Annotated in this window: 44 protein-coding genes (1 of these 44 running past the window's edge); 24 read left to right on the plus strand and 20 right to left on the minus strand. The window is 49.0% G+C overall.

Annotated features, from left to right (window positions below; all coding sequences use genetic code 11):
• Positions 1 to 443, plus strand: a 443-nt coding sequence (locus tag Q8K39_RS07975; protein WP_305259262.1) for a DUF4214 domain-containing protein, incomplete at its 5' end; no start/stop codon positions are given.
• A gap of 8 nt (positions 444 to 451) precedes the next feature.
• Here Q8K39_RS07975 and Q8K39_RS07980 read toward each other — a convergent pair.
• The 5 genes from Q8K39_RS07980 to edd all read right to left on the minus strand — a co-directional run bounded on the left by Q8K39_RS07980 (position 452) and on the right by edd (position 11,584).
• Complete coding sequence (locus Q8K39_RS07980) at positions 452 to 4,156, minus strand: AAA family ATPase (RefSeq protein WP_305259264.1); 3,705 nt, start codon at positions 4,154 to 4,156, stop codon at positions 452 to 454.
• Positions 4,157 to 4,380: 224 nt separating this feature from the next.
• Positions 4,381 to 7,167 (minus strand): phosphoenolpyruvate carboxylase, encoded by a 2,787-nt coding sequence (ppc, locus tag Q8K39_RS07985; protein ID WP_305259265.1) that lies wholly within the window; start codon positions 7,165 to 7,167, stop codon positions 4,381 to 4,383.
• Between the two features lie 202 nt (positions 7,168 to 7,369).
• A complete protein-coding gene (pgi, locus tag Q8K39_RS07990) occupies positions 7,370 to 9,004 on the minus strand; it encodes a glucose-6-phosphate isomerase (protein ID WP_305259266.1) in 1,635 nt (544 codons plus the stop codon).
• Positions 9,005 to 9,066: 62 nt separating this feature from the next.
• On the minus strand, positions 9,067 to 9,702 hold the full coding sequence (gene eda, locus Q8K39_RS07995; RefSeq protein ID WP_305259267.1) for a bifunctional 4-hydroxy-2-oxoglutarate aldolase/2-dehydro-3-deoxy-phosphogluconate aldolase: 636 nt from the start codon (positions 9,700 to 9,702) through the stop codon (positions 9,067 to 9,069).
• A gap of 40 nt (positions 9,703 to 9,742) precedes the next feature.
• Positions 9,743 to 11,584, minus strand: a complete 1,842-nt coding sequence (gene edd / locus Q8K39_RS08000; protein ID WP_305259269.1) for a phosphogluconate dehydratase — start codon at positions 11,582 to 11,584, stop codon at positions 9,743 to 9,745.
• Positions 11,585 to 11,891: 307 nt separating this feature from the next.
• On the opposite strand from edd, the gene zwf reads away from it, so the two are divergent.
• The 3 genes from zwf to Q8K39_RS08015 are packed head-to-tail and all read left to right on the plus strand — an operon-like array spanning position 11,892 to position 14,943.
• On the plus strand, positions 11,892 to 13,352 hold the full coding sequence (gene zwf / locus Q8K39_RS08005) for a glucose-6-phosphate dehydrogenase (protein ID WP_186955402.1): 1,461 nt from the start codon (positions 11,892 to 11,894) through the stop codon (positions 13,350 to 13,352).
• A gap of 14 nt (positions 13,353 to 13,366) precedes the next feature.
• A complete protein-coding gene (gene pgl / locus Q8K39_RS08010; protein WP_305259272.1) occupies positions 13,367 to 14,035 on the plus strand; it encodes a 6-phosphogluconolactonase in 669 nt (222 codons plus the stop codon).
• Positions 14,026 to 14,943 (plus strand): MurR/RpiR family transcriptional regulator, encoded by a 918-nt coding sequence (locus Q8K39_RS08015; RefSeq protein ID WP_305259273.1) that lies wholly within the window; start codon positions 14,026 to 14,028, stop codon positions 14,941 to 14,943. The genes pgl and Q8K39_RS08015 overlap by 10 nt, the downstream gene beginning before the upstream one ends.
• A 2-nt stretch (positions 14,944 to 14,945) precedes the next feature.
• Here the strand turns inward: Q8K39_RS08015 and Q8K39_RS08020 are convergent, their stop codons facing one another.
• The 3 genes from Q8K39_RS08020 to Q8K39_RS08030 all read right to left on the minus strand — a co-directional run bounded on the left by Q8K39_RS08020 (position 14,946) and on the right by Q8K39_RS08030 (position 19,396).
• Complete coding sequence (locus tag Q8K39_RS08020) at positions 14,946 to 16,157, minus strand: PepSY domain-containing protein (RefSeq protein ID WP_305259350.1); 1,212 nt, start codon at positions 16,155 to 16,157, stop codon at positions 14,946 to 14,948.
• Between the two features lie 21 nt (positions 16,158 to 16,178).
• Complete coding sequence (locus Q8K39_RS08025; protein ID WP_305259274.1) at positions 16,179 to 18,263, minus strand: TonB-dependent siderophore receptor; 2,085 nt, start codon at positions 18,261 to 18,263, stop codon at positions 16,179 to 16,181.
• Between the two features lie 350 nt (positions 18,264 to 18,613).
• On the minus strand, positions 18,614 to 19,396 hold the full coding sequence (locus Q8K39_RS08030) for a hypothetical protein (RefSeq protein WP_305259276.1): 783 nt from the start codon (positions 19,394 to 19,396) through the stop codon (positions 18,614 to 18,616).
• 255 nt (positions 19,397 to 19,651) lie between these two features.
• Here Q8K39_RS08030 and Q8K39_RS08035 point away from each other — a divergent pair, with 255 nt between their 5' ends.
• The gene (locus Q8K39_RS08035; RefSeq protein ID WP_305259277.1) at positions 19,652 to 20,494 is read left to right on the plus strand and encodes an HDOD domain-containing protein; all 843 of its coding nucleotides are present in this window, start codon (positions 19,652 to 19,654) and stop codon (positions 20,492 to 20,494) included.
• Positions 20,495 to 20,517: 23 nt separating this feature from the next.
• On the opposite strand, the gene ribA is transcribed toward Q8K39_RS08035, so the two are convergent.
• From ribA to pepN, 4 genes are all read right to left on the minus strand, one after another.
• A complete protein-coding gene (gene ribA, locus Q8K39_RS08040; RefSeq protein ID WP_186955396.1) occupies positions 20,518 to 21,150 on the minus strand; it encodes a GTP cyclohydrolase II in 633 nt (210 codons plus the stop codon).
• 274 nt (positions 21,151 to 21,424) lie between these two features.
• Positions 21,425 to 23,302, minus strand: coding sequence for a dihydroxy-acid dehydratase (gene ilvD / locus Q8K39_RS08045; protein ID WP_305259280.1), 1,878 nt, complete (start codon positions 23,300 to 23,302; stop codon positions 21,425 to 21,427).
• A 313-nt stretch (positions 23,303 to 23,615) separates the two neighbouring features.
• Entirely contained in the window at positions 23,616 to 24,617 is a 1,002-nt protein-coding gene (locus Q8K39_RS08050; RefSeq protein ID WP_186955394.1) for a class 1 fructose-bisphosphatase, read from the minus strand.
• Positions 24,618 to 24,660: 43 nt separating this feature from the next.
• Positions 24,661 to 27,339 carry an aminopeptidase N gene (gene pepN, locus Q8K39_RS08055; RefSeq protein ID WP_305259281.1) on the minus strand — a complete coding sequence of 893 codons (2,679 nt, stop codon included), beginning with the start codon at positions 27,337 to 27,339 and terminating at the stop codon, positions 24,661 to 24,663.
• 358 nt (positions 27,340 to 27,697) lie between these two features.
• Between pepN and Q8K39_RS08060 the strand changes: the two genes are divergently transcribed.
• Positions 27,698 to 28,333, plus strand: coding sequence for a DUF4136 domain-containing protein (locus Q8K39_RS08060; RefSeq protein WP_305259283.1), 636 nt, complete (start codon positions 27,698 to 27,700; stop codon positions 28,331 to 28,333).
• Positions 28,334 to 28,383: 50 nt separating this feature from the next.
• Here Q8K39_RS08060 and Q8K39_RS08065 read toward each other — a convergent pair whose 3' ends face one another.
• From Q8K39_RS08065 to Q8K39_RS08085, 5 genes are all read right to left on the minus strand, one after another.
• Complete coding sequence (locus Q8K39_RS08065; protein WP_305259285.1) at positions 28,384 to 30,624, minus strand: DUF1631 family protein; 2,241 nt, start codon at positions 30,622 to 30,624, stop codon at positions 28,384 to 28,386.
• Positions 30,625 to 30,795: 171 nt separating this feature from the next.
• Positions 30,796 to 30,942: a hypothetical protein gene (locus tag Q8K39_RS08070; RefSeq protein ID WP_305259287.1), complete on the minus strand. Its 147-nt coding sequence runs from the start codon at positions 30,940 to 30,942 to the stop codon at positions 30,796 to 30,798.
• 11 nt (positions 30,943 to 30,953) lie between these two features.
• Entirely contained in the window at positions 30,954 to 31,928 is a 975-nt protein-coding gene (locus Q8K39_RS08075) for a quinone oxidoreductase (RefSeq protein WP_305259289.1), read from the minus strand.
• 29 nt (positions 31,929 to 31,957) lie between these two features.
• On the minus strand, positions 31,958 to 32,869 hold the full coding sequence (locus Q8K39_RS08080) for a DMT family transporter (RefSeq protein ID WP_305259291.1): 912 nt from the start codon (positions 32,867 to 32,869) through the stop codon (positions 31,958 to 31,960).
• Positions 32,870 to 33,334: 465 nt separating this feature from the next.
• Positions 33,335 to 34,900, minus strand: coding sequence for a helicase HerA-like C-terminal domain-containing protein (locus Q8K39_RS08085; RefSeq protein WP_305259292.1), 1,566 nt, complete (start codon positions 34,898 to 34,900; stop codon positions 33,335 to 33,337).
• Between the two features lie 130 nt (positions 34,901 to 35,030).
• On the opposite strand from Q8K39_RS08085, the gene Q8K39_RS08090 reads away from it, so the two are divergent.
• The 12 genes from Q8K39_RS08090 to Q8K39_RS08145 all read left to right on the plus strand — a co-directional run bounded on the left by Q8K39_RS08090 (position 35,031) and on the right by Q8K39_RS08145 (position 46,134).
• Positions 35,031 to 35,756, plus strand: coding sequence for a YebC/PmpR family DNA-binding transcriptional regulator (locus Q8K39_RS08090; RefSeq protein ID WP_186955386.1), 726 nt, complete (start codon positions 35,031 to 35,033; stop codon positions 35,754 to 35,756).
• A gap of 1 nt (position 35,757) precedes the next feature.
• Positions 35,758 to 37,032 carry a phosphoribosylamine--glycine ligase gene (gene purD, locus Q8K39_RS08095; protein WP_305259296.1) on the plus strand — a complete coding sequence of 425 codons (1,275 nt, stop codon included), beginning with the start codon at positions 35,758 to 35,760 and terminating at the stop codon, positions 37,030 to 37,032.
• Between the two features lie 96 nt (positions 37,033 to 37,128).
• Positions 37,129 to 38,028, plus strand: a complete 900-nt coding sequence (gene hemF / locus Q8K39_RS08100; RefSeq protein ID WP_305259298.1) for an oxygen-dependent coproporphyrinogen oxidase — start codon at positions 37,129 to 37,131, stop codon at positions 38,026 to 38,028.
• The gene (gene nadD / locus Q8K39_RS08105) at positions 38,019 to 38,693 is read left to right on the plus strand and encodes a nicotinate (nicotinamide) nucleotide adenylyltransferase (protein WP_305259301.1); all 675 of its coding nucleotides are present in this window, start codon (positions 38,019 to 38,021) and stop codon (positions 38,691 to 38,693) included. Before hemF ends, nadD begins: the two co-directional genes overlap by 10 nt.
• 5 nt (positions 38,694 to 38,698) lie before the next feature.
• Entirely contained in the window at positions 38,699 to 39,445 is a 747-nt protein-coding gene (gene rsfS / locus Q8K39_RS08110; RefSeq protein ID WP_305259303.1) for a ribosome silencing factor, read from the plus strand.
• A 98-nt stretch (positions 39,446 to 39,543) separates the two neighbouring features.
• The gene (gene rlmH / locus Q8K39_RS08115; protein WP_305259304.1) at positions 39,544 to 40,014 is read left to right on the plus strand and encodes a 23S rRNA (pseudouridine(1915)-N(3))-methyltransferase RlmH; all 471 of its coding nucleotides are present in this window, start codon (positions 39,544 to 39,546) and stop codon (positions 40,012 to 40,014) included.
• 20 nt (positions 40,015 to 40,034) lie between these two features.
• Positions 40,035 to 40,652, plus strand: coding sequence for a nucleoside triphosphate pyrophosphatase (locus Q8K39_RS08120; RefSeq protein ID WP_305259306.1), 618 nt, complete (start codon positions 40,035 to 40,037; stop codon positions 40,650 to 40,652).
• Between the two features lie 21 nt (positions 40,653 to 40,673).
• On the plus strand, positions 40,674 to 42,146 hold the full coding sequence (gene rng / locus Q8K39_RS08125) for a ribonuclease G (protein ID WP_186955379.1): 1,473 nt from the start codon (positions 40,674 to 40,676) through the stop codon (positions 42,144 to 42,146).
• A 163-nt stretch (positions 42,147 to 42,309) separates the two neighbouring features.
• On the plus strand, positions 42,310 to 43,248 hold the full coding sequence (locus Q8K39_RS08130) for a hypothetical protein (protein WP_305259309.1): 939 nt from the start codon (positions 42,310 to 42,312) through the stop codon (positions 43,246 to 43,248).
• Between the two features lie 129 nt (positions 43,249 to 43,377).
• Entirely contained in the window at positions 43,378 to 43,755 is a 378-nt protein-coding gene (locus Q8K39_RS08135) for an AlpA family transcriptional regulator (protein ID WP_305259310.1), read from the plus strand.
• Between the two features lie 76 nt (positions 43,756 to 43,831).
• Positions 43,832 to 44,800 carry an AAA family ATPase gene (locus Q8K39_RS08140; protein ID WP_305259312.1) on the plus strand — a complete coding sequence of 323 codons (969 nt, stop codon included), beginning with the start codon at positions 43,832 to 43,834 and terminating at the stop codon, positions 44,798 to 44,800.
• A 269-nt stretch (positions 44,801 to 45,069) separates the two neighbouring features.
• Complete coding sequence (locus Q8K39_RS08145) at positions 45,070 to 46,134, plus strand: phage/plasmid replication protein (RefSeq protein ID WP_305259314.1); 1,065 nt, start codon at positions 45,070 to 45,072, stop codon at positions 46,132 to 46,134.
• Between the two features lie 442 nt (positions 46,135 to 46,576).
• On the opposite strand, the gene Q8K39_RS08150 is transcribed toward Q8K39_RS08145, so the two are convergent.
• A complete protein-coding gene (locus tag Q8K39_RS08150) occupies positions 46,577 to 47,518 on the minus strand; it encodes a DUF4157 domain-containing protein (RefSeq protein ID WP_305259316.1) in 942 nt (313 codons plus the stop codon).
• Positions 47,519 to 48,415: 897 nt separating this feature from the next.
• Between Q8K39_RS08150 and Q8K39_RS08155 the strand changes: the two genes are divergently transcribed.
• From Q8K39_RS08155 to Q8K39_RS08175, 6 genes are all read left to right on the plus strand, one after another.
• Entirely contained in the window at positions 48,416 to 48,643 is a 228-nt protein-coding gene (locus Q8K39_RS08155) for a hypothetical protein (protein ID WP_305259318.1), read from the plus strand.
• A gap of 10 nt (positions 48,644 to 48,653) precedes the next feature.
• The gene (locus Q8K39_RS08160; RefSeq protein ID WP_305259320.1) at positions 48,654 to 49,016 is read left to right on the plus strand and encodes a hypothetical protein; all 363 of its coding nucleotides are present in this window, start codon (positions 48,654 to 48,656) and stop codon (positions 49,014 to 49,016) included.
• On the plus strand, positions 49,009 to 49,266 hold the full coding sequence (locus tag Q8K39_RS24955; RefSeq protein ID WP_370868580.1) for an HNH endonuclease: 258 nt from the start codon (positions 49,009 to 49,011) through the stop codon (positions 49,264 to 49,266). Before Q8K39_RS08160 ends, Q8K39_RS24955 begins: the two co-directional genes overlap by 8 nt.
• A gap of 516 nt (positions 49,267 to 49,782) precedes the next feature.
• Positions 49,783 to 52,449 (plus strand): antiviral RADAR system adenosine triphosphatase RdrA, encoded by a 2,667-nt coding sequence (gene rdrA, locus Q8K39_RS08165; RefSeq protein WP_305259322.1) that lies wholly within the window; start codon positions 49,783 to 49,785, stop codon positions 52,447 to 52,449.
• On the plus strand, positions 52,449 to 55,259 hold the full coding sequence (gene rdrB / locus Q8K39_RS08170; RefSeq protein ID WP_305259323.1) for an antiviral RADAR system adenosine deaminase RdrB: 2,811 nt from the start codon (positions 52,449 to 52,451) through the stop codon (positions 55,257 to 55,259). The genes rdrA and rdrB overlap by 1 nt, the downstream gene beginning before the upstream one ends.
• 17 nt (positions 55,260 to 55,276) lie before the next feature.
• Positions 55,277 to 55,819: an SLATT domain-containing protein gene (locus Q8K39_RS08175; RefSeq protein WP_305259324.1), complete on the plus strand. Its 543-nt coding sequence runs from the start codon at positions 55,277 to 55,279 to the stop codon at positions 55,817 to 55,819.
• A 39-nt stretch (positions 55,820 to 55,858) separates the two neighbouring features.
• On the opposite strand, the gene Q8K39_RS08180 is transcribed toward Q8K39_RS08175, so the two are convergent.
• Complete coding sequence (locus Q8K39_RS08180; protein WP_305259326.1) at positions 55,859 to 56,770, minus strand: toll/interleukin-1 receptor domain-containing protein; 912 nt, start codon at positions 56,768 to 56,770, stop codon at positions 55,859 to 55,861.
• 35 nt (positions 56,771 to 56,805) lie between these two features.
• Positions 56,806 to 57,671: the 3' portion of a BsuBI/PstI family type II restriction endonuclease gene (locus tag Q8K39_RS08185; RefSeq protein WP_305259328.1), read on the minus strand. It continues 196 nt past the right edge of the window; only the last 866 of its 1,062 coding nucleotides appear in the window; its start codon lies beyond the right edge, outside the window; it ends in the stop codon at positions 56,806 to 56,808.

A 57,671-nucleotide genomic window follows, 5' to 3' on the forward strand; every position in this document is an offset into this window, starting at 1 on the left:
GTTTGCCTGACCGTGAGGGCTTGGCGTACTGGATGCAGGCGCAAAAGGATGGCATGAACCTGTCCAAGATCAGTAGCTCATTCGTGGCCAGTGCTGAGTTCCAGAAGACTTACGGGGCACTGGACAATACCGCATTTGTGGACAGGGTCTACCAGAATGTGCTGCACCGTGGTTCAGACGCAGCAGGCAAGGCTTATTGGCTGGGGCAATTGGGGAGTGGCCTCTCCAGGGGCGATATGCTGGCGGGTTTTACGGAGTCGACGGAGTTCAAGGCGAATTCTCAATCCAAAGTATCGCTGACGCTGGATTACATCGGCCTCTTGGGTCATGCGCCAGATCAGGTGGTGTTTGATCAACTGTTGGCACAATCAGCGACTGATACGGTGACGCTGATCGGGCAGTTTATTAATTCGCCTGAGTATCTGGCGAGGTTTATGGCTTGATCATTAAGCTACTGCAGCAAAGCGTGCTTTTGCTGCAGTAGCCGACAATCTACAATTGCCTGCCTGATTGCATCAAGCAATCCCAAAGCCCCTTGAGCTGTTGCCATCTTCAAGGCCTTTTCAAGCGTTTCAATCGCAAGATCGATATCTCCCTCTTGCATGTGACACAAACTGCTCAACCGCAGCAAGTCTGCATGACAGTAATAATCCTCGTACTTGTCAATTTCGCTTAGTGTCTTTTCCAACAAAGACTTTGCCTCCTCCCAGCATTGCAATTTGATCAGCGTACTTGCCAATACCCAACTGGCCGTGGTGGTACCTGCGCGGTAGGCACCGTGCAAATTTTCTGCTGCTTGCAGGGCGGGTTTGATGTCTTCGAGCTTGTTGCCATTTGCCTGCGCAGAAAGATAAAACAAACTATTCATGCTCTGCCATAATGGAAATCCAAATTGTGTACCTAGTTGTACTCCCTCTCCTGCAAGCATGGTGACTTCATCCATTTGACCAGCAGTCCAGCACATGGCCGTATTGAAAGTCAGCATAAAGCATAAGGCATGGCTTTTTTTGCGCTCTCTGGCCAGCAAGGTACTTTCCCTTGCCAGTTCATGGGCATAGGCATCGCCCAAAAACCACAGATTCCAGCACAGGAAGGCGCGTATCAGTATCTCAAGATCTTCGGCCCAGTAACGCTGCCGCTCTTCCAGGCTGAGCGTCTTAGCGATGGACAATCCTTCCTTTTGATAGTGCAATGCCTCTACAAACAGCCCGCGCCAGAACAATGAATTACCCAGCGAAAAGCAGGCCATCAGCCGCTTGGCTGGCGTATCTGCCAACTCCTCCAGGCGCCGCGCTATACCCAGGCCATCGCTCTTGCCTTGAGAACTCCCACCCATGTACAAACCACTTAATGCACGGAACAAAGACTCTGTTTCTTCATGATCGGGTGCAGGTAAGTCATTCAAACTATCACAGACTGCCCGGAACTGCTGATGCCCCAATTGGGATCCATATCCCTGGCATAACAGCGCAGCATTGCCCAAAGACAAACGCAGAGAAATTTGTAAATGCGTCAACCCGGATTGTGGCTGCAAAGCGATATCCAGCGCCTTGCCAAAATCATGCAAGGCATCCATGGCAAATTCATTTGCCAATGCTTTTTGCCCGCTGATAGTCCACATGGAGGCAGCCTGGTGCCAGTCACGCGCCTCTTCAAAATGTCGGGCAATTTCTGCACTCGATGTCCCAGACTCCTTTATTAAGTATTCTGCCACGCATTGATGAGTAAGCCGTCTTTGTTTTTCAGGGAAACTTTGGTAAGCAGCATCTGCAATCAACGCATGTTGAAAGCGATATTGCCCGTGCTGTGCCCCCGCTTGCACCAAGCGATAGCCAATGGCCAGTTGCAGTGGGCCACCCACGTCTTCATCAGGGAGCAGGCTGCTGAGTACACGTCCATTGAAATTATTACCAATAACGGCAGCCACTTGCAGAATATTCTTGTATGGCCCGAGCTTATCCAACTCACTCTGCAATAATTCCTTGACCGATATCAGGTGATGTTGTCCGTCTTCTGTGTGGCTCAGGGTAAGCCTCTCAATAAACAGCGGAATGCCACCGCAATCACGCGCTATGCGGGCCTGGTCTTGCATCGACAAAAGATGCCGACGGTCGCAGGCCGCAACCATTTCCTCTGCAGCAGAAAAAGCCAGGGGATTCAGCTCAATAACAACGGGTGAGGCGCCAGCATGTTCCAACGGAGCGTCTGTCCTGGTTGTTACCAACAGCAATAACTGTTGCTTCTCGAGGCTGCCGGCGTAACGGGCCAGAAATTCGCGGGTAGCGAAATCTGACCAGTGAAAATCATCGATCAATACAAGGCAAGTCTTTTGCCTGGACAATTGGTCAAACAACATGCCCAGAGCAGCAAATATCTGATTCTTGCTATCTGCCTCCACCCACATGCTCTGATCAAATAAAGAAACGAGGGCATGCAGCATTGCTTGATCTAGCTCAGAATCCGGTACCAGCTCCTGCAGTCTTGCCCTTATTCTGACCGGATAGTCCTCCGCTTGTACAGCTGGCAAAGCAAATAGCTCGGCCAGCGCTTGTCGCAAGGCTGCCAGTGACTGATGTTGGTATTCAAGCGTGCAATAAATTCGGATGACACGGTTTTCTGCGGTATCGAGCTGGCGGCTCACTTCAGTTGCCAGCCTGGTCTTCCCCATGCCAGCATTGCCACGCAATATCAACCATTGTGGTTGTGCCTGCTTTGCCAGCTGCCAATGGCGCCATATGATCTGTAACTCTTCACTACGCCCCACGAGAGGAAATTCTTGCTGATCGCCGATGCTCACGAGTTGCCTTGCCAGCCTGTACTTGGCTATGCCATGCGCGTAGTGATTATAAGCCAGCGCTTGTATGACATCATTTTTCAGCTTGCTGTTGATTTGATCTGCCAATATACGATCAAACACAATTTCACCCGCTGAAGCAGACCAGCACAGCTCTTGCGCTATTCTTGGCAAGGTACCAAGAAAGCGCATCTCATCAACTGTACACTGGACATTGCCAGCACAAATTCCAATGCGCAGGTACTGACGCGCATCATCTGCAAGCATGATTTCTTGTGCGGCATAAATACTCCTCAAGGCCGCTTGCTCAGGTTCGGTATGCATACCAAAACTCGCATGAAAACCTTGACCAAATATCTGCTTGCAAGCCCCGCCCCACAGGCTGATTTTCTCTCGCGCTGTGCAAAGTAACTGGTCCATATGCAAAATTGCGTCTGCCTCGTCTGTCCCTGCATAGCGAGAAAGGTCAAAATCCACATAGGCAAAGGTAAGCCAGCGGATTTCGGTCACAGCCTTGCTGACAATTGAAGTCTGCTTTTTTCCTGTAAGGTCGTGATCAACTACCGCTAGCATGGGGTCTTGCTGCAACAGCCTCCTGGTAGAAGCCGATGCACGTGTACCAAAAGCAGCGAGCAAATTCTGCTCCAGCGTATTCAACACAAAATTGGCACGTTTGAAATCACCACAAGAAAGCAACAGCCGTATCAGCTTTGAAGCAGTATTTTCGTTCAAACTATCCTGTTCCCATAGCAGGTTGGCGATCGCCACAGCTGAAGCAATGCGTCCAGCCTGTTCCTGCTCACGGCAGAGCCTTGCAGCCAGATCACGCCAACGTTCCCGCAACTGCTTGCGCATCTGGTTTATCCATGATTGCAAATCAGTGCCTACATTGAGTTCCAAGCGTTCAAGAAAATCATGATTGAGTTGGCTTAGCTTTGGCTCAAAGCTATTTGTCAGCCATGTGCAAAACAGGTCAGCCGGGTCATCGGCCTGCCATTCATTGAGCAGGCTAGCAATATCCACATGTACCCGCGCATCTGGAAAATAAGCAATACTGTCTCGCTTGCTTTGTATAACCTCGACACCAATGGACGTATTGATGACTTTGCCAAGATTATTGAGTACCTGGCGCAGGTTCGTCAGTGCTGCTGCACCAGGCAAGTCAGGCCACAGCAGTTCTGCCAATTGTTCCCTGGCTATCCAGCGACTGCTGGCTACCGCCAGATAGGCCAAAAGATAAATGGCTTTGCGGTATTTGAGCTTGTCAGCGATGTCATGACCATCCAGTTTCAACTGGAAGTTGCCTAGCAAGGAAATGTCAAGCTGAGAGGTAGATGGATCTGGCGATGCTGAGGTGTGCATATTCTTTGAAGGTAGATACTTTCCGCTGGCAAACATGATTGCAAACTGCAACGGCATGAACAATAAAAACACACATACATGTAGCCGAATAGCAATATTATAACCGGGTCACCTATTCCCCTCTTTGAATCAGCGCAAGTAAAAGGGGATCTTGCGTCATTACAAATAAAAAACCTTCCCTGACAATCAAGGGAAGGTTTCATAAGAGATAAGAAATAAAAGAATCAACCGCTATTACGTAAACCAGCAGCAATACCATTAATGGACAAATGTATGCCACGACGCACTCGCTCGTCTTCATCACCCTTACGGTAGCGTTCCAACAATTCTACCTGAACGTGATTCAATGGTGACAGATAAGGGAAACGGTTGCGTATCGAACGTGCCAGCAAAGGATTTGCCGCCAGCAATTCATCCTGGCCAGAAATAGACTTCAGTATTTCTATGGTCGCTTCATGTTCAGTCTGTATGCGCGGAAAGATGCGGTTACGCAAGGATTCATCCTTGACTAATTGCGCATAACGGCTGGCAATCCCGATATCGCTCTTGGCCAGCACCATCTCCATATTCGATAGCACAGTACTGAAAAAAGACCATTCTCTAAACATTGCTTGCAAAGTCTGCAAACCGTTATCGGGATGGGCCTTCAAGTAAGCTTGTACGGCTGAGCCAAACCCAAACCAGCCCGGCAACATAAGCCGACATTGTGACCAGCTGAATACCCAGGGGATGGCACGCAAATCCTCTATCGCTGTCGATTTTTTACGCGATGCCGGGCGACTGCCTATGTTAAGGCCAGCAATCTCGGAAATGACTGTCGATTCCCAGAAATACTGCTCGAAACCTTCAGTTTCATAGACCAGATTACGATAGGCCTTGAAAGCATGGTCAGACAATTCTTCCATCACCGATAAAAATTCAGGACGTGGTGCCGGTTCGGTGTGTGCCAGCAAACTGGCTTCCATAGTAGCTGCCGCCAGCACTTCAAGATTGCGCCGCCCTACTTCAGGATTGCCATATTTGGCGGTAATTACTTCACCTTGTTCAGTCAAACGGATTTGCCCCTGCACTGCACCAGCGGGTTGCGCCAGGATCGCCTGATAGCTAGGACCACCGCCTCGCCCCACCGAACCACCACGACCATGGAACAGACGTAAGCGCACCTGGTGTTTGCTGAATATCGCTATCAGATCAAGCTCGGCCTTATACAGTTCCCAACCTGAAGTCAGGAAACCGCCGTCCTTGTTACTATCAGAGTAACCGAGCATGACTTCTTGCGCATTGCTGCGGCTGGTAAGCAGGCGAGCATAAGCAGGAATGCCAAACAGCCTGTCCATGACAGGTGCACTATTCTGCAAATCGCCTATGGTTTCAAACAGCGGGATGATATTGACATCAACACGGCCTTCTGCCGGATGCAATAAACCTGACTCTTTCAACAACAAGGCCAGTTCAAGCATATCAGACACGCCATCGGTTTTGGAGATGATGCAATTCGGTACTGAGCCTTTGCCATAACGCTTTTGCGCGGTGCAGGCGGCGCGGTAGATTGCCAGTTCCGATTGTGTTTCTTCCGAATATGTCAGGTAAGGTGAAGCCAGCGGACGGGCTGAGCTGATTTCTTTAATCAGAACTTCTATACGCTGGTCTTCATTCAAATCCAGGTACTTCAATTCTGGATTAGCTGCTTGCAGTAACTCATGCACAACGCGTTCATGCACGTCTGAGTTCTGGCGCAAATCGATAGGTGCCAGATAAAAACCAAATACCTTGACCGCACGGCGCAAGTGACGCAAACGGCCACGCGTAATCGCAGCAGAACCGTTGGCATGCAAAGAGTGGTGAACGATATCAAGATCCGCAGCCAGTTCTTCTGCGGTTGCATAAGGTTCGGCGATGCCGCTGGGATGTATGACAGGTTCCAGGCCCAGCAATTGTTTGTAGGTCGCTGACAGACGCGCATATACACCGCTAATAGCCAGGCGATAAGGCTCGTCAGAACGGTGCGGCGAATGATCTGGCGAGCGTTCAGCCAAGGCCAGCAAGTCGTCAGAGACTTTCACCAACAGGTTCGCCATCGATAATTGCGAACCCAGAGTGTGCAATTCTTCAAGGTAGAATTTAAAGGCGCGTGTAGCCTGCATGGCCAGGGTCTTTTCAAGCACAGTAGCAGTAACGAAAGGATTGCCGTCACGGTCACCACCTATCCAACTGCCCATTTTCATGAAGCTGGGCAGCTCTGTTTGCGTCAAAGCGGGATCCTTACTCGCCAGCAGGTCTTCGAGACCAGCATATAGATGTGGCAATTCGCGCAGGAAAGTGTAGTCATAAAAACTCAAGCCATTTTCCACTTCGTCGAGCACAGACAATTTGGAAGTACGCAGCATACGAGTCTGCCACAGGGTCAATACTGCGCGCCCAAGCGCTTCATCATTGGCTGCAGATTCTTCCGGCGTCAATTGCATACGGTCGCGCTCATCGAGCAGACGGGTAATCACCATCTGACAATTCAAAATGCTCTTGCGCTGCACTTCTGTTGGGTGGGCCGTCAATACCGGAAAGACTTGCGCAGTCTCAAAAAAGTCCAGCAACTGCTGGCTGCTGTGCCCTGTGTTGTACAGGGCCTCTATGGTATGTGCCAGGCTGCCCTGGCGCGGTGCAGAACCTGCAATCAAATGCGCACGGGTACGGCGTATATGATGCTGGTCCTCTGCCAGATTCACCAGATGTGAAAAATAACTGAAAGCACGTATGACTTGTGTAGTCTGGTCATTGGTCAATGTATCGAGCGTAGTTTCCAGCTCAGCACGAGCGGCTTCATCGGCATCACGACGAAAACGAATGGAATTCTGGCGCACTTGCTCGATGAGATCAAACACTTCATCGCCATGCTGGTTTCTTACCGTGTCGCCTAATATGCGGCCCAGCCTGCGTATGTCTTCACGCAGGCTCTGGTCTTTGTCGTCGCTGATATCATTCATTTTTAATTGCGGGTGTAGGTGGGCGTTCATGCTGACAAATTCTACGGTAAGGATAAAAACAGATCGATGAAAATTCTTGTGCGTCTGGGTACGACAATATATTTACAGCGTCGACGAAAGCGCTCTACAAAGTAAGCCATTGCCTTGACAGCATGCTTACAGCAACTCTTGCAAACTAATATATCAAACACGCTGAGGCTTGCTTACAACATCAGCGCGTCCAAACATGATACTAGGCAGCCTTTTTCAGTTTATGACTACGGCCAACTGCCATCAGTAAGCCCTTGGTTGAACTATCGTAATCTTCTTTGACTGCATTTGGATCAAGGCTGATCAATTGCTGCGCCAGCGATTTTCCCAGCTCAACACCCCATTGATCAAAGGCGTTGATGTCCCAGATCACGGATTGAACAAACACCTTATGTTCATACAAGGCAATCAGTGCCCCCAAAGAACGTGGCGTCAGAGAATCCAGCAAGACTGTCGATGTCGGGCGATTGCCTTCAAACACACGTGGCGCCAGTACTTTTTCAGGCAAATCACCGAGTTCAGCCCTTACCTCTGCCATGCTCTTGCCCCAGGCCATAGCCTTGGATTGCGCAAAGCAATTTGCCAGCAGCGCCTGATTGTGCCCCGGCAAACCGGCATCATCATCAGCCACCACGATAAAGTCCGTAGGGATAATCGTTGCTCCCTGATGCAATAACTGGAAGTAAGCATGCTGACCATTGGTGCCTGCTTCACCAAACAAAATAGGTGAAGTCGTGTAATCGACGCGCTGGCCTTCACGCGTGACAGACTTGCCATTGCTTTCCATTTCCAGTTGCTGCAAGTAGGCTGGCAAGCGTGTCATACGCTGGTGGTAAGGTGCAATCGACAAGGCTTGCAAGCCAAGGAAATTGATATTCCACACACCTATCAAAGCCATCAATACTGGCAGGTTTTGTTCCAGCGGTGCCTGGGCGAAATGCAGGTCCATTTCATGCGCGCCAGCCAGCATTTCTTCAAAACGGTCTGCACCTACATACAGTGCAATCGAAAGACCAATCGCACTCCACATCGAATAACGGCCACCAGCCCAGTTCCAGAATGGGAAGACATTTTCAGGGGCGATACCAAAATCAGCAGCGGCTTTTACGTTAGTGCTCAGTGCCACGAAATGCTGGCGTATCTGATCGACCGGGCAACCATGTGACAGCATCCATTCACGCGCAGTGCGGGCATTGGTCAGGGTTTCCATGGTCGAGAAGGTCTTGGATGCGACCACGAACAAGGTAGTTTCAGGATCAGCATTTGCCAGCGCATCGGCTACATGACGGCCATCGACATTGGAGACGAAATGCAGGGACAGGTTTTTTTGCGACCACGGTGCCAAAGCGATACAAGCCATTTGCGGGCCAAGATCGGAACCACCAATACCAATATTAACGATAGTGCGTATGGCCTTGCCAGTATATCCCTGCCAGCGCCCTTCCCTGACCGCGTCGCTGAACGTCCGCATTTGCGCCAGCACCTGGTGCACATCGGCAGCAATATTTTCACCATTCAAATCAAAGGATTCACCTTTGGGCAAACGCAGTACCGTATGTAGCACTGCACGGTTTTCCGTCTGGTTGATCGCTTCACCGCGTAACATTGCATCGCGGCGTGACTCTACATCCTGCTGTCTGGCCAATGCCAGCAAATTCAACTTTGCTGTCGTGTCTATGCGTTGCTTGGAGTAATCAAGCATGATGCCACAAGCAGACGCTGAAAAATGCGCAAAGCGCTGAGGATCAGCACGAAACAAGTCTTTCAGGTTGGGCATGTTGGTGGCACGTTGCTGCAACAAACCCCAGATAGGAGTACGCGATACGGAAGTGACCATAATCTTGCTTATTTGCGAAAAGTGTTTAGTGAAAGTGCTAAAAATTTTACTTAAATCAGTATTTACTTCTTGCCTGCTGCGGCTGCAGCGGCAGCCAGCACACCAATCGCCGCCCAATCGCCTGCATTGATCAGTGAGGCCGGGCACATCCAGGAACCACCTACGCACAGGATATTTGATTGCTGCAAAAGTGCTGGTGTCGCTTCCACTGTGACGCCACCGGTCAGGCAGAACTTCACGTCAGGGAAAGGGCCGCCAAGGGCCTTGGCCATCTTGGTGGCACCGACGATATCGGAAGGGAATAGTTTGACGACATTGAAGCCATGTTCCAGTGCCAGCATCAGGTCACTCGCACCACCAACGCCAGGAAAATAGGGCAGGCCAGAATCAGCCGCGGCTTTTGCCAATAAAGGTGTGATGCCCGGGCTGATACCAAAGGCTGCGCCTGTCTCTCTGACTGCATCCAGTTGCGCTTGCGTCAGGATGGTACCTGCACCCACCGTCACTGTCGGGCAGGCCTTGACGACTTCGCGCAAGACTGTCATGGCATTTGGCGTACGCAAGGTGATTTCAACTGCTGGCAAACCATTTTCTGCCAGCGTAGTCACACAACGTATCGCCTGATCGACATCATCAGTAACGAGGATAGGCAATACGCGGATTTGTTCCAGTTGGGCGATGATGTTTCGTTTGCTCATGCTGATATTCAGGCTCATGATGGGTTTCGCTTTTAGAAAATTAATCTATAAAAAGAGTGGATGCGCCATGCTCAGGCGCTGTCACGACACGACGCTGTGCAGCGAACAAGTCGCGGCCATAACCGAAAGTGACTTCCTTGCTGAGTTCACGCACGGCGCGTTGTGACCAGACATCAGCATCCACCAGGGCACGCAATTCACCAGTGTGCACATTGAGTTCAACCACATCACCATCACGCACTTTACCCAGCGGGCCGCCTTGTGCCACTTCCGGACTAACATGCAGGGCCGCAGGTACTTTGCCTGATGCACCCGACATACGGCCATCCGTCACCAGCGCAACCTTATAACCTGCCGACATCAGGCTACCCAACACAGGCGTAAACTGATGCAACTCAGGCATGCCATTTGCCTGCGGTCCCTGGAAGATGACGACGGCAACAAAGTCCATATTCAGCTCACCTGCTTTATAGGCTTTGACCAGGGCATCCTGTGATTCAAATACTTTTGCTGGTGCTTTGATGATCCATGCGTCTTCAGGCACGGCAGAAGCCTTGACGATGGCACGACCCAGGTTGCCGTGCAATAAGCGCAGGCCACCGGTAGGTGCAAAAGGATCAGTCACATTGCGAACGACTGTAGTGTCGGTCGATTCTGCGGGCAGCGCTTCCCATTTGACTTTGCCATCTTCAGTCAATACTGGGTGACTGGTATGTGAATTCAAACCATCATCGCCATAGACAGTCATGACATCGGCATGCATGAGCCCAGCAGACAAGAGTTCACGGATAACGAATACCGGGCCACCTGCATCTTCAAAGGCATTCACGTCTGCAGTGCCGTTAGGATAAACACGCGTCAGCAGAGGAATGACGGATGACAGTTCATCAAAATCCTGCCAGTCAATAATGATGCCAGCAGCGCGGGCCACGGCAATCCAGTGAATAGTATGGTTAGTGGAACCACCTGTCGCCAGCAAGGCGATGACAGCATTGACGATGGTTTTTTCATTGACCAGTTGGCCTATGGGTTTGTAGTTGCCGCTTTGCTCGGTCAATTGCAGGACGCGCTCTACCGCGGCGTCTGTCAGCACGCTGCGCAATGGATCACCAGGATGGACAAAGGCAGCACCTGGCAAATGCAGGCCCATCGCTTCCAGCAACATCTGGTTGCTGTTGGCTGTGCCATAGAAAGTGCAGGTGCCTGCGCTATGGTAGGCAGCACTTTCTGCGGCGAGTAATTCTTCCTTGGTCGCTTTGCCTTGGGCATAGCGCTCACGCACTGCAGCTTTTTCTTTGTTCGACAAGCCAGAACCCATGGGACCAGCTGGTATGAAGATGGTAGGCAGGTGACCAAAGGCCAGCGCACCTATCAGCAGACCGGGCACGATCTTGTCGCAGATACCAAGGCAGAGTGTCGCATCAAAAGCATCATGGGTCAAAGCCACTGCAGTCGCCTGGGCAATCACATCGCGTGAGAACAGCGACAGCTCCATGCCGGGGCGACCTTGCGTCACACCATCACACATGGCAGGCACGGCACCAGCTACCTGGGCAGTAGCGCCAAAGCGCAGGGCTGTCTGGCGTATCTGCACAGGATAATGTTCATAGGGCTGATGTGCCGACAACATATCGTTGTAAGCGGTAACGATGCCTATATTCGGTTTTTGTGCCTGGTTGAGCCAGATCTTGGTGCCGCTATCCATGGCCGCATTGGCATGCGCCTGATTAGCACAAGACAGACTGGCGCGACGCGGCCCACGGCCACGCATTTGCTCCAACTGGGAAAGATAAGTACTGCGCAGGTTTTTGCTGCGCTCGGTAATGCGCTGTGTGACCTTGTCGATAACAGGGTGCAACGCAGTGGATGGGGATGTCGTCATATAAACACCTGTGACCCGTTTGGGCAAAATAAGAAAGCTGTAGCTATACTGAATCAATGCCAACAAAGATAGCACAAATCCCTTCATTTCTGTAACAAACTTTCAGTACTTTGATATTTAGCTGTTTTTTTTGGCACAACTATCAAATTTATCGTAATGAAACTACATTTTTGAATATTTTCTGGCATAATCAAGATAAATTACTATCATCAATCTAGTACATTTGTCGCAATACATAGCAACATACGGCAACACATAGCAAGCGTCTGTATTGCACCCAACATAACAACCACAACCTGGAGTCAGCATGACCACATTTGTCTTATTTGGCGGCACTGGCGATCTTGCCAAGCGCAAGATCATCCCTGCTTTGTATAGCGCATTTGTGAATGGCCGGCTGGACCAGAACTTCAAGTTCATTGGTGCAGCACGGGAAAAGCTGACTGATGAAGAATTCCGTGTGCGTGTCGCTGCCGCCATAGAATCTTATGCGTCTAATGTAGATGGTGCGACAGAAGAAAAGCGTGCAGCCTTTTTGGCAACCACGCATTATTCAAAAATCGATGCGCGCATTCCAGAAGATTTCGCCGCATTGAAAGACAGCCTGCAAACCAGCGAAACCAACGCCACCCTGTTTTACCTGGCGACTGGCCCTGACATCTTTATCCCCGTGGTCGAGCAATTATCCAAGCATGGCCTGGTCGAGGGCAATGCCCGCGTGGTGGTAGAAAAACCATTGGGGCGCGATGCCCAGTCCGCCAAAGAGATCAATCACTCCCTGCGTTCTTACCTGAACGAACACCAGATTTACCGTATTGATCATTACCTTGGTAAAGAGATGGTGCAAAATCTGCTGGCATTGCGCTTTGCCAATTCCTTCCTTGAGCCTTTGTGGAACCGCAAATGGATACAGGATGTGCAAATCTCCATCTCTGAACAAGTGGGTGTGGAATCACGAGGTGATTTCTACGACCATACCGGTGCCCTGCGTGACATGGTACAAAATCATTTGCTGCAACTCGTGTCCATCGTCGCCATGGAACCACCGGTGAATGCCAACCCTGACGCCATCCGCGACGAAAAAGTCAAAGTCTTGCGCGCCCTGCACAAGTTCACTCCAGATGAAGTCAGCAAGAAAACCGTACGCGGCCAATACCGTGCCGGTGCCGTTGATGGCAAACCTGTTATCGCTTACCAGAATGAGCCTGGCGTGCCACCGTCTTCACGCACAGAAACCTTTGTTGCCATCCGCGCAGAGATCGATAACTGGCGCTGGGCTGGTGTACCTTTTTACCTGCGTACTGGCAAGCGCATGGCCAGCCGCAGTGCTGAAATCACGATTAATTTCAAACCTATTCCGTATTCGATTTTCGGCAAATCACAAGGGCCTTTGCGCTCAAATCGTCTGGTGATTTCTTTGCAGCCAGAAGAAAGTGTACAACTGTATATGAAGGCCAAGGAACCTGGCGAAGGTATCCGTCTGTCTGACGTTGCCCTGAACCTGGACTTTGCTGAAGTGTCGAATTCACGCCGAGTTGAATCTTATGAGCGCCTCTTGCTTGATGCCATGCACGGCGACCTGACCCTGTTCGTGCGTGATGATGAACTGAGTGCGGCATGGGCCTGGATAGACCCCATCATGAGCGCCTGGCAAAACGATAGCGAAGGTCTCAAGTCGTATATCTCAGGCAGTTGGGGCCCGTCTGCCGCCAGTTATTTGCTGGCACAGCATGGAGCAGCCTGGGGTGAAGAATTCGTTGAAAGCTAAGCGATAAAATGACCATGAAATACCATACCTTTGACAATTTTTCGGCACTGACCGAAGCTCTGAGCCAGCAATGGCTGGACGTCATACAGACCACACCAGATGGCAGCAGCTTTGCCCTGGCTGGTGGCTCCACGCCTGCGCCTGTATATCAACGTCTGGATCAGTTGCTGTCGAATATAGATGCGCACAATCCCATCAAGCTGGTGGCTACCGATGAACGCTGGGTGCCAGACCAGGACACGCAAAGCAATGAGGGCCTGTTCCGTCGTTGCCTGTCTGGCTCTGCTGCTGGCAAGCGCTGGCAACTGGTGTCTTTGAAAAATGCATCCCGTACACCGGAAGTGGCGACAGAAGCCATCAGCTTGCGTTTGAATGAGCAATTGCCACAAGCCTTCAGCGCAGTCTTGCTGGGCATGGGTGCAGACGGACATATAGCTTCCCTCTTCCCTGGCGCGCCTACCCAGCATGATGACCTGGCCTGCCTGGCGGCTGTACATCCGCAAACCCGCCAAAGCCGCATGTCGCTTTCTTTACCACGCCTGCTCAATACCAAACGCATCTGGCTGGTGATTACCGGTGCGGAAAAACGCCAGGTACTGGAACAGGCGATAGAAAATAATCTGCCAGTTGCGTCCTTGTTGCGTGAAGCAGGCTGTACCATAGATGTTTTCTGGTGTCCGTAAAACACATGTATATGGCCAATCCGTTTTCTGACAATAAACCCAACACACCTCCTGAAAAAGGCTTGTTGGCACGCATACGCACTGCCAGCACGGCCTTGAGCCGTGCTGAGCGCCAGGTGGCAGATTTCCTGCTGCAAAAGCCGCATGATGCTTTGGAAATGTCGATACGGGTATTGGCCCAGGCTTGTGATGTCAGTGAACCAACGGTGGCCCGCTTTGCCCAGAGCCTGGGATTTGACGGCTTCAAAACCTTCAAGCTGGCATTTGCCAAAAGTCTTGCCACTGGCATCCCGTTTTTGCATCTGGATGTGAATCAGGCTGATCATGTACGCGATGTCTTGCCCAAGGTCTTTGACCGCACCATCGCCGCATTGATGGAAGCCCGCAATAATGCCAATACCGCGACCTTTGAAGCAGCAGTCAACCTGCTAGCGCGGGCCCGCCGCATAGAATGTTATGGCCTGGGTTATTCCGGTGCACTGGCTATTGATGCACAGCTGAAATTCTTCCGCTTTGGCATACCGACTACGGTATTTTGCGATGCCCACTTGCAGGCTCAGTCAGCCACTTTATTGAATAGCGATTGCGTGGTCGTGGCATTTTCCCGCACAGGCCGCACGCGCGATCTTATCGACAGCGTGCAACTGGCGAAACAGGCTGGTGCCAAGATTTTGGTATTGTGTGCCAGCGGTGGCCCGCTGGCAGAACTGGCTGACGTGCATATCGGAGTCGATGTGGAAGAAGACCCTGACATCTACACCCCCATGACTTCACGCCTCGCACATTTGACTTATATCGACGCGCTGGCTGTTGCCGTCACCCTGCTGCGCGGCCCCGCTGCCATCGACATGCTGGAAAGAGCCAAGGCCAGTATCAGTGAAAAACGCCTGGTGCCCAAGATAGGCTAAGGTCAAGCAGTTTGCATAGCGGCGTTGGCTACTACCCTGGCACGCCGCTTTCTCGTCCAGATAATCACCCCAGTGACGCTCAACATGGCAACCACAAGTCCGAGCAATGAAATCAGGATACGCCCGGTCAAACCCAGGATGCGGCCAGAATGCAAAGGGAATTGCGCCTGCAGGAAAATATCGCCAGCAGATCCGGTACCGGGAATCTTCCCACCCAAAGCCTGCCCATCCTTGCCGTCAAAATACAGCCAGGCGTTACCCAAACCGACATCGCCGTGATCATTGCCAGGCTCAAAAAATCCCACTCCGTACACGCCAAAAGCAGGTGAATAGAATATACCGCCTGCTGGCAAAGTCCAGCCCCGTTTTTGCGCATCCTGTTTCGCCACCTCAATGACGTGCTCGCGGCTGATGGCGGGAATGAGAGGCTTGTCAGGTGCTTGTGGAACGCGGCTGGAAAACACATCTGCACTCAAAGGTGAAAACAATGACACCACAGGACGCACCACCTGTGAATTCAGGTTCATCGATACCGAGGTAATCGCCAGCAGCAGCATGAACAGCCACAGCCAGACACCACTGGAACGGTGCAAGTCAAAATTGAGTTTGTGTCCGCCCTGACGCCAGCGAAAAGCAAAGGACTTGTGCCAACTGCGCCAGTTAGGAAAAGACAACCATAGCGCGATAAAACAATCCAGCACCCACACTATACCTATGATACCCATGAACAAAATACCCAGCTCTATACCAGATACCTCAGGTATATGCATGGTGTAATGCAGCTTGTATAAAAACGGCAGCAGATTTTCACGACTCAGGGATATTTCACCCCATTGCCGCTTGCCCTGTACATCGCCAGTGACAGGGTCAACCGCAATCTGGTTAAAACCCAGGGGGTAAACCTTACCCGTGGCCGGGTCGATCCGCCCCTCTACCGACATCTGGCTGGTATGCCCTGGCTCGGCCTCGTTCAGTACATAGGTCACCCAGATACGGGGGTCGCGTGCTTCCACCCTGTTGGCCAGTTCCAGTCCTGACATGGCGTTGCCAGTCTTGACTTGCGACTGGCTGCGCGCCTCGAACAAATGTGGATTGAGCAAGGCATCCAGCTCATGATCCCAGGAGATGAAAGCCCCGGTCAGACCGGAGATGAACAAAAATACAGCCACCGCCAGCCCGAACCAGCGGTGCAGCAAGACAAAGACAGGACGCATCGACATAAATTTCCTGGCCTATCAATATTTCCAGTTGACCGCAACGCTGCCGTTTCTTGGCGCAGCATAATAGCCCTGGCTCCAGTACAGACTGGTCAGGTATTTTTGATCACTGACATTGTTCAGGTTTGCCGATATGCTAAGGTTTTGATTCACGTCATAACGCGCCATCAAATTCAGCGTTGCATAACTGCCCTGGCGTATGATGTTTCCGGAACCTTCGTCACGGAAAGTATCCGATTGCCAGTTCAGGCCGCCACCGACTTTTGCCTGTGGCATGAAAGGCAGTTGATAAGTAGTCGACAGGCGGAACAATTTTCTCGGCACATAGGTTTTGACATCCCGATCATTACTGCCCTTGAGGCGCAATTGCGTATAGCCTGCGCTGAGGTTCCAGCCTTTTGCCAACTCACCGCTGGCGTCAAATTCAAAACCTTGTGACTGCGCATCTATGCCGCGGTAAAAACTCTTGGTGCCGATATAGCCAGCCTGCTCCGCTGCATTGTTTTGCTGTATCTTGAAAACAGCTGCAGACAAATTAAGCTTGCGGGCAAACAATTCAAGCTTGACACCCAGTTCATCGCCCTTGCCTTTGACTGGGTCCAGGGTTTTACCACTGGCATCCACTTCGCTTTGCGGATTGAAGATTTCAGTGTGGCTGGCATACACAGAAGCATAAGGTGTCAGATCATAGACAAAACCCAGATAAGGCGAGGTATTGTTGGCATTCTTGCGGCTGCTGACACCATAGGCATAACCGCTGCTTTCAGCCTTGGTATGGTTTGCTCCGGCGATGAATTTGAATTGATCTGCCAGGTTGAAACGGGATGCAACAAATATTGTCTTGCGCGTGTCTTCATACGCACTGCCATCGGAATAGGCATTGAATGCTGGCTGCGGATAATTGCCCGTCCAATTACTGATATCTGGCAAAGCAGTGCCTATTCCTACGCCATAGTGAGAGATATCATCCATCTTTGACTTCGACCAGTTGATACCAAAACTCAGGTCGTGCCTACGCCCTGCCAAAGTGAATTTACCTGTGGCAGACAAATCAAATAGAGTCTGGGTGTTGACATTGTTATACAGCGAAGGATAGCTATACAAGCCCAGGCCGGTCTTGCGATCTGGTGTGCCATAGGCATAAAACAGTTTGGAGTCGCCTGTTGACCTGTTGCGGCTAAGTGTCGTCTTGATTTGCCAGTCATTGTCGAGTTGATGGTTCAGTTCGACAAAGCTGCGGTCATCCTGGGTTAACCAGCGTGACCAGTCTGCAGCGGTGCTGGTTGAAGTCCGGTAATTGGTTGGGCTGCCATCCGTGTAATACAAGGGCAAGGCACCCCACATGCCACCCTTGGCATCGCTTTTCTGATGGGAATGCCCCACACTCAATACGGTGGCCTCGCCCAGGTTGGCTTCAATCACACCATATACCACTGTTTTTTCAGGCGAATAACGGTCGAGATAAGAATCACCCGCCTGTTTTGCGACCACGATACGGCCCGCGACGGTGCCAGCAGCATTCAGGGCACCGGATACATCCGCGTCCAGCCTGCGCGTGTTCCACGAACCCAATGTCAGTCCGGCGGAAGCCTGGAATTGGTAGACAGGGCGCTTGCGGATAAAGTTGACCGTCGCAGACGGGTTGCCAGTTGCCGACATCAGGCCATTCGCGCCACGCACAATATCCACCCTGTCGTAGATCGCTGTATCAATATCACCAGCCAAATTGCCAGAAGTGAAGGGCAAGCCTACGCCGTCGTACTGGAAATTGGTAATATCAAAACCACGTGCCATGTAATAAGTACGGTCAGTCTCTACTTTTTCGACCGACACACCTGTGGTATTAGCCAGCACATCATTCACATTGACTTGCTTGAAGTCATCCATCTTGGCACGGGTAACAACTGATACTGATTGCGGTGTTTCACGCAAAGACAAATCGAGTCTGGTTGCCGAACTACTTTTTCTCTTTGTATAAGCGCCTGTCTTTTCTGAACTAGGTTCATTACCTGAAACGCCAGTTACCAGGACCTCAGGCAATTCTGCCTGACTAGCCTTGGCTGGGGCTGCGTCTTCTGCAAAAGCAGGTGCTGCCAGCAGCATGGAAAGCGCTAATGTAATAGGACTTAAGGGGTTAAGCGAACCGACAGGATGTAAATTCCTTTGCAGCGATGCGGGATTGTTGCGGGATAGAACGGAGAAACTGGGAGAACAACATGAGCGAGAAATCATAAATAAGCCTGGAAATTGACTGCCTATGCAGAGAATTGCCTCTGATAGCGTTAGAAGTAAAAACTTCAGCTTATTCTACTTACATAAAAATGTAATTGCAAATCATTCTCATTTATATTTAACAATTTAAATAAATTCAGGACACACTCCACGCATCCAGGAAAACTGGCGCGCCTCGTGCTGTACTTGTTCACGCTTGAATATTCCCTGTGACTGATGCGTCAATCACAGGCCCCCACTGCACTACAAGCTGGATAAGTTTTTTGTTTTTTCTGCGATGTGCACTTGCCAAGCCTGGTATCACAGCTAATGGTATAGGTCGTTTCCAGCACATCAACCCAGCTACCTATTTCACATTGCTGTATATCCTTTTCTTTGCCTTTGAAATCTGTTTCGCTATGCGTCAGTAATTGAATCGTGCCAGGCTTTTCGTGCCTTACTTCAAAGCTTTGCACCTGATCCTGGAATGTTTCATTGAGATAGGTTTTACCATTTTGTTTCAAGTCAAAAATTGCATAGCCTTCACCGGGGCTATCACCCATACAGCTTTGTTGGCTACCTATGGCAATGCGCATGCCGGTGCCAGGTATAGCCTGACTTTTTGTTGCGATATCAGTCAACAATTTCATGTCGCCCTTATTGAAAAAGACAGACCGAAATTGATCCAGGCCACCATCAATTTCATCGCTATGCGCAGTCCGCACTTCGCGCAATTGCAGCAATACATGCTCACCCAGGTCTTCGAATTCAATTTGCACTACGCCTGCGGGCAATGGCGGCACATCCTCCCCTGCTGCGGTCACTCCATGCGACTTCAATTGCTGTGCATTGAATTCATCTATCCATTTGCGCAGGACCGCCTCGTCGTAGGATTTCATTTTCGCCTGCAGACTGGTGATGAAATTGTCTGCGGCATTCGCAACAGGCTGACTACTTACTGTTGTACTGGCGACGCTGGAAGCAGCAACTGTTACTGATGAAGGTGATTCTGGTTTACTTTCCATCTGCTGTTTGCCGCATGCGCAAAGTGCAGCGCAAATCAGGCTTATATAACTGAGCCTGGCAATCCTGGATGTGTAGAGATCAAGCATTTATTGAGCCAAATGAAAAACAAAGGAAGCGATTCTAAAGCTAGCTTAACTATAAGCACATAGAAATATTGGTACTTCGTTGCTGCAAGTGTACGCTGATAATGAAAATTCAAGTCAGCCTGAGGTATTTCTGGCAAGCTGTGTACATCTCATCGTTGGAGCTTTTGAATGAATCCCATCTCTCTTGCCCAGATTATTGACAGCGTCCAGGATTTGCCTACCTTGCCTGCCATCGTGATGGAATTGTTGAATAATATTGATGATGAAGAATTGAATATGCAGGAGCTGGCGCAAAAGGTCAGCCATGATATGGCACTGACGGCGAAGACCTTGCGCTATGCGAATTCACCCTATTATTCCACCATGATCAAGGTGACGACAGTGCAGCAGGCCATTTCATTGCTGGGTTTGAGCACAGTACGGCAAATCGTCATGACTGCTGCATTGACAGGCTGTTTCCCTGAAAATAATTGTCGGGGATTTAGCCATAAGGAATTCTGGCGGCATTCAAATGCAGTCGCCATCGCAGCCCGCATATTGGCGCGCCGACTCAATTTCAACGTCGATGTGGCATTCACGGCTGGCTTATTGCATGACATAGGCGCACTCGTTTTGGCAACCTGCTATACCGAGGCTTACGAGCATGTACTGGCGCAGCGCGTGGAACTGCAAACGACGCAATATGAAACCGAAAAACAGATATTGGGAATTGATCATACCCTCGTTGGCGAAACCCTGGCCGTACAGTGGAATTTCTCAGAAGTCATGGTTAAGGCCATTTCTGGCCATCATCATCCTGAAAAACCAGGGCTGGGCTTTCTGGCAACGATAATTCATGTCGCAGATGGCATAGCCCACGCACTGGGTGTGACAACCACGCCTGACCTGGCACCGCCAGAAATCACCGGGCAATCATGGGAAAGCCTTGGTCTGGACCAGGCCTTGCTCAACGAAGTCCTGGCCGAAGCAGCAATAGAATTTGAAAAGTTGCAAGAAGCGGTTGAGGTATAAGCTCACCTGTCGCTTGCAAACTTCTACAAATCTGGCTGTATCAAATGCCCGAGCTTGGTCGCCTTGGTACTCAGGTAGCGCTCATTATAGGGATTGCGTTTGACGATCAAGGGTACGTGCTCCTGCACTCTGACATTCATGCCTTCCATCGCTGAAATCTTGCGTGGGTTATTGGTCATCAGGCGCACAGATTCTATCCCAAGATGCTTGAGCATAGGATCACACAGACTATAGTCGCGCAGGTCGGCAGCGAAGCCAAGCTTTTGGTTTGCTTCTACTGTGTCTGCACCTTCGTCTTGCAGATGATAGGCACGCACCTTGTTGAGCAAACCTATGCCACGTCCCTCCTGGCGCAAATAAAGTAAAGCACCGCGCCCTTCCTGGGAGATTTTTTGCAAGGCCAGTTCAAGTTGCGGGCCGCAGTCACAGCGCTTGCTAAACAAGGCGTCACCGGTCAGGCATTCTGAGTGTATGCGCGCAAGCACGGGTTGGCCATCAGCCACATCACCAAGAGTCAGGGCGATATGCTCTTTGCCTGTTGCCGTTTCTACAAAGGCATGCATACGGAAGGTTGCCCAACTTGTGGGCAGGTTACAGGAATCAACATATTCCAAAGCCTGTTCGCTTGAGTTGACAGGCTGGTCATTGCTAGACATACAGTTCTCGCGGATTCTTATTCTGGATAAAACTTATGATCATGGCCAAATGACAATAACAATTGTCGGCCCAGACTAGAGTATAAACGAGGCGCGCATTTCCCACCTGTTACAGTGAACGATCGTTTTATTCTTTATCAAAGCTATATAAGGTCGGCATACCGAAAAGCAAGTAGCGAACAGAGTAGAGGGTTACTCCAATAAAAAAGGGCACCGGTACAAACCAGGATGCCCTTTGAGCTTGACAAGCAGGCAAACTGCTCACCTTAAAGCATTATTTACGCTGCAACTGTGTAATATCCCGCACCGCGCCGCGATCAGCCGAAGTTGCCAAAGCAGCATAAGCCTGCAAGGCTTGTGAGACATAGCGTTCACGATCTACCGGCTGCCAGGCTTGTGGACCGCGCGCTTCCATTGCCGCACGACGCTGCATCAGATCGCTATCGCTGACTTTGAGATTGATCGTACGAGCAGGAATATCGATTTCTATGATGTCCCCCTCTTCCACCAAGCCAATAGCTCCTCCCTCTGCTGCTTCTGGCGAGGCATGGCCTATCACCAGCCCGGAAGAACCGCCAGAGAAACGACCATCAGTGAATAGCGCGCAAGCTTTCCCCAGGCCCTTGGATTTGATATACGAAGTTGGATACAGCATTTCCTGCATGCCGGGACCACCTTTGGGACCTTCATACCGGATGATGACGACATCGCCTTCATGCACGGTGTCACCAAGTATGGCTTCTACAGCAGAGTCCTGGCTTTCAAACACACGCGCTTTGCCAGTGAATTTCAAAATGCTTTCATCAACGCCCGCAGTTTTGACGATACAGCCTTTTTCTGCCAGGTTGCCATACAAGACCGCCAGGCCGCCATCCTGCGAATAGGCATGCGCCTTGTCGCGTATGCAGCCAGCTTCGCGGTCAATATCAAGACTGTCAAAGCGCTTGTCTTGTGAGAATGCAGTCTGCGTAGGCACACCGCCAGGGGCAGCACTGAACAGTTTGTGTACCACTGCATTATCAGTCACAGCGATATCGTTTTGCGCAATGGCGTCTGCCATGGTCGGGCTATGCACGGTGGGGCGTGTGGTATCCAGCAAACCGGCACGTGCCAGTTCACCCAGGATGGAGATGATGCCGCCAGCACGATGTACGTCTTCGATATGATATTTATCGGTCATCGGTGCGACCTTGCACAGGCAGGGAACTTTGCGAGAGATGCGGTCAATATCTGCCATCTTGAAATCTACGCCCGCTTCATGCGCTGCTGCCAGCAAATGCAATACGGTATTGGTAGAACCACCCATGGACACATCCAGCGCCATGGCATTTTCAAAGGTCGCCTTGTTGGCGATTGAGCGCGGCAGGATGGAATAATCATCTTGCTCATAATGGCGCTTTGCCAACTCAACAACCAAACGACCAGCGCGCAGGAATAATTCCTTGCGGTCTGCATGCGTCGCCAAAATCGTGCCATTGCCCGGCAAAGACAGGCCCAGTGCTTCGGTCAGGCAGTTCATTGAGTTTGCTGTGAACATGCCAGAACATGAACCACAAGTAGGACAGGCAGAACGTTCTATACGGCCAATCTCTTCATCCGACACATTGCTATCACCGGCCTTGATCATGGCATCGACCAGATCAATCTTCATGATCCTTTGTTCGCCAGTCTGCTTGGGATGCAAAGTCTCCAGCACCTTGCCCGCTTCCATCGGGCCGCCAGAGACAAACACGACAGGGATATTCAAACGCATGGCCGCCATCAACATACCAGGGGTGATCTTGTCGCAGTTGGAGATACAGACCATGGCATCAGCGCAGTGGGCATTCACCATGTACTCGACCGAATCAGCAATCAGTTCGCGTGAAGGCAGGGAATACAACATGCCGCCATGACCCATGGCGATACCATCATCCACGGCTATCGTATTGAATTCTTTTGCTACGCCGCCAGCCGCTTCTATCTCACGCGCCACCATCTGGCCCAGGTCTTTCAGATGCACGTGACCTGGCACAAACTGAGTAAAGGAATTGACGACGGCGACGATAGGCTTATCGAAATCACCATCTTTCATGCCAGTCGCACGCCACAGCGCGCGGGCACCGGCCATATTTCGGCCGTGGGTTGTGGTACGGGAACGGTATACGGGCATGTCTGACTCCAGGCTGGCGATAAATGAAAATGTTATATCAGCATGCGCTTGAGGCTACCATATGTCAAATATTGAATTTATTAACAATTAGGTCGAAACAAGTATTAATTAAATTCAAGACCGAAAAGCTCACCACAGAGGCACGGAGACACAGAGGCGCACAGAGAAAACCAAAACCCCTTTAAGTATTTAGGTTTTCTCTTGTCTTTCTCTGTGTCTCAGTGTCTCTGTGGTGAAAGGTCTTTACTCAAAACACGAACACGCATAAAAAACGCGAAGCTCACGCTTCGCGTTTTTAAGGATCATGACTCCATCATTCCTGATGGTATTGCGTCACTCTTTCCACTTCATTTTTAGAACCCAGGAACACCGCTACACGCTGGTGCAGTTTTTCTGGCTGGATATCCAGCATACGTTGCTTGCCATCAGTCGACGCGCCGCCAGCCTGTTCTACGATGAAGGACATGGGATTGGCTTCGTACATCAGGCGTAGCTTGCCTGCCTTATCTGGTTCGCGCTTGTCAGCCGGGTACATGAAGATGCCGCCACGGTTCAGGATGCGGTGGACGTCAGCGACCATGGAGGCGATCCAGCGCATGTTGAATTCCTTGCCACGTGGGCCAGTACTGCCTGCCAGCATTTCATCGACATAGCGCGTGACTGGTGGATGCCAGTGACGGGTATTCGATGCGTTGATGGCGAACTCTTTGGTGTCTGTCGGGATTTGCATATTGCGTTGTGTCAGTACCCAGGAACCCATTTCGCGGTCAAGAGTAAAGCAATTGACGCCGTTGCCTGTCGTCAGCACCAATACTGTTTGCGGGCCATACACCGCATAACCAGCGGCGACCTGCTTGCTGCCGGGCTGCAGGAAGTCTTGCTCGGTTGGTTTGCCCATGCCATCTGGTGCTTTCAATACCGAGAAGATGGTACCGATGGAAACATTCACGTCGATATTGCTGGAACCATCGAGTGGATCAAACAAGAGCATGTATTCACCCTGCGGGTAGCGATTAGGTATCGGATGGATGCTTTCCATTTCTTCCGATGCCATGGCTGCCAGATGGCCGCCCCATTCATTGGCTTCAAGCAGGATTTCATTCGACAGGATGTCGAGTTTCTTTTGCACTTCGCCCTGGATGTTTTCGCTACCGGCTGTGCCCAGCACTTCACCTAATGCACCCTTGCCTACTGCATGGCTGATGGTCTTGCACGCACGTGCGACGACTTCGATCAGCAGGCGTAGTTCTGCCGGTATCGAATTATTCAGGCGCTGCTCTTCGACCAGATACTGGGTCAGGCTTACACGTTTCATGTTGATCTCTCGATTTCTTTATTAATTCTTGCCAATTGTTAGTTCAGGAGGCCAAAGCTTTGCTGACCACTTCCAGCACATCTTTCGACAGCTTCTTGGTATCAGCCACTTTTTGCAAAGCTGCCTTCATGTGTACTTGCAGGCTTTCAGGATATTTTTTCCAGCGGTCCATGCTGCGCGCCAGACGTGCTGCAACTTGTGGGTTAAGCTTGTTCAGAGCAATCACCAGTTCTGCCCACAATGCATAACCACTGCCATCAACGGCATGGAAGCGAGACGGATTGGCATTACAGAAAGCAAATGTCAAACTGCGCGCACGGTTGGGATTATTCAAAGTGAAGGCTGGGTGCTCCATCAGATCACGTATCTTAGCGACATCAGTGGTACGTGCAGTTGCCTGCAACATAAACCATTTGTCGATGACCAGCGCTTCTTTCTTGAAATCTTTATAGAAAGCTTTCAAGGACTTGGCTGCCGATTTGGCTTGCTTGTCGGTCCCACTGAAATTGGTCAGGGCTGTCAGCGCTGCCAGGCGATCAGTCATATTTTCTGCATCGTCAAACTGGGTTTTCGCCAGCTCGAAAGTGGATTCATCCGACCATTCGAGCAGATAAGACAGTGCCAGGTTTTTCAAACCACGTTTTGCCATCGATTGTGCATCCGGGCTGTATTTTCCTGGTGTCAGGTGGCCTTCGTAAGCACTCAACAAATCGGCGCGCAGATGCTCTGTGATGGTGGCGCGGGCAAACTGACGTGCTGTATGGATAGCTTGCGGATCAACGACCTTGAATTCTTCAGCGATCATGGCTTCAGAAGGCAGAGTCAGCACCAGTTCACGGAAAGCCGGGTCAAGGCTGGCGTCATTCAGGGTAGCGCGCAGAGCGTCGATGAACATTCCGTCCAGGCTCAGTTCTTCACCTTGCTGCACAGCCGTCGTGAGTTTGACCAGGCGGCGGGTGGCCAGGCGCTGGCCAGCTTCCCAACGGTTAAACGGGTCGCTGTCATTCGCCAGCAAGAGGCCCAGTTCTTCATCGCTGTAATCTATCTCCAGCACGACTGGTGCAGAGAAATTACGCAACAGGGACGGTACTGGTTTACTGGAAACACCAGTAAAGACAAAAGTCTGACTGGCTTCTGTCAGTTCCAGCACCAGGCTGGTCGCACCAGCCTGTGCTTCATACGCGGCGCTATGCAAAGGAATATCTTTGCCATCTGCACCCAGCAAGCCCATGGCAACCGGGATGTGGAAAGGCAGTTTTTCTGTCTGACCTGGTGTAGCCGGGCAAGACTGGCTCAGTGTGATGGAATAAGTCTGTGCTTCGGCATCATAAGTCGCTTCCACCTTCACACGTGGTGTACCAGCCTGGCTATACCAGCGCTCAAACTGTGTCAGGTCACGTCCACTGGAATCTGCCATGGCAGCGCGGAAGTCATCGCATTCAACAGCCTGGCCATCATGACGTTCGAAATACAAATCCATACCTTTGCGGAAGCCGTCATGGCCCAGCAAGGTGTAATACATGCGTACGACTTCTGAACCTTTTTCGTAAATCGTGACGGTGTAGAAGTTATTGATTTCTACAAAAGAATCAGGGCGTACAGGATGAGCCATAGGGCCTGCATCTTCAGAGAACTGTACCTGGCGCAGCAGACGTACATCTTCTATGCGCTTGACAGCGCGGCCTGTGGCTGTACCAACCAGGTCGGCAGAAAATTCCTGGTCACGGAAAACAGTCAGACCCTCTTTCAAGGACAACTGGAACCAGTCGCGGCAAGTGACGCGGTTACCTGTCCAGTTATGGAAGTATTCATGGCCTACGACAGATTCTATGCCTGCATAATCAACGTCAGTAGCGATGCTTGGATTAGCCAGCACGTACTTGGTATTGAAAATATTCAAACCCTTGTTTTCCATCGCGCCCATATTGAAGTCGCCAGTGGCAACGATCATGAAGCGGTCGAGATCGAGCTCCAAGCCGAAGCGTTCTTCATCCCAGCGTATACTGTTCTTCAAGGAATCCATGGCATGCTGGGTTTTATCCAGATTGCCATCTTCCACCCAAACTTGCAGCAAGACTTCGCGACCAGATTTGAGTTTGTAATTTTCTTCCTGGCATACCAGTTTGCCAGCAACCAGGGCGAACAGGTAGGACGGCTTTTTGAACGGGTCTTCCCATTTGGCAAAGTGGCGACCATCACCGAGATCACCCTCTTCTATCAGGTTGCCATTGCTGAGCAGAACAGGAAATTTTTTCTTGTCGGCACGCAGCATGACGGTATATTTCGCCATGACATCAGGGCGATCCGGGAACCAGGTGATCTTGCGAAAGCCCTCTGCCTCGCATTGGGTAATGAAATTGCCGTTGGACGCATACAGACCTGACAAGGACGTATTTTTGAGTGGATTGATCCGTGTTTCAATTTCCAGTGTTACTTCGTCCGGAGCATTGGCAATGCGCAGGGTCTCTCCTTCTATCTTGTAGGCAGACTTCTTCAAGTTCACGCCATTCATGCGCAGTTGTAGCAATTTCAGGGATTCACCAAACAAGACCAAGTCTTTTTCGCTGCTATCATGATTGCGGCGCATAGTCATGCGGGTTGCTACATGGGTGGCACTTAGATCAAGGTCGAAACCCATTTCTACAGTGTCCACCCAAAACCCTGGGGCTATATAGTCTTTACGGAAAATTGTTTCTGGCTTGCTGGCAGTATCGTTACGCATGGATGGAATATCTCGCGAAAGTAAGTTGAATGACAAAGTCTTATGAACCCTGCAAAGACCGCCATTTTACCAAGCTGAGCCATTACAGGTATAAAAGTAGCCTGAATAGACTCCAATTAGCGCAGAAAGTTTGGTGAAATTGTGGAATTTATGCTCACAAATCCTGACTAAGCTAAGCAAACCAAAGAATTTCTTTAGCCTGTAGCAGGCCACTTCTGAATTCGGCAATTCATCTGCTGCAGATACAGACACACAGACAAACACAAGATCGTTACAACACGTTACAGTAGAAGCAACAATACTACGCAATCAGGCATATGATATACGTATCACCAAGTTAGGCATCAAGGGGTTGAACATGAAAAAACTAATGATCTTTTTTACTTTGGCGTGCAGCCTGCTATTGAGCGGTTGCGCAACGACATTCAGCAGTCAGGTCAGCGCATTCCATGAATGGCCGGGCGCCACTCAGGATAAATCCTTTATTTTTGAGCGTGCTCCGGGTCAGGAGAATAATCCCGAGCACAAATTATATGAAGACATGCTGCGCAGCCGTTTGCAAAACCTGGGATTCAAGGAAGTAATGCCAGGCGCAACACCAGTATTGAAAGTTGAAGTGCAGTATGCAACGACCTTGAGGGAAATCCAGTATTCACCATTCTGGCAACCTGGCATCTATGACCCTTATTGGGGCCTGCATTTCAATCGCGGTATTTATCGACGTCATCCTATGTACTATTCACCGTTTTGGGGGCTGCCAGCTTACCCCAGAGGCTGGTCAGACATCAGCATGCGCAGCACTTATTTGCACCAGTTGCAAATCCGCATTACTGAATTGAACGGGAATAAAAAACTGGCTGATATCAAGGCAAGTTCTGAACAATTCAATCCAGAGATTTCGCTGTACATCCCTTACCTGATGGACAGTGCCCTGAAAGACTTTCCGGGCAAGAATGGCAGTACCAGCAAGGTCGAATTTACCGTGAACAATTAGGCCATCCCCAAGCCGTCAGGTCATGAACCTGCCAACTTGGGTGAGGTGACTTATGCCGCCGGAGGATCGCGCAACGCCTCTACCAGTGCGCGGTCAACCACGGATTCTGCAACTATCTGTATCGCCCTGCCCTCGCGGAACTGGGCAATCAATTCGTCGCTGGATACAGAAAAGGCATCATGCCCCTGGCGATTGGTGAAGATATAGCGGGTACGCTTGGGGCTGACCCAGGCCAGTTTGAAACGGGTAGTGACGCCACTGGACCTCTTGGTGAAATCGACCCAGATGCCACGTTCCATGGTTTCTATGATGCGAGCCCATTCATCTACCGGTTGCTCAATCTGGTCTTGCACATGACGGTTCAGGCGTTTTTCGCTTGCACGCTGGGCAATATTGACGGCAATCTCCAACTGACGGCGTGGTGAAAACTCCAGTGGTGCGCGGGCAATGGCGGCATGGCGCTCAGCCAGTTTGGAAAAGAAAATGACGCGTTCAGGCTCATCCCATTTGATCGCATTCAGCCAGGCATTCAGCAAAGACAGCATGGCGGGCAGTTTACTGACCAGCTCCTTGCGCTCTTCTGCACTATTCTTGGGTTTGAGGCTCCAGATCAGGTCATCCATCGTCCGCAGCGCATTTTCCAGGGCGTTGGGCTTTTCTTCCTTGACGTTATGAGAAATCGTCAAGATCCTGATCCATTGCTCCTTGAGGAAAGTTTCCAGGAAACCGGCCACTTCACCGGTTTCTACCCGGATGGCGACATCATTTTCTGCAAATTCGCGCGCCAGGCGCATTTTCTCTTGCTTCAGTGCGACAGCAACAGGCTCACTAATGGCGACTTCTGTTTGCTGCTCTTCTTCCTTGAGGAAGGCTTCCAGATCAGCAACAACGTCAGAGAACAGTTCTATTTGCTGGTCAAAGTCTTGCTGCACCCTTTCAACGATGCCTTCTATCATTTGATAGAGAGGGTCTTCTGCAGAGCTATCGCTATTGAGCAAGACGCTGGATTTTGCAAGGGTATCAATCAATACCCGCGCCGGATGACTTTCCTTGAAAAAGAAATCCTTGTCCAGCAAAGCTACTTTCAACGTGGGAATCTGTAACTGGCTAATGAGGTTTTTGATATCTGCCGGTATACTTTTATCGTTGAAGACATAATCAAAGATACGCGCCAGCAATTCTATGGTGCTTTGATCTATATGTGTCAGGCCACCAGCATTGGGCTGCTGCGATAATTGCCGCAAATGTGCCGTATCCATGGGCATGGGATTGGCGGTGAAATCTCTTTGCACACTAGTCAGGTAATCAAAAAATTGCCTGTCTATCGTGACCATGTCCGGCGCATTACTGCCGCTGCCGCCACCTCCGCCACTGCCACCGCCGGAGTGAGGACCGCCAGAACCACCACCGACATCCTGTCCACCAGTGAAAGGCATGCCGCCACCATCCATGGTCGTGCCACCTCCACCGCCGCCCCCGGTAACCGTATTGCCAAACGTGCCCGCCGGCGCATTACCGGAAAAAATATTACGCAGCTTGTTTTCCAGATAAGGATCGCGATCGCTAATATCGTCAGAGCCAGACATCATGTTCTTTTTCTGCTTGTTACGGTAACCATCGTTAAGGTCGGGCAAGATACCGCGCTCAACCAGGGCCAGATTCAATTCCCGGTAAATAGCGCCTAGTTGCAGGAACAATTCTGGTTGCAACAGGCGCAATATCAGGTAATGGGTTTCAGGATTGGGCTCAAGTTCCATCCAGGCTTGATGGACGGCTCTAACAAATAATTCCGGGCGAAAAGGATTCTGCGAAACGCTGATTGGGGTACGGCGCAATACATGGCCTATACGTACATTCAGTGCCACCAGTTGCTCTGCATTATTGACTTCCAGCGATTGACTCAGATTACGACTGAGCACCTTGCTTTCCATCTCTTCAAAACTGACCAGTGAAAAATCCTGCTTGCCTTCGTCGGTCCTGGCACGTTTGCGGGTATTGACGACGCTGACTTCTTTAGCTAGAGCAGCATTGACCTGTCCGGCAACCAGGCGATAAAAGGTCGTGCCATTGCGTTTTAATTGCTGATAAGCAGCAAAACTGGCGGCCACCTCTTCTGGTCTGACGGTCTGGTCAGACAGCTTGAACAAGGCCTCTGTCAGACGCCCTGTAAATGCCTCAATTTGTGAAGACACCAGATTTGTGGCGATAGGCACCAGACTTTGCAAAATGAGCAAACGGCTAGAGCTGGAAAACTCACTGGTCTTGGCAGTATTTAGTGGAATGGTATCCATCGCTCTTTTTTATTATAGTCAGGTTATCAATAAAACTTGGGGTGCACTGTTTGTGCTTCAAAAGCTAGCATTTTGCCAAGCCTGAAAGGCTTGCGCAATGCGGGCGACGGCACGAACAGTGCAGTAAAACAACAAAGCGGCAAAATAGCTGCGTCCGGTACTCAAGCGCCCTTAATTAGTATAGTAAGCCTCGGAACCAAGCGTAATAACAACAATCAGCATGACTGCAAAAATAAGTACCAGCAGCAGACGTCCAAATTTGGGGCTGCCATCGTCTTTCTCTGCAGGTGTTTTCAATGGTGGTGTTTCTTGCGTCATATTTTCTTACTTCACGGAATCAATATACTGGAACCCGTGGTTTTACGGGCTTCCAGCTCACGGTGCGCTTGGTCTACCTCACTCAGGGGATAGCGCTGGCGTATATCTATTTTAACTTTTCCACTCTCTACCATGGAAAATAAGTGGGCGGCCATTTGCTCCAGATCATCACGCCTGGCTGTATAACTCATCAAACTGGGACGTGTGATAAACAAAGAACCACGAGAAGCGAGTTCAGCCAGGCTAAATGCCGGCACAGGGCCAGAGGCATTGCCAAAGCTGACCATCATGCCTAAAGGTGCCAAGCAATCCAGCGATGATATGAAAGTGTCTTTGCCGATCGAATCATAAACGACTGGCACCCCTTTTCCATCCGTAATTTCACGAACGCGCTGAACAAAATTTTCCGTGTTGTAGTTGATGACATGGGCGCAGCCATGGGCTTTGGCCAGTTCACCCTTCTCGTCAGAACCTACCGTGCCTATCATAGTGACACCTATGGCGCGCGCCCATTGGCAGGCAATCAGGCCTACACCGCCAGCGGCGGCATGGAATAGTATGGTTTCACCGCCTTGCAAGGGCAAGGTGCGGTGAAACAGGTATTGCACCGTTAATCCCTGCAACATCATGGCGGCTGCGGTTTCAAAACTGATGCTGTCAGGCAGGCGCACCAGATTGTCGGCAGGCATGATACGAGCTTCAGCATAGGCACCAGTTGGCCTGCCCGCATAAGCGACTCTATCCCCTACCTGTACGTACTTGACGTCTGCCCCGACTGTCTCGACAATGCCTGCACCTTCCATGCCCAAACCTCCCGGCAAGGCTTGCGGATATAAGCCAGTACGAAAATACACATCGATAAAATTCAGACCACAAGCTTTCTGGCGTACAAGAACTTCACCGGGGCCAGGTGCTCCCAACTCCACATCAACATATTCCATGACTTCCGGACCGCCCGTCTGCTGCATGCGAATTGCCTTGACCATTTATCTCTCCTGAATGAGTGTCGCTAACTTCAAGTCTTTTTTACGGACAACAAATACATGCCGCCCATGACCAAGACCGTCCCTGCCATTTGCCAGACAGTAATGGGTTCACCGAGGAAATAGGCACCCAAAAACAAGGTTGATACCGGGCCTATCATGCCAGCCTGCGATGCGGTAGCCGCACCTATGCGCTTTACCGCAATCATGGTCAAGAACACAGGCAATACCGTACACATGATGGCATTCACTATAGACAATGAATATACAGCAAGCGGCTGCACCAGCATGCTGGCTGGACGCAAAATAAAGAATTGACCTATGCAGGCAGCACTGGAAACACACATTGCATACGATACCAGCCGCAGAGAACCCAGTCTTTGTACGAGTTGACCCGATTGTATGAGGTAGATGGCGTAAGAAATTGCCGCTCCCAGGACCAGAGCGGAGCCGAGCAAGACATAATCGCCGCCCAGCTTAAGATCATGAAAAAATACCAGGACTATGCCAAGGTAAGAAACCAACAAAGCTGCCCATTCCAGCCTGCTGACGGAGCGTTTTAAAAAGAAGGCGGATATCAGCAAGACAAAGGACGGCGTCAGGAACAAGATCAGACGCTCCAGACCGGCACTGATATATTGCAAACCTAAAAAATCCAGGAAAGAGGACAGATAATACCCAACCAGCCCTAAAGCTACCAGGCGCCAACGGTCCGCATTGCTCAGGCTACCAGACTTGTGCATTTGCCAGAAAGCAATTGCAGTAAAAATAGGCAGGGAAAATGCCATGCGAAAACAGATCAGTGTTACTGCATCGACGTTGTAACGATAAATCAGTTTGGCAACGATAGCCTTGGTAGAAAACAGAATGGCACCAATCAAGGCAATGGCGAGGCCAGTCAGATAATGACGACGAGCGAGTAATTTCGATTGATCGGTATGCATAGATCTCAAAAAGGGTTCAGACTGTTACACAGCCCAAACAGGTAATTTCACATATAACTTGCTCAGCGGAAAGCAATTTATTCCCACATGGAAAAGAACTAACAATCTTTCACACCAAAATTAACATTCAGTTGCCAAATTTGACTTTGTCTAACTATTAACTAATTTAATTTTGATTACACTTCCTGTCATGAACCACATCGCAGGAGAAAGCCAGATGTATACACCACGCTCACAATACGCAGATCAACCGGTACTCCGCCCGACACGTGCATTAACGGAAATACCACAAAGACAGACAAAAAAAGTGTCACCAAAGCAAAGCGATAGCTCTCTAAACAGCATCTTCAGGCGTCTGGCGAATAGCAGCAACGAGGATCAGGCATAAAGCTGTCGATCAGCAGAGCAGATAAACTCTACTTATCTCTTGAGGTACCAAGCTGATGCATTTGTGCGCGAACGCACTTACTTCTTCAGGATGGAGCCCAATACCCCGCGAATGATTTCGCGTCCTACCTGAGAACCCATGGTCCTGACCGTTGATTTGATCATGGTTTCGACCACATTATCTTTGCGTCGCAAACCACCGCCGCCGAGCAGGTTTGCAAAGACACTCTTAAATGTATCGCCAATTCCGCCGCCATCTTCTTGCTGTTGCGCAGGCTGCGTCGGTCGCCCGGAACTGGCGGGCGGAGTGGCTGTTGTTGGCACTTCCCTGTTACCAGCATCTTTATCAGACGTAGCAGCACTTGCCACCACCCGGCCCGTCAGTTTTTCATAGGCAGATTCACGGTCTATATGTTTTTCATATACACCAGCGACGATGGATGCTTGCATTACTTGCTGGCGCTCATCTGCCGTGATCGCCCCTATCTGCGATGCTGGTGGAACAATCAGCGCGCGTTGCACAACGCTTGGCCTGCCTTTATCATCCAGGAAGGAAATCAATGCTTCACCGACACCCAGCTCGGCAATCACTGCCGCCGTATCCAGCTTGGGATTGGGACGGAAAGTTTCAGCCGCAGCCTGCACTGCTTTTTGATCCCTGGGTGTATAGGCCCGCAGGGCATGCTGAACACGGTTGCCGAGTTGCCCCAGCACGGTATCAGGAATATCCAGCGGGTTTTGTGTGACAAAATACACACCCACGCCCTTGGAGCGTATCAAACGCACCACTTGCTCTATCTTTTGCAGCAAGACCTTGGGGGCCTCATCAAACAGCAGATGGGCCTCATCAAAGAAGAACACCATCTTGGGCTGATCAACATCGCCCACTTCTGGCAAGTGTTCATACAGCTCAGACAGCATCCATAGCAGAAATGTGGAATACAAGCGTGGTGATTGCAGCAATTGATCCGCCGCCAGGATGTTCACAAAACCACGACCCTCGCCGTCAGTCTGCATCATGTCATCCAGGTTCAGCATGGGTTCACCAAAGAATTGCTCGCCACCCTGCTCTGAAATGGTCAGCAATGAGCGCTGGATAGCCCCCACACTGGCGGCAGAGATATTGCCATATTGCGTCTGAAATTCAGACGCATTCTCGGCCAGGTATTGCAGCATGGCGCGCAAATCCTTGGTATCAAGAAGCAGCAGGCCATGGTCATCGGCGATCTTGAAGGCCAGTTGCAAAACGCCTTCCTGAGTGTCATTCAGATTCAGCATACGGCCCAGTAGCAAAGGGCCAAGGTCAGACACTGTGGCGCGTACCGGGTGGCCTTGCTTGCCAAACACGTCCCAGAATGTCACCGGGCAAGCCTGCCATTTGGGTTCATCGACTTGCAGGGCCTGCAGTCTTTGCTGCATCTTGCTGGTCGCGCTACCGGCTTTGGCCATGCCTGACAGGTCACCTTTGACGTCTGCCATGAAGACTGGCACGCCAATTCCAGAAAACGCCTGCGCCAGGGATTGCAGGGTAACGGTCTTGCCGGTACCTGTGGCACCAGTGATACAACCATGGCGATTGGCCCAGTCAGACAATAAATTCAAGTCGAATTCGGTGTTTTTAGCGATCAACAAAGGTTTTGACATAGTTTTGGAGGGTGATTTGGGGAAGTCGGTCGGTGGCACTATGGTAAAATACTGGTCTTCATTATAAAACCAAGCCAGGCAAAATTGCCGCCCTCAGGGTGAGCTATTGTCAATTCAGGAAAGAGCGATCATGGCAGGACATAGTAAATGGGCCAATATCAAGCATAAAAAAGCAGCAACCGATGCCAAACGCGGCAAGATATGGACGCGTCTGATCAAAGAGATCACGGTTGCAGCACGCATGGGTGGTGAGGATGTCGATTCCAATCCCCGCCTGCGTCTGGCAGTCGACAAGGCGGCTGACGCCAATATGCCAAAAGAAAACGTCACGCGCGCGATACAACGCGGTGCAGGTACACTGGAAGGCGCAGACTACGAAGAAGTACGTTATGAGGGTTATGGCATAGGCGGTGCCGCTATTGTAGTTGACTGCATGACCGATAACCGCGTGCGTACTGTGGCTGAAGTACGCCACGCATTCAGTAAATACGGTGGCAATATGGGTACTGAAGGCTCGGTAGCCTTTTTATTCCAGCATTGCGGCCAGATGTTTTTTGCCCCAGGCACGAATGAAGATGCCCTGATGGAAGCAGCACTCGAAGCCGGTGCCGACGATGTTGTCACCGATGAAGAAGGCGGCATAGAAGTCATTTGCGCGCCATTCAGCCTGTCGGACCTGCGCGCCAGCCTGGAAAAAGCCGGATTCAAGGCAGAAGTCGCAGAAGTCGTCATGAAACCAAATACTGAGACCGTGTTTGCCGGCGACGAAGGCATCAAGATGCAAAAATTGCTGGATGCACTTGAAAACCTCGACGATGTACAAGAAGTATTCACCAACGCCATCATAGAAGATTAAGATGAAATTACTCGTAGTCGGCTCTGGTGGCCGTGAACATGCACTCGCCTGGAAACTGGCGCAATCTGAACGTGTACAAACTATTTTTGTCGCCCCCGGCAATGGCGGTACGGCTGCAGATAGTCGTCTGAAAAACATCAACATCACAGACCCGGCAGCACTGGCAGATTTTGCCGAACAAGAAAACATCGGCATTACCGTGGTCGGCCCTGAAGTACCGCTGGCCGCTGGCATCGTCAATATCTTTCGCGACCGTGGCCTGAAAATTTTTGGTCCGAGCAAAGAAGCTGCTCAACTGGAAAGCTCCAAGGATTTCGCCAAGGCTTTCATGCACAGACATGCTATTCCTACGGCTGAATACCAGACCTTCTCTGAGCTTGCCCCTGCGCATGACTATATCAATGCCAAAGGCGCGCCTATCGTCATCAAGGCCGATGGCCTGGCGGCTGGCAAAGGTGTAGTCGTTGCCATGACGGCTGAAGAAGCCCATGCAGCAGTCGATATGATGTTGTCTGACAATAAGCTCGGTGATGCCGGTGCCCGCGTGGTGATCGAAGAGTTTTTGGCAGGTGAAGAAGCCAGTTTCATCGTCATGGTGGATGGCAAGAATATCCTGGCACTGGCGACCAGCCAGGATCACAAGCGTTTGCTTGATAATGATGAAGGCCCGAATACCGGCGGCATGGGTGCCTACTCCCCTGCTCCTATCGTGACGCCACAACTGCATGCACGCGTCATGCGCGAAATCATCGTGCCTACCGTACAGGGCATGGCCAAGGATGGCATCGTGTTCACCGGCTTTTTGTATGCCGGCCTGATGATCGACGACCAGGGCAACCCAAAAACACTGGAATTCAATTGCCGCATGGGCGATCCTGAAACCCAGCCCATCATGGCGCGTCTGAAGACCGATTTGCTGCACGTGGTTGAACACGCAGTCAATGGCACGCTTGATGCTGTGGAACTGGAATGGGACAGGCGTACTGCCATGGGTGTTGTCATGGCAGCCGCTGGTTACCCTGACACACCGCGCAAGGGCGACAAGATCACTGGCATCCCGGCAGAAACAGCGGAAACGGTGACTTTCCATGCAGGTACATCACTCAATGAAAAGACCTTGAACGTGACAGGTGGCCGTGTGTTATGCGTGGTTGGCCTGGGCGACACCGTCAAGCTGGCGCAAAAACATGCCTATGACGTAGTGGAAAAAATCCATTTTGACGGCATGCAATATCGCCGCGACATCGGCTGGCGTGCGCTGAATCGCAAGCATTAGCACCAGTCAAGGACACATATTCTATATGTGTAATCGGCCTTTTACTGTGGGTTGGACATGTTTCAACCCCTTGTGTTTTTTAGAATAGATAGCAGAATGACAGATACGCTCGCGGTTAAAGATTACTTTCTGGCCTTGCAGGCTGGTATAGTCGCGACTCTTGAAGAAGTTGATGGCCATACTTTCATTACGGATAGCTGGGAACGCCCCGAAGGCGGTGGCGGCATCTCGCGTGTGATAGAAGAAGGCAAGGTATTTGAACGTGGTGGCGTTAATTTTTCCCATGTCATGGGCAAAAACCTGCCCCCGTCTGCCGCCGCCAGCCGCCCTGAGCTGGCTGGTCGTCAGTGGGAAGCCATGGGCGTTTCACTGGTCTTGCATCCGCGTAACCCGTATGCACCTACCGTACACATGAATGTACGCTTTTTCACCACCCGTGCCGAAGGGCAAGAAGATGTCTGGTGGTTTGGCGGCGGCATGGATTTGACGCCGTATTACGGTTTTACTGAAGATGCAGTGCATTTTCACCAAACCTGTAAAATGGCAGTACAGCCTTTTGGCGCAGACTTGCATGCCCGCTTCAAGAAATGGTGTGACGAGTATTTTTACCTGAAACACCGTAAAGAAGCCCGTGGCGTAGGCGGGATCTTCTTTGATGATTTCAATGAACAGGATTTTGCCGGCAGTTTTGCCATGATGCGCAGTGTGGGTGATGCCTTTGTTCCTGCTTATCGCCCTATCGTAGAGCGTCGCAAAGACCAGGAATATGGTGAACGTGAACGTGATTTCCAGGCCTACCGCCGTGGCCGCTATGTAGAATTCAATCTGGTGTTTGACCGTGGCACGCATTTTGGCCTGCAATCTGGTGGCAGGACAGAATCCATACTGATGTCCATGCCCCCAATAGTCAAATGGCGCTATGACTGGAAGCCGGAAGCGGGCAGCCCGGAAGCAGCTCTGGCAACAGACTTTCTGGCGCACCGGGAATGGGTATAGAAACGGCAGCACCGCCTTGTATCCTGGTGCTGGGCGGCAGCTTCGACCCTGTGCATCTTGGGCATATTGCTCTGGCCCACAGCCTGGCGACGGTGCTGAAACCGGATGAATTGCGTATCATTCCCGTAGGCCAGCAATGGCAAAAGAATGAGTTGCAAGCCACAGCGACACAAAGGCTCGCCATGCTGAAGCTGGCTTTTGAAGACTGGCAACTCTGCCCTGTCAGGATAGATGAGCAAGAAATCATCCGCGCAGAACAGGGTCAAAGTAATTACACCATCGATACCTTGCACCAGCTACGCAGAGAAGTTGGCGATGAGGCATCACTGGTATTTGCCATGGGTGCAGATCAGTTGCAAAATTTGCACACATGGCGCAATTGGCAAGCCCTGCTTGACGTAGCGCATTTGTGTGCTGCCTCGCGACCAGGTTTCAGCCTCGATATCAGCAGCCCTGACATTGCTGACATCTGGAAGAAAAATGCCATCAGCGCCCTGGAAATGCGCACACGGCCAGCCGGTGGCACTTATCTGGAGAGAAATCTGGCGCAAGATGTATCTGCGACCCAACTACGTACTGAATTAAAGCAGCATAACCCGACAACAAGATTGCTAGTCCCGCACAAGGTGCTAGACTACCTACAACAACAAACTATCTACCAATAAAAAATATGGATATTAAAAAACTGCAAACTTTGGTCATTGACGCTCTGGAAGACGTCAAGGCACAAGACATACAATTGTTTGAAACCACTCACCTGACCAGCCTGTTTGACCGCGTGTGTATCGCCTCTGGTACATCCAACCGTCAAACCAAGGCTTTGGCTGCGTCCGTACGCGACAAAGTCAAGGAAAACGGCGGCACTATCGTCAGTATGGAAGGCGAAGCGACGGGCGAATGGGTACTGGTCGATCTGGGTGATATCGTCGTCCATATCATGCAACCAGCCATCCGCGCTTATTACCGCCTGGAAGAGCTGTGGGGCGACAAGCCTGTCAAATTTGGCGCGGCCAAGCGTACTTCTGCTAAAAAAGACACCGCTGATGCTGAGGAAGAAAGCGACAAGCCTAAACGCGTGCGCAAAGTGGCTGGCAAAACTGCTCCGCTGGAAGTCACGCATGACATGATGGCGATCCAGACCACGCTGGACGATGAAAAGAAACCAGCGCGCAAACCACGTGTCACCAAAACCACTGGTGATGCAGAAGGCAAGCCAGCACGCAAACCGACCGCCCGCAAAGCTGCTGATGGTACTGTTGCTAAACCTGCCAAGATACCAACCGGTGGCCGCGTCAAAGTAGCGGCAACTAAAACTGCGGTGGCTTCTGCCAAACAAGCCGCAGAAAAACGTACAGCCAACGCTGCAGCAGCGCCAACAAAACGCGCTCCAGCACGCAAGAAAGCTACAGAGGAATAATTCTCTGTTTCGTTTTGATTCCAAATGGCTGCCAAGTGCAGCCATTTGTTTAAGCGATACGCAGTTTCAAGACCCTATTTGCAGCAAACAGAAAAAACATGCAATTGATCATCGCCGCCGTCGGCCACAAAATGCCCTCCTGGATAGAAACAGGCTTTCAGGAGTATGCCAAACGCATGCCGCCAGAATGCCGCGTCATCCTCAAGGAAATCAAACCGGTAGAACGCTCTGGCAGCAAAACTGCAGAAACCGTCATGGCCCTGGAGCGCACCAGGATAGAAGCCGTGATACCCAAGAATGCCCGCATCGTCGCCCTGGATGAACGCGGCAAGGATTGGACCAGTGTCGCCCTCTCGCAAAACCTCACGCAGTGGCAGCAGGATGGCCGCGATGTGGTCTTCATCATTGGCGGTGCTGATGGTCTCGACGCAGAGTTCAAGGCCAAGGCCGATACTCTGATACGCATCTCCAGCCTGACCCTGCCGCATGGCATGGTGCGAGTACTGCTGGCTGAACAGCTATACCGCGCCTGGTCAATTACCCAGAACCACCCTTATCACCGGGTATAAGTCATCATGAGGAGACCGCCATGCTAAAAGAAAATAAAATCTACCTGGCATCCAAGAGCCCAAGACGCCGTGAATTGCTGCACCAGGCAGGAATAGAGTTTGACCTCTTGCTACTACGCGATGCCGCGCCGCGCGGCCCGGATGTGACTGAGATCGTCCTACCTGGCGAAGCACCCGAAGCCTATGTCAGCCGCGTCACCCAGGAAAAAGCAGACAAGGCATGGGAAATCATGCATCTGCGCAAAATGCTGCCACGCCCGGTACTCGCAGCCGATACTACCGTAGTGCTCGGCAAGCAAATACTGGGCAAGCCAGCAGACCTGCAAGAAGCCATACAAATGCTGAGCATGCTGGCAGGCCAGACACATCAGGTGCTGACCAGCATCGCCGTGCACTCAGCACTTGGCCGTGCGACAGTCACCCAATGTTCAGAAGTGAGTTTTGCGAAGCTGGATGAACAGCAGATACTGGCCTACTGCAATAGCAATGAGCCTTATGACAAAGCCGGTGGCTATGGCATACAAGGCGCGGCTGCCCGTTTTATTTCACACATCAAAGGCAGTTATTCTGGCATCATGGGATTACCCTTATTTGAAACCTGCCAGTTGCTGCGTCAGGCAGGGATCTTTATTCCCTAAATTGAAGTATCAGAGAAGCTTATGAGCGAAAACCTCCTCATCAATATCACTCCCCAAGAAACCCGCGTTGCCCTCATGTTCCAGGGTGCGGTACAAGAACTCCATATAGAACGTACATTGTCACGCGGCCTGGTTGGCAATATCTACTTGGGTAAAGTTGTGCGCGTCTTGCCAGGCATGCAGTCAGCCTTTATCGACATAGGCCTTGAGCGCGCCGCCTTTTTACATGTGGCAGATATTTGGGATGCCCGTTCGCAAGACGCTAATGGCAATACCAATGCGCCACTGACACCGATAGAAAAACTGCTGTTCGATGGCCAGTCAGTCACAGTCCAAGTCGTCAAAGACCCGATAGGCACCAAAGGCGCGCGCCTCTCTACACAGATTTCCATCGCAGGCCGCATGCTGGTCTACCTGCCGCAAGATTCACATATAGGTATCTCGCAAAAGATAGAAAACGAAGCTGAACGCGAAGCCCTGCGCACCAAGGTACAAAGCCTGCAGCAACCAGAAGAAAAAGGCGGCTTCATCGTCCGCACCATGGCAGAAGATGCCTCTGATGAAGACTTGAAAGCCGACGTCGATTACCTGCGCCGCACCTGGTCCACCATACTGCAACTGGCCAAGACCCAGCCGCCTACTACCCTGTTGTACCAGGACCTGAATCTGGCACAACGCGTCTTGCGCGACTTCGTCAATGAAGAGACTGACAGCATACAAGTTGACTCGCGTGAAAACTACATCATGCTGCAAGAGTTTGCGACGCATTACATGCCATCCGTACTCGGCAAGCTGCAACACTATATAGGCGAGCGCCCGCTGTTTGACCTGCATGGCGTGGAAGAAGAGATAGAACGTGCCCTGGGCCGCCGAGTGGACTTAAAATCTGGTGGTTACCTCATCGTCGATCAGACCGAGGCCATGACCACCATCGACGTCAATACCGGCAGCTTTGTCGCTGGCCGCAATTTCGATGACACCATCTTCAAAACCAACCTCGAAGCCGCCCACGCCATCGCCCGCCAGCTACGCTTGCGCAACCTCGGCGGCATCATCATTCTCGACATCATCGACATGGAGAATGAAGAACACAAAACCGCCGTGCTGCTAGAACTTAACAAGGCCCTGTCCCGCGACCGCACCAAACTATCCGTATCCAATTTCTCTGCCCTGGGCCTGGTCGAAGTCACCCGCAAACGCACCCGTGAATCACTGGCCCATGTCCTGTGCGAACCCTGCCCTGCCTGCAGCGGCAAAGGCCAGGTCAAAACAGCCCGCACCATCTGCTACGAAATCCTGCGCGAACTGCTACGCGAAGCCAAACAATTCAACCCCAGAGAATTCCGCATCATGGCATCACAAGTCGTGGTTGACATGTTCCTCGAAGAAGAGTCACAACATCTGGCCATGCTGGGTGACTTCATCGGCAAACCGATTTCACTGCAAGTGGAGAGCGTGTTTCATCAGGAGCAGTACGATATTATTTTGATGTAATTAAAAAGTCTTTTAAAATCAATAAATTACAGTAAATAGAAAAAAGAAAATACGATTAGCTACACAACTAGCTACACATTATGATTGTGACATCTACAGAGGTAAATAAATCTAGCCAGATGAAGGATCTCTGATTCGCTGTCATTTCGCTGCGAGGCCTATCTTGACTGTAGAAAAGAATTTTTGGCTCTTAACGAAGGAAGAGGAAGCCGAAATGGATGCGGAACGAGAAAGAACACGCGCCCATTTGAATACTCTCCCTGAATACAGGAAGAGCAACGACGACCGAAGATATTTATGCTTAATCCTCACTGACCTTTTATTCGACGAAGGTAGTGAGTTTGAGTTCTTTCCTAATAAGCAGCGGCAGGAAGCCGTGACATATCGCTTGGGCAAACCTGAGGGCAAGTCATGGAAATTGCCGGCCTACGATTCGGATGGCAATGAATCCCAAGCCCGTCGCACCTTCTGCGAACAACGAAACTCATTTGTCCGTTTACTCAGGGCTTACGCGAATAGGCACCGAGAAACCCTATGGTACACTGCCGCAGATCGCACCGACCCGCTTTACTCCATGGGGTTTCATAATACGGAAATTCTGCAACAAGGTCTAAAGCGAGGAGAGAAATCATTTGAAGTCGGCTCATCCCTATACGTTTATCAGCAGATGTATGATCGTAATAGGTGTGACACACCAAGCCTGAGTAAGGCGACATGGCTACTGAAGACTTGCTACCCAACTGGCTTTGGTAGTTTGAAATCGATGCAAGAACAGTGGAAATTTAATGCCGGAACTGCCCACTACTGGGCTGCAATAGCGACATTGATGAAGCAATCCATAGCATGGAGACCAAGTGTTTTATTGGACTTCATTTGCAATGCCGATGCAGATGAATTCAAGCGATTGGCTCGAACATTCTATGAGTTTCGGCAAAGAGTAAATGTTCCACACAGTTCTTCAGAGAAGCGCGTCTATTTGAAAGACGTACCGCCAGGAGTTCCATTAGACTTTCTGGATGTTGAACCAATCTCTCCACTAGATATCCCAGACCCTTTAGACGAAGATCAATGGCGTTTACTAAAACGCTATCGTCCCAGCTAACCTAGCCCCCGTTCTACCGGGCAAAGTCCTTTCCAGAAAAAATAACTCCCCCTGAAGCAGTTGGGGGAGTCTTCATTTCTCATCGTCCTCGCTATCCTTTCCTTTTCACATAGACGATAGGAGTCAGCAATGAAAAGCAATAGCAATAAATTCAACCCACATCAAGTTCAATCTGCGGCAGATAAAGAAGCCCCTGTTTGCCACGATTTAAGAGAAATTGTTCGGAAAACTCGTGCGCTATCAAGTGATCAAATTTTGCGACGCAGTCAATTAAGAGCTAAAAGCGGTCGAGGGTCTTCAACTTCTTATATCGATATTGCCAAGGGAGAATTCCCGCCTCCTTTTCCCATTGGCAAGAGAGCTATTGGTTTCAGTGCCAATGAAATCGATGCCTGGATCGCCGCACGTTTGTACGCCTCTCAAAGCAAAAATCCTGTGAACATGAAGGCATTCGTAACTTTACTCGTACAGTCGCGGAACCGAGCCAATCCATTCGAGGATATGTAAAACATCATATGACAAATCCTACGGCAATTGCAAAAACTGTATCCCATAATCAGTGACAACTTACTTTGAACATTTCATGAACGAAAATGACATTTATAAAATCAAGAGAGGTGCTATCCGCTTGGGAAAAATGCTAGAGATTATTTTTCCGATCGATACAGCACTCTTAGGACCGATGATTCTTGCAAAATCAATAGGGATGCTCGCCGGAATGCGTGGAAGTGGAAAATCATGGCTCGCAGCGCTTATAGCCTATTCCATTGCCGGTGGCAAATCATTGGAGCCATGGGGGATTGGTGCTTGTGTTCAGGTTGCCATTCTCGATGGTGAAATGCGAATCGCTAGCTTGAAAGAACGTCTATCCGTAATTCATGCAAGAAACCTGGACGACGCGTCAAGAGCTGCCGCTGAAGAAAACCTAATCATCATCAGCCGTGATTGCATGGGTACGGAGATCGGCTCACTCGACACTGTTGAAGGCCAAAAACAAATCGACGCCCTCATCCCCGAGGGAGTTTCTTTCATTGTTATCGATAATCTTTCAGCTTGGACCACTGGTGGCCGCGAAGACAGCAGCGCATGGTCATGTATTAAAGCTTGGCTCATTGCGAAACGCCTTTCCGGTATCGCTGTTTTATTGATCCACCACGCAGGTAAGAATGGACAACAACGGGGTAGCAGCGCACATGAGGATTTACTGGACTACTCAATGCTTTTGTCGCCGCTGCCAAGCAGCGCCGATCGCCAAGATACTCGTTTTTCCGTGCAACACACGAAGCTACGCGATAATCTGCCAGAGTTGCGCAAAACCTTTGAATACGCCATCTGGGTTGAAGACAATGCGTTGCAATTCGAGGTGGCGCCTGCGGGCTTTCAGGCATCCACTCATGATGCCGAATGGCTGAACATGCATGAGGACGGCATGTCATACGCACAGATCGGACACAAATTCGGTGTCGACAAATCGACGGTCAGCCGCCACCTCGCGAAGCTGCGTGCTGCGATGGATAATGGCGATATCGAATCTGGCACCACTGCGGGATGAGCAGTTGCATCGTTGTACGAGCTAAGCATTCGCGACGATGCAACGATACTTCCTGGCTTTGCAAAGACAGCAGTAACCAGAGTGGCGCTATTTACTGCTTACGTCAGCAAAACGCCACCGAGCCACCATCTCTTTAGCATCGCCAGAACAGCCAACAGCATCAATCAGACACACCACCAAACCGCCCTCTTCTCAAATGCCATTTCCCACAGAAAAGTAACGGATTGGCAAAAGAAGGGGAATAAATCGATTCTACGCAAGGCTTCGCCATGGACAATCTTAAATACCGTATCAAGGGGGTAGAAATTGATACTTCCACCCTTATGTCAAATCTTAACGAACTCGATATTCCTGTATCGCGTAAGAGCATTCCCAAACAGCAAGAAGTCCTAATTAACTTTTCGCTTCCAATCGGCAAGCATCACTGTCGATGGCTGTTTCGTTGCAGCTTGAAGGAGCAATCCATACTTTGCTCAGGTGGCGTGACCAAGACTTTCTTCGGGCACAACGTATGGGTATTTAAGAAAGAGATGGTCCAGATCGAGGCTATCATTAAGATTATCGCAGCTGATCTTAAAAGCATTGGGGGCATTGTGCTACCGGATTCTATGGCCGCTATTACTATCGAACGCGCAGAAATAACACGTCACCATGCACTGAATGACTCCGTCAGCAAAAGACAGGCATTGGAACACCTAAATGCAATGTTTATGGCTAAATTCCCTAATCGACACTTCTACAACGGGGCAACTCATGAAAAGGCTGGGACGACCGGAATTGGTTTAAACAAAAACAGCAGGGTCTGCCGAGCATATGATCCATTCGATAAATTCAAGGAAAAACCAACTCATGTACCTGAAGAAATCTGGAATTTATTGCGAGATGAATGCGCTAATCACTTACGCATAGAGTTGATTTTCGACAAGCGAGAGCTGCAATCTGCGGGGCTGAGCACAGTCGCAGCCTGGGCAAACACCGCCTTGATCGACGACCAGGTAGTAAAGCGCTATGAAGACTATGGCCTATCGTCTGAATTCAAAACAAAGGCTCTGCAACCAGACCAAGTTATCTCGACTAATCCAGCGTATGTGGAGGCCGCTCGTTTCTTCTTCACTGGTGGAGAGCGGGGAAAGCGAATAAACAGCCGAAGTGGTACATCTAACCGCTTTAAGCAATATATGGCTGCCAAAGGGTATTGTGTAGATGTCGCGTTTTCCCACCACGTCCATTTGGCACATGGCCTGCATCGGATTTTACAACCGCAACACGCTGCAGAACTACCAGACGAGCTCCGGTCGGCCCCTGATCTCTTCAATTTTTGGTGGCAGAAGTAAGAAGCATCCTCGATGCAAGGCTGACTGTCAAATACCTCGCTATATGTACAAAAAATGTAAGGACAAACTTTGCCGTACTGCTCATCAAATAGCTCACCTACATTGAATATTCCGCGATAACTGTGCTGTTACTACCTATCAAGTCTGGACCACTGGAAGAGGACGAAGGTTGCTCCTCTTCCAGTTTTTAGTACTGAGGAAACCGTGCACGATTTGGCCGTCGGGCATCATACTGCACACTGTTAGCATGGTGCTTCGGGGTTAACGACGGGATTGCTGCTGCATACCGCGTAATCTACACTGTCAATCAGGATATCGTAGAAATATTGGTGATCGGCAAGCGTAATGACGATGAGGTTTACAGGATCTGGGAACAGATGCAGTAGTCATCTTTTCATATCACTTCTTCACACCTGAGGGGTAGCAGCGAGGAGCAAAATCCTCACTCTCCAGCAAGAGCCGCTTTAACCTTTTCTGCCCGGCTTTCTGCTTCGCTCTCGATGTTTTTGTAGTTTTCGACATAGGCTTTCGCGAACCCATCGAATGAGAGCCTCTCATACTGTTCCACGTGGCAAGTTTCATGAGCCCACCAGAAAACATCGTCATCACTAGTACCGGGCTCAATGGAAAATGCAATCACGTTGCCAACCGTTACTGCGTGAGCATGGTTTCCCATGAAGACTTGATATCCATTAATGACCTCCGGTAGGGTTAAACCAAGTGGCGAAGCTATATACTTGACCTTGGCTAGAACTTCGGAAGTGAAGAACGGACGCAAAGCATTTCGTACAAGTAAAGGCATCGGCTTTGCGTAGGGTTCAAGTGCATCGTGTGCGCTCACCAGATAAGCAGCAAGGACTGCACTAAGAGGTGCCGTTGCAATAGCAGCGCCAATTTCCTCTGGTGTCTGCGCATCGAGGTGGCCAATCTGCTTAAGCAATGCAGGAATAATGTTTATTTCAACTAGTTTTCCTTCGATCGCCCCCCGAAGCAGCTTCGCACCATCGCCCCCATCATTCTTCGTGATGTCGGCTGCAAGAAAGTAAGGTTGCGACGCTGCGAGGCTAGCTGCGGACACTCCGTCGCTACTTACTCGAACAAGTTCAGCAACTGCATCTCGAATATCGTTGGGCTTATTTGTTGCTGCTGCCTTGGCAATTACGAGAGGTAGTAGCGCCAGCGTTTTCTGAGTAGCTAAGGCTGCCTCGGCCGCAGCTTTCCCGTGCTCAGCGGCTGCTCTTGCCGCTTCGCCTGCTGCTTTTGCAGCTTTTGTGGCTTCTTCATTTGCCTTAGCTAGAGCTTTTGCTGCCTCTTCGTTTGCTTTGTCTAGGTCAACGGCTCCGCCACTGGCTACTTTTACAAAGTCTGATACAAATCCACCCATACTTACCTCCGTAGGTTTGTCATTTTCAGTTGAAGAACTTCATTCCGCTTATATTTTTCTTTCATCAAGATTTTTTACAAAGGCAGTCAAAATTTATCGAGTAAAGTTGCCGATAGGAAATCTCTGACTTCATACCTGCATTGCTCAGTTACGTTCGCACAAAACAATGACTATTTAACCACATTAACTACATACTTGGGATATCAGGCGAGGGAATATTTTATAACCATCCCACAGTGCTGGCCGAACGCGCTGCAACTATGGGATGCAAGAAAGCGGTGCCCTGGAAGGCCGACACAGGGGCAAGTTCTGAACCGAGTATAAAAGGTTATCATTTAACGCCCAGCATCGACGACATGCTGGCCACGGCCATTGTCACAAAGCGCAAGGGCGACACAGGAACGAGGCCTGGCAGTGACAATCCGCATGACTTCTGTATTGATATCATTGCCAGTTGACAACGCACCAACTGCAATTTGAAAACTAGTAGCGACAGCGCTACAGACCGCTGCTGGAATTTTCGCTACAGCCAGGTTGAACCAATTTCGCAATGTACATATTGTATACACATCTGAACTTGGAGACGATCATGGCATGGCTGACACAATAACGTAATTCTGATCGAGGACTGCGTACCTCCAATGCAATCTTATAACCGGCAGGACTACGTTTAGGAAATGAGATGGGCTAACATCTGCTTTACAGCATTCGACTAACACCAGGCATGGATACAGGTATAGTGTTGGAATGACTTTCAGTGTCAATCAAGACAAAGTCTGAAGTAAGATGTAAAAGTTAAAAAATTATCTGGGATGACTTCTAAGAAACAATTCCATAGTGATACTGCTGAAAGAGTGGGCTTAAGGCACATCACAATACAAACCGAAAGAGATAATTATGAAAGAATATAGATTTAAAATACTAGAAGATGGTGACGAGCTTGAATCCTTTTCAGAGAAGAGAATGATAATCAAAAAAAGAAATGGCGAATACCATATATTCAAGATATCCGGTTTCTCAGAAGGTACACCGACGTATGACAAAAACTTCAAGGTGGTAATTAAGAAAGGGATTGGAAAAATCGAAGCGTATGATTCGGAATCAGAAATAACAATAATGGTCTAAAAATACTGTCATGTCAGATAATCAAAGCGATGAAAAGTGGGCAGTAAACCTTGCCTTTGTTGGAAACAAAGAAACCGTCAAAAAGGTGGTTAAACTGGTCAATGAAATGGAGGAGTCTGGCACCATTCAGGATTTCAACATGATCGAAGGACCGTTCTCAAAACTCCAAGACCTTTTAAAGGATAGAAAGCAAAATTTAATAGCCCCCCCACCAATGGTCACAGCTCCCACCGCTGCATTGCCACCAGTCACCGTGCCTACTCAGCGTGCAGAAGTCCCATCAGCCACTCAACTGTCACCCATAGATGAAATCGACGATGATTCCGGTTTTACAATAACATTGCATTTTGATGAAGATTATGATGATGACTAGGCCATACGCCCATATAAAGTCACAAAATCAAAGACGTAAAGAGGATTACCACCTTTGTCAATTCTGTGGATCTGATCAAAAAGTAGCTGCTCACCATATTTTTGAATATTCAAAAGGTGGGAGTTCTGCCCCAGAAGGGATGATCACCGTTTGCGAGCGTTGCCATCTCAGAATAATTCATAAAGATAGCAGAATTAGGATCATTAAAAAAGAAAATGGAATATTAACAATTGGACGAGGTGGCAAGTAGGGATTTTGACTATCGATAATGGTGGCTTTTCGATAGCTGACGACTGCGACATTTAAGCTCGTGTTGATTGAGTTCGTAGTACGTAATTGCAACTTCTGCTGAATTATGGAATCGCTATTGCGATTTAGTTCAAATTAAAGACACCCTGGCCACACTCGATCACCAGATCAAACGTGTCTAAAATCAGGTCTTTCTCGTGCCTCTCGTCTTCGAGCAATGCCATAACAGCCCTGTCAACTATTGTGTAGCGCTCCAAATTAGAATCTTAAATTCACTTGGCAAGTGGCATATGGACAGCAGGCACTAATTTGGTTGCATGAACTACCGTCACCAAATCGAACCTCAAGTAGCCTATGCTTTGAAAAGGGGCCATTGTATTCACTTCCTGAAAGCAAATTGTCAAAAAACCTCAAACGTTAATAATGTATAAATTTATATTATTTTAGATAATACTCTTTAAAATAAATTATAGTTATCGAATATATATATCTTAATACAAGATCGAGAGCGTTACATATGACTGCTGACAACAAAGACATAATCCGTTTTCCAATCAATCAAGGCGAGCACGCCAAACAATCATCTAAAGACAATCTACTAGCCAGGGACGTATTCAAGAAGATTGCAAATCTATTGAAAATCAGTGTAGAAAAACTGTATAAGAAAGAATGTGTTGACTTAGATGACCATAGAGCGCATGAGGCGATCTTAATTGATGGGGGACGTGGTGCAGGTAAAAGCTCAGTACTCGTGAATCTACAACTGTATCTGAGCAGCGAACCAGAGCTGGAAAATAAATTACTAATACTTAAGCCAGTCGATCCGACGCTCCTGGAAAATGGTGATGATCTTTTTCTGAATATTATTGTCGCTGCTTTAATCCGCAATGAACAAATTAAAATAGCTTTAAACAGATGCGATAAAAAGGCTGAAGCGTTCTACGAGCAATTACAAAAACTCGGTAGTGCTTTGGAGGGAGTGCAAACTCAAAGGACGCAATATGGTTTAGATAAGCTGCGCGCTTTCATTGGCAATCACGGCATCGCTGAAGAAGTTCATGCATTGTTTGAAAAAGCGCTAACACTAACAGGCAAAGAACTGATTGTTTTACCTATTGACGACGTTGACACATCGTTAGAGCATGCCTTTGAAAATATGGAGGTAGTCCGCAAGTATTTGGCGTCGCCATTCGTAATTCCAATCATTAGCGGCGATATTGACCTTTACTATGATGTCACATGGCGTGATTTTTTTGGGCGGATTATTAAGCATTCAAGAATTGATTTAGCCGAGGCAAAAACACGATCGCAAGATTTGGCCAATGAATATCAACGTAAAGTTTTGCCTTTACCAAGACGAATCTACATGCCAGAAATTCAGGAGTATTTCGATAGTACAAAAATATTCTTGGTAGATAGAGCAGGTAATACTCTACAAAGTTTCTCTCAAATCATTTTTTTGCTTGATTTTCTACTTAACGAGAGAGTGAATGGGAATGAAAATAGTCAATTAAAACTTCCTTTTATTTCAATACGTGAGTTCGCACAATTAATTAACGATTGTGAACCCGAATTATTGAGACTGCCAAAAAATTTCCTTTCCGATTCGGAGAATGAAGAAACCATTCATATTCAACAAGATATAGACAAGAAGGTCTTGTTCTTTGAAGGGGAAAAGCGATTCAGAGAAAATTCCCTACGTCTCATCACCTATGACAATTCAGCTTGGTTTGGGTTATTGGAAAGTCATTTTTTAAAGCATCAAAAAGGCGGTGCCGTTTATCTCGTAATGAATGCTAATGTGCAATGGATTCGCTTAGAAAATAGTAATCAGCCATCAAGTGTCCTTAACGTGGATTTATTTAAACCGCTATCGCAAAATGAAAAACATTATGCGCATTTTGATAAAGTTTTAGGTTTAAAAGATGCATGGAAATTCCATCTACAAGAGTTAATAAGAGCTCCAAAATGGATCGACGACTTGCCCGATAAAACAATACTCCCTTATCCGCTTCCTGAAATCGGTGTGCAAGGTGAGGCCAAGCTAACTAGTTCTGTTAAAGGAAAAGAAAGTGAATCCGATAAAACAACCTTGGTTTTCGCAGAATTAATCCGTCAATTAATGGTTCATCATAGTTTTTACTCTAGAAGCAATGATGGGAATTTAATTTTAACTGGCAGATTGTTCGAGTTATTGATTCTGAGCTTAATGCAGGATGTTAACAGCTCCCACATTAACGAGATATTAGACCGCGCTCCATTTTATTCAGCCGCCGCAATCGCAAGTACCAAAACGTTTTATTTCACTGAAGATAAATCAGAAATCACTACTAACAACAAATCAACAATAACTTTGGATATTCAGCCAGAGATAGAAGAACTTGTGAAGTTGATTAATACCTGGCGAAAAAATAATCCATCTACTCTTACCAATAAGCCACATGCATGGTTAATCTATAACGTCATGAATAAATACTTTAATCAAGTAAGTATTGACGGTTCATGGATATTAAATGAAGCCGGATATTCAGGTCGACTAGGTTTACGTTTTGCTGTCGATGTGGCGATTCGCTCGTTCAATGCTATCTGTGCTGCGTTTGGCAGTTTTGAGAAAAGCGGTATATTTAGTGGATCAAATAAAATTGCAAATATGAATGGTAGTACAGCCGATAAAAATTTCGAGCAAAATCAATTATTTTTACAGAATATATTGCCTTTTCTTGAATCGAAAAAATTGGATCAAGAAAATGAGACTGATGCAAAATGGCAGCCTATCCCAATAGCCTTTACTGGACATTTATATACGCATCCGTTGAAAAAATTATTGGTTGGTATTTTTAATGATCTGGAAATTCAAGGCAATCAAGAATCAACAATTTCAACACCTAATATAGGACAGGTGCCTCGCACATCAAAGACTCGTGCAGGGAGGATCAAAGATAAAATAATCAATCACTTGCAACGTTCATCCCCTGAAGTAAAAAACACCTTAAAGGCGGAGAAGCTGATATCTGGCTTCGATAAAATTAAGAAAGAGGAGCTTATTAAAGAAATAGCAAGCTTATTAACAACAGAGGAAAAGACGTATTTGAATAAGGTAGTAAAAAGGACTGTGAGTTTAAGCCCAAGGAATTATTTAGTGAGGCTGATGGTTGCTCTCGGTGTGATGTCGAGTCCTAAATAATGCTAGATCAATCCCTTTTCGAGCTGGCCATCGCAACATGCTTTTCTAGTCCAAACCTAGCAGCCAAACTCAAGAAGCATCTAATGCAATCAGATGCGCAAGACATTATGCAGAAAGATCACTTTCACGCTGCATGCATTGATTCATTAGGCAATGATTTGGACATAGACTATGCAAGACGTTTCCGGCTCAATGACATACACTCTGCCTTAGCAGTAGTTTGGCCATCCAATGTTTTTACAGATGATTCTGGCCTATCTAGTCTTGACCACTTATTTGAATCTTTGATGGAAACGAATGGTGACTACTATCAATATCGCGATGGGCAGGAACAAGCCTATGCGCGCATATGTGCACGACTAGACCCTGCGTTGATTGTTTGCTGGAAAATTGCCCAGCGCATAAATACCACCCCAAGCTTAGACTCACATGATGTGCTTCGCATAGTCGAGTGTCAGCAACCATTTTTTAGCCCTTTGCCGCCATCAGGTTCTGGCGTGGCGGATAACCATGTGCATCTAGGCGGCGTGCATTACGATGGTTTGATTTTGATGATTGGCGCTTTGGACAATTCCTATTCGCCAGCGCAAGAAAAATTGGATTACGATAGAGAATGTTTGCAGAACTTGCAGCGTTTAGCAATTGGCTTGTTAACCAAAGGGACTTGGCTAGATACTCCTTCTGATGTACCTCAAGATCACCAAAAAACAGAAGAATCATTGTGTATTTTATTGAGAACGGCCCTGGGTGAAGGATGGAAGGTCAGCACACCAGTCTATTTGCATTGGCAGACATTGCTTGGTCAAGCTACACAAGCTAATCCCAGAGATCCACGCTGGATACGTCAGCAGATTGCACGCAATATTCTAAACTCGAATATCGCAAAGGCTTGGCATTGGTTTTTGATTTGGTTGTGGACACATTATCAAGCTAAAAAGTGCCCGCACAATTTGCGCATGGCGATTTTTTATCTGCTTAATTCTCTGATGACTTTGCGCAGAAAGCTGATCATGGACGGCCAAGGGTTAACACGGTTTGTCGGCTTTTATGACCGTCCATTACGCTATGGCAGAGAATACTCAAATGGCATTAATGCAGCAAATACCTTGTTTCAACACGCTGATGATGTCGCCGAACTCAAAGTAACTCAGGGCAAGTTTGAACCGAAGGCTATTGGAAAGTGGTTAGCCCAGTTAGCTGCATTTAGTGGCATTCCAACGCCAGACGGACTAATGCCTATGAAAGAAAAGTCAGCAACCAACTATCGTGCGGTGATGGATCGTTGGCATTATTGCGTGCATTTTTTGCGCATAGCCAAGTATAAAAACAATCCAGGTCTAGTCTGGCAAGAAGCGAAAGCCCTGCATACCAAATTGCATCAGCAAGCCGGTTGGGATAGACCAGAAATGTTGGGAATCAGCAGCCGTAATAAAGGCAGCGAGCACCCACAGTTAGTCCCATCTCGCTGGGTTCGTGGATTAGATGTAGCAGGCGATGAAAACTTGGTGAAGGTGGAAACTTATGCGCCTGCAATTCGCTGGCTAAGATTAGGAATGCAAAGAAAACCATTCGGAGAACCTGCTAGTAGCGGGCTACATTTAAGTGTGCATGCAGGCGAAGATTACGGACATCCACTTTCCGGCATGCGCCATCTGGACGAAACTGTTCAGTTTTGCGAAATGCAGGCTGGTGATCGTTTAGGCCATGCGCTGGCGATAGGCATTACGCCTTTCGACTGGCTTGAACGACACGGTGATATGGTGATCCCTGTCGATGAACATGTCGACAATCTAGTCTGGGCTTGGCATTACGCGGGCGTGATGAGTGAATATTTGCCATTGGCAGCGCAGGTAATGCCTATGCTGGAGCGACGTATTCGCCTGATGTTACCATCTGTGCCTTGGGCCCACTTAGGTTGCATAGGGGTCTACCCTATCCATCAAGCATCGACTTTCATTAAAACCTGTACATCCGCGGAAAGTATTGCCAATCTACATCCTGATGTCTTATTTAAGGCCTGGCAGTTGCGCCGCAATTGCAGCTATTATTTAAAAGAATGGGACAAATCGGGTGTTAAGGATGAACCAGTGCTAGCTGCCTTGCCTGACCTGGAGAAACTAACGCAACGGTGTGAAAGTAATGCGAGACATTTTGAGCACAATAGCGTTTCAGAATACAAGCAAGAACTGGAATATTTGCCAGAAGTGAAGTTGTTTCGTAACCGTGCATGGTGGTTAGAAATGCAAAAAGAGGATAAATCTGCCCCCTCTCTCAATTGTCGACAAAAACATGGCGCCTTACCCAAAGTTAGGGTTAGGTTGGAAGCTCATGAACGTGTTGATGCTGGTTGGCAAAAAAAAATTCCTAATACTATGGGCTTGCTAGAGGATACTCATTCTCCGCAAGAATTGGAATTTATGCATGCTTTACAGGATTGGTTACTGGATAATTACGACCAGAAAGGTCTAATCATTGAAGTAAACCCGACGTCCAACACATATATCGCGAAACTAAAAAAACATGCAGAACATCCAATTTTTCGCTGGTATCCAATTTCGCAGAATAGTTTAGAGGAAGGCAAACAACATAACAAATTTGGCCTGCGCCGCGGACCGATCAAAGTTTGCATTAATACTGATGATCCTGGCATCATGCCGACTACTCTGCGCACTGAGTTTGCTTTGCTTCGTAACGCGGCACTAGAACATAAAGCCACCCGCACCGATGCTGAAGCCTGGCTGGAGCGCATACGTCAGATCGGTTTACGTGAATTTCACCAAAAACACCAGTCTGTCTGGATTAAAAAATAATACTGAGTAACTTTGATATGACCACAGAAAATATTAAGCAACCAAACCAATTAATAGAAGAAGCTAAGTCAGCTTTGCTGAGAGAATTTGATCAGTCAATTGCGTGGTATACGAGAAATATTGAGCAACGTGGTCGTTGGGCTAGAGGGCTTCGAGTATTAATGATCAGTTTCGGTGGAATGTCCGCAATTATTCCTACGCTTTCGCAAATCAAAATATGCGACAAGTTTTTTATATCCCCTCTGTGGACATCCGTCTTTATCGCTCTAACTGCGACCGTATTCGCTTTTGAAAAATATTATGGCCATTCTGATGCTTGGATGAGATTCACCCTTGCGAAACTCGAATTGGAGCGAGTAAAAGAGAAATTTTTGCTGACATGGATAAACTTTACACTTACAAACACAACTCCAGATGTAATAAAGATGTCGGTAGATGAGCTTATCCGTGTATCTACAGAAAAACACTTGATCATCAATAAAGAAACTTTAGCTTGGACCAAGGCATTCAAAAGTGGCTTGGCGTCCAGTAACTCAACAATCGTTGCCCCCAAGCCGTAATGAAATCTACAATAGATTAGTCTATAACCAGTTTATTTATTACAGGTACGGATTTCGCCCCAATGGAGGAATTGGTATAGGTACATTATGCAGCTCTCGCGCCAATGAATCCAACTGCTCTTGATTCGCAGAATTATTGTTCATATCGAAGCGATAGCCTAACCTCGTGCTAAGCTCCGGTGGCAAGATTGGCGCCTTCGGGCCCAAAGGTATTAAGGGAATAAATTTTGATGTACCGGCATTTTGCATTAACTGACCAGTAACCATCATATGTTCATATCCAGCACCACCCTGCCGCTCCATTGCCTTCCCCACATATCGCTCGGTACAAACAACCAGCACCCTATCTGACTCACCCAATGATCGTGCCATGAATGCAGCTAAATCAGAGCCAGGGCGTGCATGCCACTGATCTAGAATTACATCGATCCCCCGCATTCTTAACTCACCTCCTAATCGTGCCACCCATTGCTGATGCTCGGGTGAGTCCCACGAATACGAGATGAAGACTCTAGGCGGCCGCGGCAAAACCTGTCTATTTGCGGATACTAAGCCGGCCCTATGCAGCACACCCATAAGGTCAATATCCTTAATTGCCCAGTGCGTTCGATTGATCTCCCATTTTTCATCTATATCAAGATCACGATAAAGCATCTTCATTTGCTGTGGTGACAGTGAAGGAATGGCTAAGTCCAACTCCCAAGTAATTTGTAGCTCTGACGTTCGGCGTTGAATACCAGTGATACGGCCCACCCTTGCTGGTTCCTGAACGAAATTCTCATATGCAAACAATGATGGAAGCTGCTTTAATCGTTCGATATTAGAATTATCCATCGCCTTAAAAGTTGCTGCAATAATGTCATTCGTGTATTCAAGAAAGCGTGGTGCTTCCATTATCCAGGATGACTTGTTCCAGTTACCGCTGCCAGAAGTCATGAGCAAGTTATACATTTACATTCCACTTCATTCTAAATTTAGTCAGTAAATCAAACTGCCATTAGCAATTCGTCGAACGACAACAGCACATCCGGCTCACTTCTAAACCAAACCTTGCTGCCAATAGCTAATTCACTAATTCTCTTTTTGAAAGGAGAACTACTTCGATCCTCAAACGCTGTTATCAATAAGACTCTCGCAGCCGGTATCCCAGCATCAGCTGCTATCTTTAAAAGAGCATTTTTTCGGACTTCTGTAATTGGACCATCTGAATGAACAACTTCTATAAATGCAACTTTACCTTGATCGCTACCAACATCTACCATTACGACATCGGGTAGCTCCGCAGATGGATTGAATTCCAAGCCATAAGCTGCTGCATCGCCAATGAGCTCTGGGAAAGTTTTTTGATCCGAAATACTTACGTGTATCACAACAGGAGATTTCATAAGCCGAATGGCCAAGTCTTGACATACGTCGCGGGTAATAATCGAGGCCTCACCTGCCGCCAGTCTGAGTACCTTGTTGGTCGTCGGTAAGGTTACACTAACCTGCCCTTGTTTCTCTGTAACACCTCTTGCTAGAAGCCTCATGCGCTTCAGTGTCATAGGATTTAAGGCTTTCTCTTGCCATTGAAGAATGGCTTCATTCAACGCGTCTCCGCTCAAATCGGGAGATAAAAGCGTAGCAAAATCATCGGATATGGCATAGATAGGTGCGGGGCTGGTCGGAGCAACACCTTCGCGCTTGACGATAATGCCGATAGGAAGGGCTCTATTTCGGATTAAATCATCACGTAACGGCTCACGCGTATTGTCGGCATACCATTGCTGACCTAATGGCTTATGTCCTGGTGTCTGGCAAGTGGATAGCCAAGTCAATCGCGCTGAATCGTCTACAAGCGTTGCTTGCTCAT

This window comes from Undibacterium sp., from assembly GCF_030683615.1.
Taxonomy (GTDB): Bacteria; Pseudomonadota; Gammaproteobacteria; order Burkholderiales; family Burkholderiaceae_D; genus Undibacterium; species Undibacterium umbellatum.

Bases quoted from the DNA above. Each gene is read 5' to 3' on its own strand.
- Q8K39_RS07980 (WP_305259264.1), bottom strand. From the start codon at position 4,156: ATGCACACCTCAGCATCGCCAGATCCATCTACCTCTCAGCTTGACATT.
- ppc (WP_305259265.1), bottom strand. From the start codon at position 7,167: ATGAACGCCCACCTACACCCGCAATTAAAAATGAATGATATCAGCGAC.
- pgi (WP_305259266.1), bottom strand. From the start codon at position 9,004: ATGGTCACTTCCGTATCGCGTACTCCTATCTGGGGTTTGTTGCAGCAA.
- eda (WP_305259267.1), bottom strand. From the start codon at position 9,702: ATGAGCAAACGAAACATCATCGCCCAACTGGAACAAATCCGCGTATTG.
- edd (WP_305259269.1), bottom strand. From the start codon at position 11,584: ATGACGACATCCCCATCCACTGCGTTGCACCCTGTTATCGACAAGGTC.
- zwf (WP_186955402.1), top strand. From the start codon at position 11,892: ATGACCACATTTGTCTTATTTGGCGGCACTGGCGATCTTGCCAAGCGC.
- pgl (WP_305259272.1), top strand. From the start codon at position 13,367: ATGAAATACCATACCTTTGACAATTTTTCGGCACTGACCGAAGCTCTG.
- Q8K39_RS08020 (WP_305259350.1), bottom strand. From the start codon at position 16,157: ATGCGTCCTGTCTTTGTCTTGCTGCACCGCTGGTTCGGGCTGGCGGTG.
- Q8K39_RS08025 (WP_305259274.1), bottom strand. From the start codon at position 18,263: ATGCTGCTGGCAGCACCTGCTTTTGCAGAAGACGCAGCCCCAGCCAAG.
- Q8K39_RS08030 (WP_305259276.1), bottom strand. From the start codon at position 19,396: ATGGAAAGTAAACCAGAATCACCTTCATCAGTAACAGTTGCTGCTTCC.
- Q8K39_RS08035 (WP_305259277.1), top strand. From the start codon at position 19,652: ATGAATCCCATCTCTCTTGCCCAGATTATTGACAGCGTCCAGGATTTG.
- ribA (WP_186955396.1), bottom strand. From the start codon at position 21,150: ATGTCTAGCAATGACCAGCCTGTCAACTCAAGCGAACAGGCTTTGGAA.
- ilvD (WP_305259280.1), bottom strand. From the start codon at position 23,302: ATGCCCGTATACCGTTCCCGTACCACAACCCACGGCCGAAATATGGCC.
- Q8K39_RS08050 (WP_186955394.1), bottom strand. From the start codon at position 24,617: ATGAAACGTGTAAGCCTGACCCAGTATCTGGTCGAAGAGCAGCGCCTG.
- pepN (WP_305259281.1), bottom strand. From the start codon at position 27,339: ATGCGTAACGATACTGCCAGCAAGCCAGAAACAATTTTCCGTAAAGAC.
- Q8K39_RS08060 (WP_305259283.1), top strand. From the start codon at position 27,698: ATGAAAAAACTAATGATCTTTTTTACTTTGGCGTGCAGCCTGCTATTG.
- Q8K39_RS08065 (WP_305259285.1), bottom strand. From the start codon at position 30,624: ATGGATACCATTCCACTAAATACTGCCAAGACCAGTGAGTTTTCCAGC.
- Q8K39_RS08070 (WP_305259287.1), bottom strand. From the start codon at position 30,942: ATGACGCAAGAAACACCACCATTGAAAACACCTGCAGAGAAAGACGAT.
- Q8K39_RS08075 (WP_305259289.1), bottom strand. From the start codon at position 31,928: ATGGTCAAGGCAATTCGCATGCAGCAGACGGGCGGTCCGGAAGTCATG.
- Q8K39_RS08080 (WP_305259291.1), bottom strand. From the start codon at position 32,869: ATGCATACCGATCAATCGAAATTACTCGCTCGTCGTCATTATCTGACT.
- Q8K39_RS08085 (WP_305259292.1), bottom strand. From the start codon at position 34,900: ATGTCAAAACCTTTGTTGATCGCTAAAAACACCGAATTCGACTTGAAT.
- Q8K39_RS08090 (WP_186955386.1), top strand. From the start codon at position 35,031: ATGGCAGGACATAGTAAATGGGCCAATATCAAGCATAAAAAAGCAGCA.
- purD (WP_305259296.1), top strand. From the start codon at position 35,758: ATGAAATTACTCGTAGTCGGCTCTGGTGGCCGTGAACATGCACTCGCC.
- hemF (WP_305259298.1), top strand. From the start codon at position 37,129: ATGACAGATACGCTCGCGGTTAAAGATTACTTTCTGGCCTTGCAGGCT.
- nadD (WP_305259301.1), top strand. From the start codon at position 38,019: ATGGGTATAGAAACGGCAGCACCGCCTTGTATCCTGGTGCTGGGCGGC.
- rsfS (WP_305259303.1), top strand. From the start codon at position 38,699: ATGGATATTAAAAAACTGCAAACTTTGGTCATTGACGCTCTGGAAGAC.
- rlmH (WP_305259304.1), top strand. From the start codon at position 39,544: ATGCAATTGATCATCGCCGCCGTCGGCCACAAAATGCCCTCCTGGATA.
- Q8K39_RS08120 (WP_305259306.1), top strand. From the start codon at position 40,035: ATGCTAAAAGAAAATAAAATCTACCTGGCATCCAAGAGCCCAAGACGC.
- rng (WP_186955379.1), top strand. From the start codon at position 40,674: ATGAGCGAAAACCTCCTCATCAATATCACTCCCCAAGAAACCCGCGTT.
- Q8K39_RS08135 (WP_305259310.1), top strand. From the start codon at position 43,378: ATGAAAAGCAATAGCAATAAATTCAACCCACATCAAGTTCAATCTGCG.
- Q8K39_RS08140 (WP_305259312.1), top strand. From the start codon at position 43,832: ATGAACGAAAATGACATTTATAAAATCAAGAGAGGTGCTATCCGCTTG.
- Q8K39_RS08145 (WP_305259314.1), top strand. From the start codon at position 45,070: ATGGACAATCTTAAATACCGTATCAAGGGGGTAGAAATTGATACTTCC.
- Q8K39_RS08150 (WP_305259316.1), bottom strand. From the start codon at position 47,518: ATGGGTGGATTTGTATCAGACTTTGTAAAAGTAGCCAGTGGCGGAGCC.
- Q8K39_RS08155 (WP_305259318.1), top strand. From the start codon at position 48,416: ATGAAAGAATATAGATTTAAAATACTAGAAGATGGTGACGAGCTTGAA.
- Q8K39_RS08160 (WP_305259320.1), top strand. From the start codon at position 48,654: ATGTCAGATAATCAAAGCGATGAAAAGTGGGCAGTAAACCTTGCCTTT.
- Q8K39_RS24955 (WP_370868580.1), top strand. From the start codon at position 49,009: ATGACTAGGCCATACGCCCATATAAAGTCACAAAATCAAAGACGTAAA.
- rdrA (WP_305259322.1), top strand. From the start codon at position 49,783: ATGACTGCTGACAACAAAGACATAATCCGTTTTCCAATCAATCAAGGC.
- rdrB (WP_305259323.1), top strand. From the start codon at position 52,449: ATGCTAGATCAATCCCTTTTCGAGCTGGCCATCGCAACATGCTTTTCT.
- Q8K39_RS08175 (WP_305259324.1), top strand. From the start codon at position 55,277: ATGACCACAGAAAATATTAAGCAACCAAACCAATTAATAGAAGAAGCT.
- Q8K39_RS08180 (WP_305259326.1), bottom strand. From the start codon at position 56,770: ATGTATAACTTGCTCATGACTTCTGGCAGCGGTAACTGGAACAAGTCA.